The organism is Ruegeria sp. AM5 (assembly GCF_056540645.1).
This window is the reverse complement of record NZ_JBQFXC010000009.1, coordinates 1-55,617: the sequence shown is the minus strand read 5'-3', so window position 1 is coordinate 55,617 and position 55,617 is coordinate 1. Positions and strand designations below refer to the sequence as shown.

The 55,617-nt window shown below is 57.8% G+C and carries 58 protein-coding genes, 1 tRNA gene, 1 pseudogene and 1 riboswitch (1 of these 61 only partly in view); of the genes and pseudogenes, 24 read left to right on the top strand and 36 right to left on the bottom strand.

Going from position 1 to position 55,617, the window contains the following annotated elements; genetic code table 11:
• The 5 genes in view from ACR0AH_RS17305 to ACR0AH_RS17285 are tightly spaced (at most 9 nt apart) and all read left to right on the top strand, a layout consistent with a single transcriptional unit that may run on beyond the window.
• Positions 1-1,159, top strand: partial view of a cbb3-type cytochrome c oxidase subunit I gene (locus ACR0AH_RS17305; RefSeq protein WP_170398155.1) — the 3' portion only. 209 nt of this gene lie to the left of the window's left edge; 1,159 of the gene's 1,368 nt are visible here — the last part of the coding sequence; the start codon falls outside the window, past its left edge; its stop codon occupies positions 1,157-1,159.
• A 5-nt stretch (positions 1,160-1,164) separates the two neighbouring features.
• Complete coding sequence (locus ACR0AH_RS17300) at positions 1,165-1,974, top strand: CbbQ/NirQ/NorQ/GpvN family protein (protein WP_170398158.1); 810 nt, start codon at positions 1,165-1,167, stop codon at positions 1,972-1,974.
• Between the two features lie 9 nt (positions 1,975-1,983).
• Positions 1,984-3,906, top strand: coding sequence for a nitric oxide reductase activation protein NorD (locus ACR0AH_RS17295; protein ID WP_480592954.1), 1,923 nt, complete (start codon positions 1,984-1,986; stop codon positions 3,904-3,906).
• Entirely contained in the window at positions 3,903-4,451 is a 549-nt protein-coding gene (locus tag ACR0AH_RS17290) for a cytochrome c oxidase subunit 3 (RefSeq protein WP_480592952.1), read from the top strand. Before ACR0AH_RS17295 ends, ACR0AH_RS17290 begins: the two co-directional genes overlap by 4 nt.
• A 5-nt stretch (positions 4,452-4,456) precedes the next feature.
• The gene (locus ACR0AH_RS17285) at positions 4,457-4,744 is read left to right on the top strand and encodes a cytochrome C oxidase subunit IV family protein (protein ID WP_170408110.1); all 288 of its coding nucleotides are present in this window, start codon (positions 4,457-4,459) and stop codon (positions 4,742-4,744) included.
• Positions 4,745-4,803: 59 nt separating this feature from the next.
• On the opposite strand, the gene hemA is transcribed toward ACR0AH_RS17285, so the two are convergent.
• Positions 4,804-6,027, bottom strand: coding sequence for a 5-aminolevulinate synthase (gene hemA, locus ACR0AH_RS17280; protein WP_480592950.1), 1,224 nt, complete (start codon positions 6,025-6,027; stop codon positions 4,804-4,806).
• A 185-nt stretch (positions 6,028-6,212) separates the two neighbouring features.
• Here hemA and ACR0AH_RS17275 point away from each other — a divergent pair, with 185 nt between their 5' ends.
• Complete coding sequence (locus ACR0AH_RS17275; protein WP_170566658.1) at positions 6,213-6,914, top strand: Crp/Fnr family transcriptional regulator; 702 nt, start codon at positions 6,213-6,215, stop codon at positions 6,912-6,914.
• Between the two features lie 27 nt (positions 6,915-6,941).
• Here the strand turns inward: ACR0AH_RS17275 and ACR0AH_RS17270 are convergent, their stop codons facing one another.
• From ACR0AH_RS17270 to ACR0AH_RS17205, 14 genes are all read right to left on the bottom strand, one after another.
• Positions 6,942-7,199 carry a hypothetical protein gene (locus tag ACR0AH_RS17270; RefSeq protein ID WP_170566660.1) on the bottom strand — a complete coding sequence of 86 codons (258 nt, stop codon included), beginning with the start codon at positions 7,197-7,199 and terminating at the stop codon, positions 6,942-6,944.
• A gap of 13 nt (positions 7,200-7,212) precedes the next feature.
• A complete protein-coding gene (locus ACR0AH_RS17265; protein ID WP_170471354.1) occupies positions 7,213-7,905 on the bottom strand; it encodes a NapC/NirT family cytochrome c in 693 nt (230 codons plus the stop codon).
• 26 nt (positions 7,906-7,931) lie between these two features.
• Positions 7,932-8,366, bottom strand: coding sequence for a nitrate reductase cytochrome c-type subunit (locus ACR0AH_RS17260; RefSeq protein WP_170398181.1), 435 nt, complete (start codon positions 8,364-8,366; stop codon positions 7,932-7,934).
• Between the two features lie 12 nt (positions 8,367-8,378).
• Entirely contained in the window at positions 8,379-9,290 is a 912-nt protein-coding gene (gene napH / locus ACR0AH_RS17255) for a quinol dehydrogenase ferredoxin subunit NapH (RefSeq protein ID WP_480592948.1), read from the bottom strand.
• Positions 9,287-10,105, bottom strand: a complete 819-nt coding sequence (gene napG, locus ACR0AH_RS17250) for a ferredoxin-type protein NapG (RefSeq protein WP_480592946.1) — start codon at positions 10,103-10,105, stop codon at positions 9,287-9,289. The genes napH and napG overlap by 4 nt, the downstream gene beginning before the upstream one ends.
• 27 nt (positions 10,106-10,132) lie before the next feature.
• Positions 10,133-12,625: a nitrate reductase catalytic subunit NapA gene (napA, locus tag ACR0AH_RS17245; protein WP_170625402.1), complete on the bottom strand. Its 2,493-nt coding sequence runs from the start codon at positions 12,623-12,625 to the stop codon at positions 10,133-10,135.
• 17 nt (positions 12,626-12,642) lie between these two features.
• Positions 12,643-12,915, bottom strand: coding sequence for a chaperone NapD (locus ACR0AH_RS17240; RefSeq protein ID WP_170425561.1), 273 nt, complete (start codon positions 12,913-12,915; stop codon positions 12,643-12,645).
• The gene (gene napF, locus ACR0AH_RS17235) at positions 12,912-13,421 is read right to left on the bottom strand and encodes a ferredoxin-type protein NapF (protein ID WP_170566668.1); all 510 of its coding nucleotides are present in this window, start codon (positions 13,419-13,421) and stop codon (positions 12,912-12,914) included. Before napF ends, ACR0AH_RS17240 begins: the two co-directional genes overlap by 4 nt.
• 140 nt (positions 13,422-13,561) lie before the next feature.
• On the bottom strand, positions 13,562-15,490 hold the full coding sequence (dxs, locus tag ACR0AH_RS17230; protein WP_480592944.1) for a 1-deoxy-D-xylulose-5-phosphate synthase: 1,929 nt from the start codon (positions 15,488-15,490) through the stop codon (positions 13,562-13,564).
• A gap of 14 nt (positions 15,491-15,504) precedes the next feature.
• A complete protein-coding gene (locus ACR0AH_RS17225; protein ID WP_480592942.1) occupies positions 15,505-16,371 on the bottom strand; it encodes a polyprenyl synthetase family protein in 867 nt (288 codons plus the stop codon).
• Positions 16,372-16,614, bottom strand: a complete 243-nt coding sequence (locus tag ACR0AH_RS17220) for an exodeoxyribonuclease VII small subunit (RefSeq protein WP_010443127.1) — start codon at positions 16,612-16,614, stop codon at positions 16,372-16,374. It lies immediately after the preceding gene.
• Complete coding sequence (locus tag ACR0AH_RS17215) at positions 16,611-17,537, bottom strand: histone deacetylase family protein (protein WP_170595083.1); 927 nt, start codon at positions 17,535-17,537, stop codon at positions 16,611-16,613. The genes ACR0AH_RS17220 and ACR0AH_RS17215 overlap by 4 nt, the downstream gene beginning before the upstream one ends.
• Before the next feature lie 69 nt (positions 17,538-17,606).
• Entirely contained in the window at positions 17,607-18,308 is a 702-nt protein-coding gene (locus tag ACR0AH_RS17210; RefSeq protein WP_170398206.1) for a response regulator, read from the bottom strand.
• A complete protein-coding gene (locus ACR0AH_RS17205) occupies positions 18,305-18,817 on the bottom strand; it encodes a MarR family winged helix-turn-helix transcriptional regulator (RefSeq protein WP_170398209.1) in 513 nt (170 codons plus the stop codon). The genes ACR0AH_RS17210 and ACR0AH_RS17205 overlap by 4 nt, the downstream gene beginning before the upstream one ends.
• Before the next feature lie 158 nt (positions 18,818-18,975).
• Between ACR0AH_RS17205 and ACR0AH_RS17200 the strand changes: the two genes are divergently transcribed.
• The 4 genes from ACR0AH_RS17200 (at position 18,976) to ACR0AH_RS17185 (ending at position 21,864) form a co-directional block, all read left to right on the top strand.
• Positions 18,976-19,842, top strand: a complete 867-nt coding sequence (locus ACR0AH_RS17200) for a branched-chain amino acid aminotransferase (RefSeq protein WP_170398212.1) — start codon at positions 18,976-18,978, stop codon at positions 19,840-19,842.
• 116 nt (positions 19,843-19,958) lie between these two features.
• A complete protein-coding gene (locus tag ACR0AH_RS17195) occupies positions 19,959-20,909 on the top strand; it encodes an AraC family transcriptional regulator (RefSeq protein WP_170613144.1) in 951 nt (316 codons plus the stop codon).
• A 111-nt stretch (positions 20,910-21,020) separates the two neighbouring features.
• Positions 21,021-21,386, top strand: a complete 366-nt coding sequence (locus ACR0AH_RS17190) for an SPW repeat domain-containing protein (protein WP_480592940.1) — start codon at positions 21,021-21,023, stop codon at positions 21,384-21,386.
• A gap of 268 nt (positions 21,387-21,654) precedes the next feature.
• On the top strand, positions 21,655-21,864 hold the full coding sequence (locus tag ACR0AH_RS17185; protein WP_170398221.1) for a hypothetical protein: 210 nt from the start codon (positions 21,655-21,657) through the stop codon (positions 21,862-21,864).
• Here ACR0AH_RS17185 and cobO read toward each other — a convergent pair.
• The 5 genes from cobO to ACR0AH_RS17160 all read right to left on the bottom strand — a co-directional run bounded on the left by cobO (position 21,861) and on the right by ACR0AH_RS17160 (position 25,807).
• Entirely contained in the window at positions 21,861-22,460 is a 600-nt protein-coding gene (gene cobO, locus ACR0AH_RS17180; RefSeq protein ID WP_480592939.1) for a cob(I)yrinic acid a,c-diamide adenosyltransferase, read from the bottom strand. The genes ACR0AH_RS17185 and cobO overlap by 4 nt on opposite strands.
• Before the next feature lie 58 nt (positions 22,461-22,518).
• Complete coding sequence (locus tag ACR0AH_RS17175) at positions 22,519-23,454, bottom strand: DMT family transporter (protein ID WP_480592937.1); 936 nt, start codon at positions 23,452-23,454, stop codon at positions 22,519-22,521.
• A gap of 54 nt (positions 23,455-23,508) precedes the next feature.
• Positions 23,509-24,171 carry an HD domain-containing protein gene (locus ACR0AH_RS17170; protein ID WP_170648326.1) on the bottom strand — a complete coding sequence of 221 codons (663 nt, stop codon included), beginning with the start codon at positions 24,169-24,171 and terminating at the stop codon, positions 23,509-23,511.
• The gene (gene aroC / locus ACR0AH_RS17165) at positions 24,155-25,255 is read right to left on the bottom strand and encodes a chorismate synthase (protein WP_170648328.1); all 1,101 of its coding nucleotides are present in this window, start codon (positions 25,253-25,255) and stop codon (positions 24,155-24,157) included. Before aroC ends, ACR0AH_RS17170 begins: the two co-directional genes overlap by 17 nt.
• Before the next feature lie 111 nt (positions 25,256-25,366).
• Entirely contained in the window at positions 25,367-25,807 is a 441-nt protein-coding gene (locus ACR0AH_RS17160; protein ID WP_170398283.1) for a 6,7-dimethyl-8-ribityllumazine synthase, read from the bottom strand.
• Positions 25,808-25,879: 72 nt separating this feature from the next.
• Positions 25,880-26,026: riboswitch (FMN riboswitch) on the bottom strand.
• A 55-nt stretch (positions 26,027-26,081) separates the two neighbouring features.
• On the opposite strand from ACR0AH_RS17160, the gene ACR0AH_RS17155 reads away from it, so the two are divergent.
• On the top strand, positions 26,082-26,696 hold the full coding sequence (locus ACR0AH_RS17155; protein WP_170398286.1) for an FMN-binding negative transcriptional regulator: 615 nt from the start codon (positions 26,082-26,084) through the stop codon (positions 26,694-26,696).
• A 22-nt stretch (positions 26,697-26,718) separates the two neighbouring features.
• Here ACR0AH_RS17155 and ACR0AH_RS17150 read toward each other — a convergent pair whose 3' ends face one another.
• Positions 26,719-27,165 (bottom strand): c-type cytochrome, encoded by a 447-nt coding sequence (locus ACR0AH_RS17150; protein WP_170425585.1) that lies wholly within the window; start codon positions 27,163-27,165, stop codon positions 26,719-26,721.
• Positions 27,166-27,650: 485 nt separating this feature from the next.
• On the opposite strand from ACR0AH_RS17150, the gene petA reads away from it, so the two are divergent.
• The 3 genes from petA to ACR0AH_RS17135 are packed head-to-tail and all read left to right on the top strand — an operon-like array spanning position 27,651 to position 30,384.
• On the top strand, positions 27,651-28,235 hold the full coding sequence (petA, locus tag ACR0AH_RS17145; protein WP_170398293.1) for a ubiquinol-cytochrome c reductase iron-sulfur subunit: 585 nt from the start codon (positions 27,651-27,653) through the stop codon (positions 28,233-28,235).
• Between the two features lie 14 nt (positions 28,236-28,249).
• Positions 28,250-29,581 (top strand): cytochrome b, encoded by a 1,332-nt coding sequence (petB, locus tag ACR0AH_RS17140; protein ID WP_480592935.1) that lies wholly within the window; start codon positions 28,250-28,252, stop codon positions 29,579-29,581.
• A gap of 17 nt (positions 29,582-29,598) precedes the next feature.
• Positions 29,599-30,384 carry a cytochrome c1 gene (locus ACR0AH_RS17135; protein WP_170398299.1) on the top strand — a complete coding sequence of 262 codons (786 nt, stop codon included), beginning with the start codon at positions 29,599-29,601 and terminating at the stop codon, positions 30,382-30,384.
• Between the two features lie 144 nt (positions 30,385-30,528).
• On the opposite strand, the gene mtaB is transcribed toward ACR0AH_RS17135, so the two are convergent.
• Both mtaB and dapF read right to left on the bottom strand, forming a co-directional pair.
• Positions 30,529-31,785, bottom strand: a complete 1,257-nt coding sequence (gene mtaB, locus ACR0AH_RS17130; protein ID WP_170425588.1) for a tRNA (N(6)-L-threonylcarbamoyladenosine(37)-C(2))-methylthiotransferase MtaB — start codon at positions 31,783-31,785, stop codon at positions 30,529-30,531.
• A complete protein-coding gene (gene dapF / locus ACR0AH_RS17125) occupies positions 31,782-32,615 on the bottom strand; it encodes a diaminopimelate epimerase (protein WP_223117377.1) in 834 nt (277 codons plus the stop codon). Before dapF ends, mtaB begins: the two co-directional genes overlap by 4 nt.
• A gap of 218 nt (positions 32,616-32,833) precedes the next feature.
• Between dapF and ACR0AH_RS17120 the strand changes: the two genes are divergently transcribed.
• Together ACR0AH_RS17120 and ACR0AH_RS17115 are read left to right on the top strand one after the other, a co-directional pair.
• Positions 32,834-32,909 (top strand) — tRNA-Lys (locus ACR0AH_RS17120).
• Positions 32,861-33,193 (top strand): transposase, encoded by a 333-nt coding sequence (locus tag ACR0AH_RS17115; RefSeq protein WP_480592992.1) that lies wholly within the window; start codon positions 32,861-32,863, stop codon positions 33,191-33,193. The genes ACR0AH_RS17120 and ACR0AH_RS17115 overlap by 49 nt, the downstream gene beginning before the upstream one ends.
• A 9-nt stretch (positions 33,194-33,202) precedes the next feature.
• Here the strand turns inward: ACR0AH_RS17115 and ACR0AH_RS17110 are convergent, their stop codons facing one another.
• Complete coding sequence (locus tag ACR0AH_RS17110) at positions 33,203-34,471, bottom strand: cytochrome-c peroxidase (RefSeq protein WP_480592932.1); 1,269 nt, start codon at positions 34,469-34,471, stop codon at positions 33,203-33,205.
• Positions 34,472-34,486: 15 nt separating this feature from the next.
• Here ACR0AH_RS17110 and ACR0AH_RS17105 point away from each other — a divergent pair, with 15 nt between their 5' ends.
• Positions 34,487-34,957, top strand: a complete 471-nt coding sequence (locus ACR0AH_RS17105; RefSeq protein ID WP_170595133.1) for a tetratricopeptide repeat protein — start codon at positions 34,487-34,489, stop codon at positions 34,955-34,957.
• 30 nt (positions 34,958-34,987) lie between these two features.
• Here the strand turns inward: ACR0AH_RS17105 and ACR0AH_RS17100 are convergent, their stop codons facing one another.
• The 6 genes from ACR0AH_RS17100 to ACR0AH_RS17075 are packed head-to-tail and all read right to left on the bottom strand — an operon-like array spanning position 34,988 to position 40,565.
• Positions 34,988-36,049: a TRAP transporter substrate-binding protein gene (locus ACR0AH_RS17100; protein ID WP_170408182.1), complete on the bottom strand. Its 1,062-nt coding sequence runs from the start codon at positions 36,047-36,049 to the stop codon at positions 34,988-34,990.
• Positions 36,050-36,074: 25 nt separating this feature from the next.
• Complete coding sequence (locus tag ACR0AH_RS17095) at positions 36,075-37,364, bottom strand: TRAP transporter large permease (RefSeq protein WP_480592931.1); 1,290 nt, start codon at positions 37,362-37,364, stop codon at positions 36,075-36,077.
• Complete coding sequence (locus ACR0AH_RS17090; RefSeq protein ID WP_480592929.1) at positions 37,365-37,952, bottom strand: TRAP transporter small permease; 588 nt, start codon at positions 37,950-37,952, stop codon at positions 37,365-37,367.
• Positions 37,953-38,005: 53 nt separating this feature from the next.
• Positions 38,006-38,521 (bottom strand): flavin reductase family protein, encoded by a 516-nt coding sequence (locus ACR0AH_RS17085; protein WP_170408253.1) that lies wholly within the window; start codon positions 38,519-38,521, stop codon positions 38,006-38,008.
• Positions 38,521-39,411, bottom strand: a complete 891-nt coding sequence (locus ACR0AH_RS17080) for an aldo/keto reductase (protein WP_480592927.1) — start codon at positions 39,409-39,411, stop codon at positions 38,521-38,523. Before ACR0AH_RS17080 ends, ACR0AH_RS17085 begins: the two co-directional genes overlap by 1 nt.
• Complete coding sequence (locus tag ACR0AH_RS17075; protein WP_480592926.1) at positions 39,411-40,565, bottom strand: LLM class flavin-dependent oxidoreductase; 1,155 nt, start codon at positions 40,563-40,565, stop codon at positions 39,411-39,413. The genes ACR0AH_RS17080 and ACR0AH_RS17075 overlap by 1 nt, the downstream gene beginning before the upstream one ends.
• 105 nt (positions 40,566-40,670) lie before the next feature.
• Between ACR0AH_RS17075 and ACR0AH_RS17070 the strand changes: the two genes are divergently transcribed.
• Both ACR0AH_RS17070 and ACR0AH_RS17065 read left to right on the top strand, forming a co-directional pair.
• Positions 40,671-41,381 (top strand): GntR family transcriptional regulator, encoded by a 711-nt coding sequence (locus ACR0AH_RS17070; RefSeq protein ID WP_480592925.1) that lies wholly within the window; start codon positions 40,671-40,673, stop codon positions 41,379-41,381.
• A 12-nt stretch (positions 41,382-41,393) separates the two neighbouring features.
• Entirely contained in the window at positions 41,394-42,494 is a 1,101-nt protein-coding gene (locus tag ACR0AH_RS17065; RefSeq protein ID WP_480592923.1) for a Gfo/Idh/MocA family protein, read from the top strand.
• 9 nt (positions 42,495-42,503) lie between these two features.
• On the opposite strand, the gene ACR0AH_RS17060 is transcribed toward ACR0AH_RS17065, so the two are convergent.
• Together ACR0AH_RS17060 and ACR0AH_RS17055 are read right to left on the bottom strand one after the other, a co-directional pair.
• On the bottom strand, positions 42,504-44,360 hold the full coding sequence (locus ACR0AH_RS17060) for an SLC13 family permease (protein ID WP_480592990.1): 1,857 nt from the start codon (positions 44,358-44,360) through the stop codon (positions 42,504-42,506).
• 249 nt (positions 44,361-44,609) lie between these two features.
• Positions 44,610-44,774, bottom strand: a pseudogene (locus ACR0AH_RS17055) (IS5/IS1182 family transposase); the annotation flags it as partial.
• Positions 44,775-44,942: 168 nt separating this feature from the next.
• Between ACR0AH_RS17055 and ACR0AH_RS17050 the strand changes: the two are divergent.
• A complete protein-coding gene (locus tag ACR0AH_RS17050) occupies positions 44,943-46,328 on the top strand; it encodes a bifunctional enoyl-CoA hydratase/phosphate acetyltransferase (RefSeq protein ID WP_170398333.1) in 1,386 nt (461 codons plus the stop codon).
• Entirely contained in the window at positions 46,328-47,500 is a 1,173-nt protein-coding gene (locus tag ACR0AH_RS17045; protein ID WP_480592921.1) for an acetate/propionate family kinase, read from the top strand. Before ACR0AH_RS17050 ends, ACR0AH_RS17045 begins: the two co-directional genes overlap by 1 nt.
• A gap of 213 nt (positions 47,501-47,713) precedes the next feature.
• Here the strand turns inward: ACR0AH_RS17045 and gph are convergent, their stop codons facing one another.
• Positions 47,714-48,376 carry a phosphoglycolate phosphatase gene (gene gph / locus ACR0AH_RS17040; RefSeq protein ID WP_170733837.1) on the bottom strand — a complete coding sequence of 221 codons (663 nt, stop codon included), beginning with the start codon at positions 48,374-48,376 and terminating at the stop codon, positions 47,714-47,716.
• Positions 48,377-48,601: 225 nt separating this feature from the next.
• Between gph and hemP the strand changes: the two genes are divergently transcribed.
• Both hemP and ACR0AH_RS17030 read left to right on the top strand, forming a co-directional pair.
• Positions 48,602-48,769 (top strand): hemin uptake protein HemP, encoded by a 168-nt coding sequence (hemP, locus tag ACR0AH_RS17035; RefSeq protein WP_170398358.1) that lies wholly within the window; start codon positions 48,602-48,604, stop codon positions 48,767-48,769.
• Positions 48,766-49,242 carry a hypothetical protein gene (locus tag ACR0AH_RS17030; protein WP_170408198.1) on the top strand — a complete coding sequence of 159 codons (477 nt, stop codon included), beginning with the start codon at positions 48,766-48,768 and terminating at the stop codon, positions 49,240-49,242. Before hemP ends, ACR0AH_RS17030 begins: the two co-directional genes overlap by 4 nt.
• A gap of 46 nt (positions 49,243-49,288) precedes the next feature.
• On the opposite strand, the gene ACR0AH_RS17025 is transcribed toward ACR0AH_RS17030, so the two are convergent.
• The 3 genes from ACR0AH_RS17025 to ACR0AH_RS17015 all read right to left on the bottom strand — a co-directional run bounded on the left by ACR0AH_RS17025 (position 49,289) and on the right by ACR0AH_RS17015 (position 54,140).
• Positions 49,289-52,354: an aminotransferase class III-fold pyridoxal phosphate-dependent enzyme gene (locus ACR0AH_RS17025; RefSeq protein ID WP_480592918.1), complete on the bottom strand. Its 3,066-nt coding sequence runs from the start codon at positions 52,352-52,354 to the stop codon at positions 49,289-49,291.
• Between the two features lie 103 nt (positions 52,355-52,457).
• Positions 52,458-53,384, bottom strand: coding sequence for an NAD(P)-dependent oxidoreductase (locus ACR0AH_RS17020; protein WP_480439555.1), 927 nt, complete (start codon positions 53,382-53,384; stop codon positions 52,458-52,460).
• Between the two features lie 114 nt (positions 53,385-53,498).
• Positions 53,499-54,140, bottom strand: a complete 642-nt coding sequence (locus tag ACR0AH_RS17015; protein ID WP_480592916.1) for a pyridoxamine 5'-phosphate oxidase family protein — start codon at positions 54,138-54,140, stop codon at positions 53,499-53,501.
• A 219-nt stretch (positions 54,141-54,359) separates the two neighbouring features.
• Here ACR0AH_RS17015 and ACR0AH_RS17010 point away from each other — a divergent pair, with 219 nt between their 5' ends.
• Positions 54,360-55,517 (top strand): acyl-CoA dehydrogenase family protein, encoded by a 1,158-nt coding sequence (locus ACR0AH_RS17010; RefSeq protein WP_170398374.1) that lies wholly within the window; start codon positions 54,360-54,362, stop codon positions 55,515-55,517.
• The last annotated feature ends 100 nt before the right edge of the window (positions 55,518-55,617 follow it).

Here is a 55,617-nt window from a genome sequence, read left to right as displayed (position 1 = left end):
CTTCCTGATCCCCGAAGAGACCGAGCGCGAGATCCATTCGACCAAGCTGGCCTATCTGCAGTTGATTATTCTTGTGGTTGGCACGCTGGGCGTGGTCGTGACCTATGTCTTCAACCTGTTCGAAGGCAACTGGCTGCTGGGCAAAGAGGGGCGCGAGTTCCTTGAACAACCCAAATGGGTCAAGGCGGGCATCGTCGTGGCCGCGCTGATGTTCCTTTACAACGTGTCACTGACCGTTCTGAAGGGCAAGAAGACGGCGATTTCGAGCATCCTTGTTCTGGGCCTCTGGGGTCTGGCGCTTCTGTTCCTGTTTGCTTTCTACAACCCGGGCAACCTGTCGCTCGACAAGCAATACTGGTGGTATGTCGTCCACCTATGGGTCGAAGGCGTATGGGAGCTGATCATGGCCTCGATCCTGGCCTACCTGATGCTGAAGCTTACGGGCGTTGACCGTGAGGTGGTCGAGAAATGGCTCTATGTCATCGTCGCCGCCGCGCTGTTCTCGGGCATCCTTGGGACAGGTCACCACTACTATTGGATCGGTACACCCGGCTATTGGCAGTGGATCGGTTCGATCTTCTCAAGCCTCGAGGTGATCCCGTTCTTCGCGATGATGGCCTTTGCCTTCGTCATGGTCTGGAAGGGCCGTCGTGACCACCCTAACAAGGCTGCTCTGCTGTGGTCACTGGGCTGTGCAACGCTTGCCTTCTTCGGTGCCGGTGTCTGGGGCTTCCTGCACACGCTGCACGGGGTGAACTACTATACCCATGGCACGCAGATCACCGCAGCCCACGGTCACCTGGCCTTCTACGGTGCTTATGTCTGCCTCAACCTGGCGATCTTCAGCTATGCGATGCCGATCCTGAAGAACCGTGATCCCTACAATCAGGTTCTGAACATGGGCTCGTTCTGGCTTATGACCAGCGGCATGGTCTTCATGACCTTCGTCCTGACCTTCGGTGGTACCGTGCAGACTCACATGCAACGTGTGGTCGGTGACTACTTCATGGACGTGCAGGACCAGATCGCGATCTTCTACTGGATGCGTCTTGGCTCTGGTGTGGTCGTGGTCCTTGGTGCGCTGCTGTTCATCTACTCGATCTGGGTGCCCCGGAAAGAGGTGATTGAACCCGGTGCCTCTGAAACCCCTGCGGAGTAATGGATATGGATGGCTCCATGAAACTGAATGAGGGGGCGGCGAACGCCCCCTTCTACCTCGCCCAAAGCGATGAATGCGATGTGTTCACCGCCGCCTACAACAACGACCTGCCGGTTTTGCTGAAAGGTCCAACAGGTTGCGGTAAGACCCGCTTTGTGGCCCATATGGCCGCCAAGCTTGGCCGCCCGCTTTACACCGTGGCCTGCCACGATGACCTCGCCGCCGCCGACCTGATCGGTCGCTACCTGTTGAAGGGCGGCGAAACCGTCTGGGTTGATGGCCCTCTGACTCGTGCGGTGCGCGAAGGCGCGATCTGCTACCTTGATGAGGTGGTCGAAGCCCGCAAGGACGTCACCGTTGTGCTGCACCCGCTGACCGATGACCGGCGCATCCTGCCGATCGACCGCACCGGTGAAGAGCTTGAGGCCGCGCCCGGCTTCATGCTGGTGGCCTCGTACAACCCCGGATACCAGAATATCCTGAAAACCCTGAAACCCTCGACCAGGCAGCGGTTCATCTCGCTGGAATTCGACTTTCCTTCGCCCGAGATGGAGGCCGAAGTCGTCGCGCAAGAAAGCGGTCTGCCGCTTGAACGCTGTAAACCGCTGGTACGCCTTGCAGGTAAGTTGCGCGGGCTTAAGGGTCAGGACCTTGAGGAAGGCGTGTCCACCCGTCTGGTCGTTTATGCCGCGACGCTGATCGCACAGGGCATGTCCACCGACCGCGCCATCCTCGCCGCAATGATCGAACCTCTGACTGATGATGAGGATATCAAACGCGGGCTCCTCGATCTTGTCACGGCTGTCTTTGGGTGAGGCCGGCCGATGGTCAGGATCGATTTTGAGCCATGGGAACCCGAAGAAACGATCGGGAAACTGTGGCACACCCTTGCCAGTCGCCTTGATGCACCTGAAGTGCATGATGGAGCCGCGGTCGACCTCTCAGAGGTCGCAGGGCGGCTGGCAGTCCTCTTTCGAGGACTTGGGGGTAGTCCGGGCGTAGAATTGCGCCCGGTCTCTCCCGAGATTTCGCGCCACCGTCTGGGGTGGCGTCGTCGTCTGGCAACCGAGGCCGAGCTAATGCCGCGTGCGTCGTTCGATGGCGAAGTTCTGCGTTTGCCGGATCGGCTGGCGGTGTTTCCCGCGCGTGAAGCCAACGGTGCGCTTTATGTCTGGCTGGCCGCCGCCGCTGCACATGCCGGAACTCGTATCGACGAAGACGACCCGTTGCGCGCCGACCTGCATGCGCTTGTCGCCGCCCGACAGATGGTCGAGGCGGCGTTGCACAACGCCCCCGGCCTGCGACCGCTATATGCGGAACTGTGTAAGGGCGTGCTGTATCAACGCGACATTTCCGGGCTGCCACCCGTCGAGGCAGCGGTTGAAGAACTGGTCCGCCACATGCAGGGCGACCCCGCGCCTTTGTCGCCAAAGGCTGAACATCTTCTAGCGTTGGATGACGACCTCACCGCCCCGCGCGGCTATCAGCATTTCCGGCCTGTCCCGCTGTGGCCCGAGTTGCGCCCGGTCGGGTTCTCCGAACATAACGAAGTGGAGAACCCCGAAACCGAAGGACCACCTGAGGAATCCGGCGAAAAAACTCACCGTGCCCGCCGCCGCAAATCGGATCAGGCCAACCGCAGCGACAGTTTCATCCTGCACAAGTTCGAAGCGATCCTCAGTTGGGCCGAGTTCCTGAACATCAACCGGCGCATCGACGATGACGATCCTGATAACGCCAAGAAAGCCGCCGATGATCAGGAAGAGATTGGCTTGGGTCAGATCTCGAAGGCGCCGCCGACCAAACTGAAACTTCATCTGGACCTCGCTCCGGAGGACGTGAACCGCGAACGCCTGTCGGGACGGGTTTTGTATCCCGAATGGGACGTGCGCATCGGCCAATACTTGCCCGATCATGTCAACGTTCTGACCTCGGATGCCGAGATTCGCGAAGATGCCGCCGAGTTCGGCAAAGACCCCGCCACTGCCCGCCGCATCCGCGCCGTGAAACGCCAGTTCGAGGCGCTGCGCCCGGGCCGCGTGATGACGCGCGGTCATCTGGATGGTGATCAATTGGATATCGAGGCAGCCGTTCGGGCGCAGGTAGACCGTTGTGCCAATGGCGAAGGCACCGAACGTATTTGGATGCAATCGCGCCCCGAGGCGCGCGATTTGGCGGTGTCTATCCTGCTGGATGTCAGCCGCTCGACCGAAAGCGCTGTCACAGGCCGCGCCGTAATCGACATTGAACGCGAGGCTCTTGCGGCACTCGCCTGGGGTCTGAACGCCTGCGGCGACGATTTCGCCATCCACGCCTTCAGCTCGCTGAAACGCCAGCGGGTTTATGTGCAGCGCTGTAAACGCTTCGATGAGCCGATGGGTGGTTTGGTGGAACAGCGCATCGCCTCGCTGCGCCCCGGCCACTATACCCGCCTCGGCGCCGCAATCCGCCATTGTTCCGCCGATCTGGCCAGCCAATCGCGCAAACGCCGGTTGCTATTGATCATCACTGACGGCAAACCCAACGACCTGGACCATTACGAGGGTCGCCACGGTATCGAAGACACCTGCATGGCCGTGCGCGAGGCGCGTAGGGCAGGGCAATCGGTCTTTGGCGTTACCATCGACAAAACCGGCAAAAGCTGGTTCCCGCGCATGTTCGGTCAAGGCGGCTTCGCCGTCATCCCCGACCCGCACCGGCTGATCATGGCTCTGCCTCAGATCTACCGCCAACTGGTTGGAGCATGAGCGACGCCTCTTTGATCGATGAGCTTCCGGGCGAGCTGCTGATGTGGGTTCTGATCATCTCGGAATTGCTGGTTTTCGGTGCGGGCCTGATTGCCTTTATGGGCGTGCGCCTGACCGACCCGACAGGATTTGCCGAGGCTCAATCGCACCTTTACCGGACAGGGGCGGCGCTCAACACGGTGGTGCTGGTCACCTCGGGCTTTCTGGCGGCGCAGGCGCTGCAGTGGCGAAAAATCGCGCGCCGGGGCATGGCTCGAATGGCCTTGATCACTGCCGCCGTGCTGGGTGTCGTGTTCCTGATCATCAAAGGTGCGGAATACGCGGGCAAAGCCGCACAGGGGATCACCTATGAGACCCACCCATTTTTCCTGTTCTATTATCTGCTGACCGGGTTTCACGCCGCACATGTGTTGGCAGGGGTCGGTATCCTGCTGCTGGTCGCCTGGCGTGACGATCCACGCAACATTGAGGCAGGTGCGCAGTTCTGGCACATGGTCGATCTGGTCTGGATCATGCTTTTCCCCGTGATCTACCTGCTGGGATAATTCCGATGCCTGCAGCACCATCTTTTCCCAAATACTGGCGAAGAGCGCTCCATAATTCGCTCACACGTGCATGGCTGACCCTTTTGGTGCTCAGCGTCGCATCAGCACTGCTGACTGTGCTGCCCATCCCGCCATCCGTTCTGGCGGGGTGTATTCTGGTCCTCGCACTGGCGAAATGTCGCGTTATCCTGGCTTGTTATCTTGATCTCGTAAACAGCCCGGCCTGGCTGCGAGGTTTCACCATGGTGCTGACGGGCTTTGCCATCATTGTCTTCGCCCTCTACCTGATCTGACTCAAAAAACGCCGCCTCCGGGGAGACGGCGAAGTATTACGCTAGGGGGCGCTTCTTGGTTATTGGGCTGCCATCGGCATGCGCGCAATCTGACAGCGTTGCCAGAGGGTGGACAGCGCGCCAACCAGATGCTCGATATCCTCATCCGTATGTACCGGAGACGGCGTGATCCGCAGACGCTCGGTCCCTTTTGGTACGGTGGGATAATTGATCGGCTGAATGTAGATGCCGAACTCTTCCAGCAGCGTGTCCGAGATAAACTTGCACTTCACCGGATCGCCAACCATCACCGGGATGATGTGGCTGGGGTTAGGAATATGAGGAATACCTTCCGCATCCAAACGGGCCCGAACCTGCACTACACGGGCTTTCTGCAGGTCGCGTTCAGCATTCGACTGTTTCAAATGCCGGATCGAGGCCGCGGCCCCGGCCGCGATCGATGGTGGCAGGGCGGTGGTAAAAATAAACCCGCTGGCGAAGCTGCGCACGAAATCGCACAGCGCAGCCGAGGCAGCAATATACCCGCCCACCACACCGAACGCTTTACCAAGCGTGCCTTCGATCACCGTCAGGCGATCCATAAGGCCTTCTCGTTCAGCGATACCACCGCCGCGTGGCCCATAGAGGCCAACGGCATGAACCTCATCCAGATAGGTCATCGCGCCGTATTTGTCGGCGAGATCGCAAATCTCTTTGATGGGGGCGATGTCACCATCCATCGAATAGACCGACTCGAACGCGATCATCTTCGGCGCATCGGGATCAGCTACGGCCAGTTTGGCTTCAAGGTCATCCAAATCGTTGTGTTTCCAGATCACCTTCTGCGCCCGCGAGTGGCGGATGCCTTCGATCATCGAGGCATGGTTCAGTGCATCAGAGAATACGATCAGGCCGGGGATTTTCGCGGCGAGAGTGCCAAGGGCTGCCCAATTCGAAACATACCCGGAAGTAAACAGAAGCGCGGCTTCCTTTCCATGCAGATCGGCCAGTTCGGCCTCAAGCAGCACGTGGTCGTGAGTGGTGCCTGATATGTTTCGCGTGCCCCCGGCCCCCGCGCCACAGCGATCCAATGCGTCATGCATTGCATCGATAACTGATGGGTGCTGACCCATGCCAAGATAGTCATTCGAACACCAGATCCGCACATTTCGCTGGACAGATCCATCCGTCTGACGTGCGTTCGGGAAAGAACCACAGCGACGTTGCAAGTCTATGAAAACACGATAGTTCCCTTCATCCCGAAGGTCACTGAGGCTTTGACTGAAATAACGCTCGTAGTCCATGTTACGTGCTCCCCGGAATACTGGCTTTGAGCCGAGAATAGGGCAGCGAACCAAGCCGCAACATGACAATAGTCAAGTTTAGACAACATAAAACTATGGTGCACAACTGCCGGCTCTGGCATAGCGTGGAACAGGGATGGACCGACCGCGCCCATGCGCCGGCAGGAAATAACAGGGGTATTCTCTTGTCTCACGAAGCACAAAAAGCGATCGCACGTCAGTCGCTGCTGCTGCGCAGTTTACCGGAACAGCATGTGGAAACACTGCTGAGCCACGCGATCTGGCGTCAGTATGACCGTGGTGAGACAATATTCCTGCAGGAGGAAAAAGCGCAGGCCATCCACGTCGTGCTTGAGGGTTGGGTCAAGCTGTTCCGCATGACCCCCACCGGGGCCGAAGCCGTCGTGAGCGTCTTCAAACGTGGTGACAGTTTTGGCGAGGCCGTGGCGCTGCGTAACGTGCCTTACCCCGTTTCAGCTGAGGCCGTATCGGCCTGCGAAGTGATGCACATCCCCAGCCCGATCCTTATCTCGTTGATGAAGGAAAATCCGGAGATCGGGATTTCAATTCTGGCCGCGACCTTTACGCATCTGCACTCGCTGGTGGCGCAGCTGGAACAGCTCAAGGCGCAGACCGGTGCGCAGCGGGTCGCCGAGTTTTTGCTGAACCTCTGTGACACTGATGCGGGTGAGTGCGAAGTATCGCTGCCTTATGACAAGATGCTGATCGCGGGTCGTCTAGGGATGAAGCCCGAAAGCCTGAGCCGGGCGTTTTCGCGGCTCAAGGCGGTCGGGGTAAAGATAAACCGCAACCACGCCGAGATTTCGGATATCGGCAAATTGCGGGATTATGCCGAAAGCGATCCGGCGGAAAACTGGGGGCGGTAACCCGGCACTGCCGCCGGGTTGACCTGTTCAGACCGTCGCGCCCTTGCGGCGAATGGCGGTGCCAAGGCTACCGGCACAGACACCGACGATGATGGCGATGACCAGCGCCATGGTCCCGACATGGGAAAACTGCCACCCTGCAAAAAGCAGCGGTGCGATCAGACCAACCAGACCGCCCAAAAGGGCTCCCAGCCATAATTGGCGTGTCATCATGCCCAGTGCCAGACCAAGAATGCCGGGCAGGCCCAATACGTTACCGCCGATGGTTCCAAGTAACTCTAACATCTCTGTCCCCACCTTAATCCGAGCTTTTGTTCAGGAACGCGCGGATGTCGTCCCCTGAAGCGGCTGCGTGTTCCTGCAGAACCTCGCCGTCTATCTCTTTCGCAATCTTTTCATACGTTTCCAGATAGTTGGGTGGGAGGCTGTGCGCGATACCCTGATGGCAGTCGATACAGGTCATGCCGTTATCGATCGCGCGCTGGTGTTCATTGGCGGCCCGGGTTTCCTGAATCGTGAAGTCCATATAGTCGAAGTTGTGACAGTTACGGCATTCCCGGCTGTCGGATGCTTTCATCTTCTTCCAAACGGCCGTCGCCATAGCGAGACGATGATCCTCATACTTCTCGGGCGTGCTGATCGTGCCTGCCAGTTCGTGGTAGACATCCTTCACGGCCATGATCTTGGCTTTGATCTTATGGTTCCACTCGTCCGGGACGTGGCAATCCGAACAGATCGCCCGCACGCCCGAATGGTTGTTGTAGTGGATCGTCTCACGGTATTCGCCGAGATTGACCTCCATCGTGTGACACGAGGTGCAGAACTCTTCTGTATTCGTCAGTTCCAGCGTCCAGTGGAACCCACCCCAGAACAGGATGCCTGCCAGAAATCCGGCAAGCAGGGTGAAGCCAACGCTGAGGACGGCGATCGGGCTCCAGAACCAGGTCCAGAGGCGCCGGATGAGCCCTTGTTTTTCTTGGGAGTCGGACATGTCACGCTCTCCTTTTCGACCTGAGTTTAGTTTCCGGAGGAAGGTTCAAAAGTGTTGTCGACCAGCGGCAGCGCATCGGCCTGCGGCACGTGGCACTGATTGCAGAAATACCGTGTGCCGGCGATCTGATCCAACTCTCGCCCTTCGCGGTCCAGATAGTGAGTCATCGACAACGTCGGAGCGTTGCGCTCACCAGCCTTGGTCCAGTCATGGCAGGAGAGGCACTGATTGGTGCGCAGGTCGATCTGGTACTGTTCGATCGAATGTGGGATCAGCGGCGGCTGCTGGCGATAATTACGCTGCATTCGGCCTTCGACTGTCCGATGCACCTGATCCAGAACGGCGGGCTCATCGACTTCGGCACCGCGTAGGCTGTTAACTCCGGCAGACTGCGCGAGGGCCAGGCCACCGAGGAGCAGCGGCGGGATCAGGGCAAGGCCCACTAGGATCGGCTTTTTCATCTTCTCACTCCTTCAAAAAGGTCTTGAGGCGCGCGGCTGGGGCGCGGCGGTTGATTCCGGTGGCGCGGCGGTCAGGGCGTCGAACCGATGGGTGAAATTGAAAACGTCTTCAGCGCAGACATCGATGCAGCGACCGCAATTGGTGCAGTCGGGCGACAGGATCAGCGGGTTGTCTTTGCCTTTCAGCGCCGGAGAGATCACATGGTTTTCCGGGCAAACCGCGTAGCAGTCCATGCAATCGTCACAGGCGTTGCGATTGGCGGCGCTGACCCGCAGCATCGCCTTGCTGCCCACCAGTCCGTAGAATGCGCCTACGGGGCAGACATGGCCGCACCATCCATGGCGCGAGACAAGCAAGTCAAACAGGAAGATCGCGGCGACCATCGCCCAGACGAAGCCCATGCCAAAGATCAGTCCGCGATGCAGCATGGTGATCGGGTTGACCAGTTCCCATGCAATTGCGCCGGTCAGGCCGGACACGACCAGCACGGTGGCCATGATCCACAGCCGCGTTCCGCGTTTGGGCTGCCAGCCTTTTTGCAGGCCCAGCTTGCGGTGCAGCCAGTGCGCGCCTTCGGTTACAGGGTTGATCGGGCAGACCCACGAGCAATAGACGCGGCCTCCGACCAGCGCGTAGGTAACCAGAACGATGACGGCACCAATGGCGGCGGTCAGTTCGGGCCAGTGCCCTGCGATCAGACTTTGCAGAAAGACAAACGGATCGGTCAGGGGCAGTACGCCTAGGGTCAGCGACCCGGCCAGAGTGCCCTGCACGATCCAGAGGCCGAACCACGGGCCCAACAGGAACAGTACCAGGAAGAACACCTGGCTGGCGCGGCGCAGCAGCAGGTATTTATGGGCACTCAGCCAACCTTTGGCGGCGATAGCTTCATGCCCCAGCGGCATGTTTGTGCGGACGGTCATTGAGTGACCTCCGGCAATTTGAAGCTGGGCTCAAACCCGCCCGGTGCGACAAGGTTATCGGTGCCCGGCCCCGGCAGGCGATCAGGCAAATCGATGATACCTTCGACGACGGGCGCGCCTTTGGCTTCTTTCTCTTCCCAGCCCTTGCGGTAGTGATCGGCGCTGCTGCCCCGAGCCAATCGGGCGGGAAGAACTTTGATCGCCGCTTCGGGCAGAACGCAGCTTTTCTCGCAAACGCCGCAGCCGGTGCAATGATCGGCGTGAACGGTTGGAATGAAGATTGCATGACTGCCCGAGCGGGCGTTGTGTTCGGTCTCCAGCGTAATGGCCTCGTCGATGACGGGGCAGACGCGGTAACAGACATCGCAGCGCAGGCCGAAGAAGTTCAGGCAGTTTTCCTGATCGACCAGAACGGCGACACCCATCTTGGCGTCGTCGATATTGTCCAGTCCGGGGTCCAGCGCCCCGGTCGGACAGGCAGCGACGCAGGGGATGTCGTCACACATTTCGCAAGGGATATCACGCGCGGTGAAATACGGCGTGCCGGTGGCCATCGCATCGACACCCAGCTCGGCCAGTTTCAGCGTGTCATAGGGACACTCTCGCGCGCACAGACCACAGCGGATGCAGGCTGACAGAAAGTCTTTTTCGGGCAAGGCACCGGGGGGGCGCAATGCCTCGGCCGGCAACGCCCGCGCGTCCCGCGCCAGCCAGGCCAGCAAGGACCCGGCTGCTACGCAGCCGCCCGCTGCGCGCGCCGAGTCCTGCAGGAACCGGCGCCGCTGCGGCGAAAGGGGTGTGCCAATACGAGACATGGGGACGACCTTTGCCTTGCCAGCCTTTTACGCGCGCTCGACCTTACAGGCGCATTTCTTGAAGTCGGTCTCTTTCGAGAGCGGGCAGGTCGCGTCCAACGTCAGCTTGTTTGTCAACTGGCCTTCGTCAAACCATGGCATGAACACCAGGCCACGCGGCACTTTGTTCCGGCCTCGGGTTTCGACCCGGCTGTTAACTTCGCCGCGGCGGGTGGAAAGAACGATCTCCTGCCCGCGGCGCAGACCGCGGTCGCGCGCATCATCCGGGTGCATGTAGACAACGGCGGCGGGATAGGAGCGGTGCAGTTCGGGCACGCGGCGGGTCATCGAACCTGAATGCCAATGTTCCAGCACACGCCCGGTGCAGAGCCACAGGTTGAATTCCTCATCCGGCACCTCGGGGGCGGGTTCGTATGGCGCGAAGATGATCTTGGCCTTGCCGTCCTTATGGCCATAGAATTTCACGTCTTCGCCTTCAGGCACATACGGATCATAGCCTTCTCGGAAGCGGTACAGTGTTTCCTTGCCATCCACGACTGGCCAGCGCAGGCCACGCGCCTGGTGGTAGGTTTCGAATGGAGCCAGATCGTGCGCGTGGCCGCGCCCAAACTCGGCATATTCCTCGAACAGGCCCTTTTGCACGTAGTAGCCAAAGTGCTCGGACTCGTCGTTGTCGAAACCCTCTGCGGTCTCTGACAGCGGGAACTTGTCGATCGTGCCATTGGCGAACAGCACGTCATACATGGTCTTACCACGATGTTCTGGCATGGTGGCCAGCAGTTCCTCACCCCAAACCTCTTCAACGGTGAAGCGTTTGGAGAACTCCATCAACTGCCACAGATCGGATTTCGCTTCGCCCGGAGCTTTGACCTGTTGCCGCCAGAATTGGGTGCGACGCTCGGCGTTGCCATAGGCGCCTTCCTTCTCGACCCACATGGCGGTAGGCAGGATCAGGTCAGCCGACAGGGCTGTTACAGTAGGATAGGGATCGGAGACGGCAATGAAGTTCTCCGGGTTGCGATAGCCGGGATAGCCTTCTTCGTTGATATTGGGCGCGGCCTGCATGTTGTTGGTGCACTGCACCCAATAGGCATTCAGATCGCCGTCCTTCAGCTTGCGGTGCTGCAAAACGGCGTGGAATCCGGGTTTGGGTGGGATGGTGCCCGCAGGAATTTTCCACGCGGTCTCGCAAATCTCGCGGTGTTTGTCGTTTGCCACAACCATATCAGCCGGCAGACGGTGAGCGAAGGTTCCGACCTCACGTGCCGTACCACAGGCCGAAGGTTGACCGGTGAGCGAGAAGGGCGAGTTTCCGGGTTCGGAAATCTTACCCACCAGCAGGTGCACATTGTACATCAGCGAGTTCACCCACGATCCGCGAGTGTGCTGGTTGAAACCCATGGTCCACAGGCTCATCACTTTGCGGTTGGGGTCGGCATATTGCTGGGCCAGACGCTCAAGCTGAGCGGCAGGAACACCTGAGAGTTCCGATGTGTATTCCAGCGTGTATTCCGATACCGCTTCGGCATATTCTTCGAAGCTGATCGGCTCCATCTTGCCAGAGTTTGGATTCTCTGCCTCTTCCTGCAGCGGGTTGTTATCGCGCAGTCCATAGCCAATATCGGTGGCGGTCTTGGTGATGTTGACGTGTTTGTTGACGAACTCTTCGTTCACCGCGCCGTTCTGGATAATGTAGTTGGCGATATAGTTCAGGATCGCCAGATCGGTCTGCGGCGCAAAGACCATTCCATTGTCGGCCAACTCGAACGAGCGGTGTTCATAGGTCGACAGTACATGCACTTCGGATCCTGGTTTGGTCAGACGTGTGTCGGTCAGGCGTGACCACAGAATCGGGTGCATCTCGGCCATGTTCGAGCCCCAGAGCACGAATGTGTCTGCGTGCTCGAAATCGTCATAGCAGCCCATTGGTTCATCAATGCCGAAGGTGCGCATGAAGCCGACAACCGCCGAGGCCATACAGTGGCGCGCGTTCGGGTCGATGTTGTTGGACCGGAAACCAGCCTTCATCAGTTTGGCAGCGGCGTAGCCTTCCCAAACGGTCCACTGGCCCGAACCGAACATGCCGACACTGGTCGGGCCTTTCTTGGCAAGGGCCTCTTTCCACTTGGCAGCCATGACGTCGAAGGCTTCGTCCCAGCTGACTGGTTCGAACTCACCATTCTTGTCATATTCGCCGTTGGTTTTGCGCAGCATCGGCGTGGTCAGGCGGTCTTTGCCGTACATGATCTTGGACAGGAAATAGCCCTTGATACAGTTCAGACCGCGGTTCACCGGCGCATCCGGGTCGCCTTGCGTGGCGACCACGCGCCCGTCTTTGGTGCCAACCAGAACCGAGCATCCGGTGCCGCAGAACCGGCAGGCGGCTTTGTCCCAACGGATATCAGGGTTGCCGACCTGAGCGCTGGCTTGTCCGGTCGCAAGGGGAAGTCCTGCGGCTGATGCTGTCGCAGCGGCGGCGGTTGATTTCAAAAAGGTCCGGCGGGATTCAGAGATGGTCATGACATGGGTCTCCGGCTTTAGATCTGGCGAGAAGCGTTAAGGTGCGGACGGGTCTCCGCGAGGTCTTCGAAATGGTGGTAGGTCAGGGTCAGAGAGATCACACCCGGGATCTGGTGCAGATCCATGATCGTCTCGGACGCCATTTTTTCCGGCGTATCCTCGACCACAACAACAATGCGGCCATCCTCGGATGCCGCGTGAACTTCTGCCCCGTTTGTACCTGCAATCGCGGCCTGTGCACTCTGCGTGGTTTCGGGGGTTACATGGACGAGGCATCCACAGATATTCATAAGGCTACCTCCTGAGCGGGCGGGGTGTGGCGTTCGAAGCTGACAGAACCGGCAGGACAGGCGCTGGCACAAGCGCCACAGCCGGTACAAATATCGGTGTCGAGTTGGGGTTCAGCACGACCACCGGTTTGCAGCCGAAAGCGGATCGCGTTTTGGTCGCACACATCCTGACAAACCCGACAGCTGACACCATTCATCGACAGGCAAGAGGCCGACACCGCAGCGCGCCAAGGCCAATCAGCCACGTGTTCAGGATTCAGCGCCCCGGTCGGGCAAGCGTTGGCGCAATCGCCGCAAAAAGTGCAGGGGCCTGCATCCAATTGCACAACAGGCCAGCCTTGCGCGTCGAAACGGATGATATCTTCAGGGCAGGCCTCGCGGCATTCGTCGCATTGAGTGCAAAGCTCAAGAAACTCGGTCACCGCACCCGGTGGGTGGATGGCTGATGTATCCTCGCGCAGCACTTTCCCTTTCAGGAATGCGCGTCGGCTGGCTAGCTTGTTCATTCGCTCGCGACCTTTGAGTGATCGACAGGGGTTGGCCTGCCTGACTCGGGTGTTAGCGTAGCACAGCGTGTAAGGAATTGACCTAGATCATTTTTGAACTGCTTATTTTTTCAGCATCCAGGGGCGGCAACACCCGAATATCAGGCGCGTTTCTCACCGATTGTAGCAACGCCAAGAACCGAAAGCACCATTGCCTCGATCTGTTCTGCGTTCATTCCTGCGACGGCGTACATATCCGCGGGGCTCGCCTGATCGATGAAGATATCCGGCAGCACCATCGAGCGATACTTCAACCCTTCGTCAAACACGCCCTCATCCGCAAGCAATTGCGCAACATGGCTGCCAAAGCCGCCGATGGCCCCTTCCTCGATGGTGATCAGTGCCTCGTGATTGGCAGCCAGATCAAGGATCAGGTCCCGATCCAGCGGTTTGGCAAAGCGTGCATCGGCGATGGTGGGCTTGATCCCGCGCGCCGATAGCGCCTCTGCTGCTTTCTGCACCTCGACCAGCCGCGTACCGAAAGACAGCAGCGCCACCCGGGCGCCTTTCTGGATCAACCGGCCCTTGCCGATCTCCAATACTTCTCCGCGCTCGGGCAGATCAACGCCCGCTCCTTCGCCGCGAGGATACCGGAAAGCGATCGGGCCATCGTTATGTGCCACCGCAGTGGCGACCATGTGCATCAATTCGGCCTCATCTGCAGCCGCCATGACAACCATACCCGGAAGGTTGGCCATGTAAGCAATATCAAACGACCCCGCATGGGTCGCACCGTCTGCCCCAACCAGACCCGCACGGTCGATGGCAAATCGCACCGGCAGGCGTTGGATCGCCACATCATGTACAACCTGATCATAGCCACGCTGCAGGAAGGTCGAATACATCGCACAGAATGGTTTCATGCCCCCGGCGGCCAGCGCAGCCGAGAAGGTCACGCCATGCTGTTCGGCAATCGCAACGTCGAAACAGCGCGACGGATAGCGCTCCGCAAACAGGTTCAGCCCGGTACCGTCCGGCATCGCGGCTGTAACCGCGACGATCTTGTCATCCCGCGCTGCTTCATCGACCAGTGTCTTGCCAAAGACCGAGGTATAGGAAGGCGCGTTCGAAGGCGCCTTTTTCTGCTCGCCCGTCACCACATCGAACTTGGCGGTCGCGTGACCCTTGTCGCGGGCCTGTTCGGCGGGGGCATACCCCTTGCCTTTCTTGGTCAACACATGGATCAGGATCGGTCCGCTTGCCTTCGCCTTGACCGCACGCAGAACCGGCAGCAACTGGTCCAGATCATGCCCGTCGATCGGGCCAAGATAGGAAAAGCCGAGCTCTTCAAATAGCGTCCCGCCCATGGCCATGCCCTTCAGCATATCCTTGGCGCGCTTTGCCCCTTCGCGGAAGGGTTCCGGCAGCAACGACACCGCACCTTTGGCAGCAGCTTTCAGATCGTGAAACGGTTCTTCGGCATAGATGCGCGATAGATAGTTCGATAGGGCACCCACCGGCGGTGCAATGCTCATCTCATTGTCATTGAGAATTACGATCAAGCGTTTCTTCAGGTGGCCTGCGTTGTTCATCGCCTCAAAGGCCATGCCGGCGGACATAGAGCCATCGCCGATCACAGCGATCGCATCGCCCAGCCCTTCAGGCGTAACGCCGCCCAGATCACGCGCGACAGCAAAGCCTAGCGCGGCACTGATCGAAGTACTGGAATGTGCAGCGCCGAATGGATCATAGGCGCTTTCACTGCGCTTGGTGAATCCGCTTAGGCCGTCTTTTGTGCGCAGGGTGCGAATTCGGTCCCGGCGTTCTGTCAGAATCTTGTGCGGATAACACTGGTGACCTACGTCCCAGATGATCTTGTCTCGTGGCGTGTCGAATACCGCGTGCAGCGCCGTGGTCAGCTCGACGACACCCAGACCAGCGCCCAGATGCCCTCCGGTCACCGAAACTGCTGAAATCGTCTCGGCCCGCAACTCATGTGCGACCTGATGCAACTGCGCATCTGAAAACTGCTTCAGATCCGCTGGGCGGCTCACAAGGTCCAACAAGGGCGTATTCGGGCGGTCAGACATTTGGCGTTCCTGGCTTAGCTGTCCCGGGCAATAACGAAGCGGGCAGCCTGCTTCAAGGTTTCTGCAGCGGGGCCATGTTCGTCCAGCGCAGCACAAGCCTGATCCACAAGCTCAATTGCACGGGATCTGGCGGCGTCCAGACCCAGTAGCGAGACAAAGGTCGCTTTGCCCGCCTCGGCGTCTTTCTGCAGCCGCTTTCCGGCCTTTTCGGCATCTCCTTCGACATCCAAAATGTCATCCGCGATCTGAAAGGCAAGCCCAAGCGCCTGGGCATATTGGCGCAAGGGGGTGGGATCGGCCTGCGCCAATCGCGCACCCGCGCAGGCGGACCATTCGATCAACGCACCAGTCTTGCCCGCTTGCAGATGTGTAATCTCATCCAGTGTCAGCGGCTCCGCCGCCGTCTCAGCGGCGATATCCAGCGCCTGACCCAGAACCATACCCTGTGCGCCGCTCGCTTTTGCTAGCGTTAGAGCCAGTTCAGCGCGTATTTCAGCGTTTCCAACCTCTGGTCGAGCGCAAAGCTCAAACGCAAGTGTCTGCAGCGCATCCCCGGCCAGAACGGCGGTGCCCTCATCCCATTTCACGTGCACCGTCGGGCGTCCACGCCTCAGGTCGTCATCATCCATGCAAGGCAGGTCGTCATGGACCAGAGAGTATGCATGCAGCGCTTCGATACCTGTCGCTGGCCAGATTGCCCGAGCTGTATCGACGCCAAGCAACCGCGCGCTTTCCACTACCAGAAACCCTCGCAGACGCTTGCCGCCCTCGGTGGCATAGGCCATGGCCCGTGTCACATCCAGATCATCCAGCGCGCTCAGAACCAGATCGAAATGGCCCTGAATCAGCGTGGCATCCTGTGCCAGCTTTTCACGAAACATTTACTGACCTTCGACAGGCGTCGTCCCGGTTGGCTGGCCATCTGCGTCCAGAGTGATCGCGGCCACTTTTTCCTCAGCACGCTTCAGCTCATCCTCGCAGCGCTTCTTCAATGCGGCGCCACGTTCGTACAGCGCAATCGATTGATCCAGCGCCACATCACCACGTTCCAACTGGCCAACCACGGCCTCAAGCTCTTTCATCGCTTGTTCGAACGTCATTTGTTCAACTGGGGTATCGGTCATCGTGCTGCCTTTATCAGTTCTTCCACATGGGCGCGTGTCGCCTCGGCCAATGCGTTCAGATCATAACCGCCTTCCAGAGTCGAGACGATACGGCCATCACACACGTCATCGGCAATCTTGCACAGCTCCGCCGTGATCCAGGCGAAATCGCCAGTGGACCAATTGAGATTGGCCAACGGATCATCCTGATGCGCATCAAACCCAGCGGAAATAATGATCAGTTCCGGCCTAAACGCCCGCAGACGCGGAAAGGCTTGCGCTTCATAGGCTGCCCGCATCTCGGCCCCACCCGTGCCCGGAGCCAATGGTATGTTCAAAACGGTTTCATAAGCACCGGTCTCATCCGGGCGGCCCGAGCCGGGCCATAAGGGCATCTGCTGGCTGGTAATCACCAAAGCGCGTTTCTCATCCCACAGCAGGTCTTGCGTGCCATTGCCATGATGCACGTCGAAATCCACCACTGCCACGCGGTTCAACCCGTGATGATCCAACGCGTGCTTTGCAGCCAGCGCGGCATTCCCAAACAGGCAGAACCCCATGGCCGTCTCGGTCTCGGCATGATGCCCCGGAGGCCGAATAGCGCAAAACGCGTTCGGCGCTTCGCCGGCCAGAACTATATCAACGGCCCGCACGGCGGCACCCGCCGCACGATAGGCTGCATCAACAGATCCCGGAGACATGAACGTATCCCCATCAATCTGTTTGAACCCATCCGGGGGCCTGTGGTCGAGAATATCGCTGATATGGTTCTGCGGATGCACCCTTAGCAGATCATCATCCGCCGCCAACGGCGCCGTCACACGCTGAAGATCCAGCCCCTCAAGCGCATGTAGGATATGCTCTAACCGCGCCACCCGTTCCGGATGTCCCTCAGGTGTCACATGGTGCAAACAATCTGCATGGGTCAAAAGGGCGGTTTTCATCAGGATCCCATCTTCATCTGGCTAAAAATACCTTCGCCGAAGGCCTAAGATCGCCGCGCAGCGGCAAAATCAATCCGGTGCCAACATATACCCTGCACCCCGTACGGTCTGCAGATACCGGGGTTGCTTCGGATCTTGCTCAAGCTTCCGACGCAAGCGGGTGATCTGTACGTCCACAGCGCGCTCCTGTGCCTGACCTTTGTCACGCCCCAGATCTTCGACCAGCTTGGCTCGGCTGATCGGTTCGCCGGGTTGAGCCGAGAATATTTTCATCAACTGGCTTTCGGTCGCGGTTAGGCGCACCGGGTCTTCGCCCTGCCACATCTCACCGCGTTCGATATCATAGCGAATGGGCCCAAGATGTAGAATCTTCGCCGCCGTGTCCTGTGCAGGTGTCTCTGGCATCCGACGCAGAATGGCGTTGATCCTCAGCAGCAACTCTTTCGGCTCGAATGGCTTGGCCAGATAGTCATCCGCGCCCGCCTCAAGCCCGGCAATCCGATGCTCGGTCTCGCCCTTGGCCGTCAAAAGCAGGATCGGGGTGGAATGGGTGTCGCGCAGGGATCGGGTCAGGCTCACACCGTCCTCACCGGGCATCATCACATCCAGCACGATCAGATCGAAATCCAGTCCCGACAAAACCCGCCGCGCATGGGCTGCATCCCGCGCTGAGGTCACCAGAAAACCGCTGCGCATCAGGAATTTCTTGAGCAAATCACGAATACGCTCGTCATCGTCGACGATCAGAAGATGGGCGTCCATTTCGCTCATGAAGTCGTATCCCGCAGTTTCGTATATGCACGACGCATATCAGCATCCATCATCGCTTCAAGCACTTTGCGAAACCCGGCCACCGCTTCGGGGCCCGCATCTTTGTAGGCCGCACGCATCCGGGCGCGCTGGGCGTCAGATAGTTTGGCCTCGAGTGCCTTTCCTTTATCCGTCAGAAATAGGTGGCGTTCGCGTTTGTCCACTGTTCCGACCCGGCTTTCGACCAACCCATCTTCAATCAGGCTGCGCAAGACGCGATTCAGCGATTGCTTCGTGACACCCAATATGGCCAGCAGATTGTTCACCGTCGTTCCCGGCGCTCGGTTGATAAAGTGGATGGCCCGGTGATGCGCCCGACCATAGGCCAATTCAGTCAGGATGCGATCAGGATCAGCGGTAAAACCTCGATAGGCAAAAAACATGGCCTCGATGCCCTGCCTCAGTTGTTCATCTGTCAGAAACAACAGGCTTTCTCCGCCAAAGACCGGGGCGGGACGGATGTCGGTCATGTTGGGCCTCATTCGCAATATAACCTGACTTTATGTCAGCCTTATTGACATTCCAAGAGCGCGCAGGTATCGAATCGCAGTTTTTGCGCAACATTGTGTCCGATACGGACCTAAGCGGCGCAACATTCGGAAATATCGACCGGTTCAGGAGGTTTCGCATGGCTGGATATGACGATCGCGACGGTGTCATCTGGATGGATGGCGAATTGGTGCCCTGGCGTGAGGCCAATGTGCACATCCTGTCCCACGCGATGCATTATGCGTCTTCGGTGTTCGAGGGTGAGCGCGCTTACAACGGCAAGATCTTCAAAAGCCGCGAGCATTCCGAACGCCTGATCGCGTCGGCAGAGGCGCTGGATATGCCGATGCCATACTCGGTCGATGAGATCGAGGCCGCCAAGGAAGAAGCGCTCAAAGCCAGTGGTCTTCAAGATGCGTATGTACGTGCGCTGGTCTGGCGTGGCTCGGGCGAGGATATGGGTGTGGCGTCCGCCAAGAATCCGGTTCGGATGGCCATCGCTGTTTGGCCTTGGGGTGCCTATTACGGTGACGCTAAGATGCAAGGCGCCAAGTTGGACATCGCCGAGTGGAAACGACCAAGCCCGGAAACCATTCCAGTCCATGCCAAGGCAGCAGGTCTTTACATGATCTGCACCATTTCCAAACACAAAGCTGAGGCCAAAGGCTGCTCGGACGCTTTGTTCATGGATTATAATGGCAACGTCGCCGAGGCGACGGGGGCAAATGTCTTCTTCGTTAAGGATGGCGAAGTGCACACCCCGCTGGCCGATTGCTTCCTCAACGGCATCACTCGTCAGACGGTGATCCAGATGCTGAAAGACAAGGGCATCACTGTTCATGAACGTCGGATCCGTCCCGAGGAGATGGCCGATTTCGAGCAATGCTGGCTGACTGGCACTGCAGCCGAGGTTACACCTGTCGGGCAGATCGGCGATTATACCTTCGAGGTTGGCGATCTGACCCGCGAAATCGCCGAAGATTATGAGAAATTGGTCCGCGCGTAAGTTAACACCGTATTGAACCCCCGCTCAGGCGGGGGTTTTGATTGCAGATCATGCAAATATGCATGCAGATTGTTCGAAGGTATGGACGCTGCCGGGCCAAGCCGTATCGTTGGCTCATGTTAGATCTTCTCAGCGATATCCTTACACGCCTTTCTCTGCGTGGCACATTTTATTTCCGCACATCCTTTACTCCGCCGTTTGGGATACAGGTGCCGGGCTTCGAGAACGTGGCCCGGTTTCACTTTGTGCAACGCGGTGAATTGAAGGTGCACCTGCCAACAACCGGCGAGACCTTGCGGTTGCGGCAGGGTGATCTGATTCTTATTCCTCACGGTGCGCCGCATGCGCTGCTGTGTAATGAAGTCAAACCCTATGATGCCTTGCCCCTTGAGCAGGTGTTAGAGCTGTCAGGCTACAAAGGCGATGGTGTCCTAGTTTATGGCGGTGAGGAAGATGAGCGCGATACGCAACTGATTTGCGGACATTTCTCATTCACCGGGCCAGCCGGGCGAAACGGAACCGGTCATATGCTGATCGACCGGTTGCCACCTTTTATACTGATCGAGAATTACGGTGAAGAAGCGGGTGCCTGGATCGAGGCGACATTGCGCATGATCGGATCTGAAGTGTCCGGTGCTCGTATCGGCGGTGATCTGATCGCGCTGAAACTGTCCGAAGTGCTGTTTGCGCAAGCGATCCGGGCATACCTTGAACACCAAAGTCCTCATGATGCCGCGCTTGCCGGATTTGCCGATCCGCGCATCTCGCGGGCGCTGACAGCATTTCACCAGTCTCCGGCGCAGGAGTGGAGCGTTGCGATGCTCGCGCGAGAAGCAGCAATGTCACGCACCGCATTTGCGCAGCTTTTCTCACAAAAGATGGGGACTACCCCGATGCAGTACCTGACGGACTGGCGGATGCAGATCGCGTGCCATGGGTTGACCGAAAATCGCTGGAACGTTGCGGATGCTGCAGCAGAAGTGGGATACGCGTCCGAGGCTGCGTTTTCACGCGTGTTCAAGAAGCAGGTCGGACTGTCGCCCGCCGCGTATCGTGCGATGCACTAATCGCACGGACTAATTGAACGATCTGCAGTAAATGCAAAACGAACTGAGATGTTGCGTTCAATCGCGCGCCCCTAATCTTTGATCATCACTGATTGAAGAAAGGAAGTTCACATGTCCCTGCGTTTTGTCACCCGCTCTGTCCATGCCTATCTTGACTACCCGGTTGCGATTGCGCTGATGGTTTTGCCTTTTGTTCTGGGGCTGGGCCAGTCCAGCCCGCTGGCACTTTGGCTGTCCGTTGTGACCGGCATTGCAGCATTCGTGCTGACCGTTCTGACAGACCATCACCTTGGGATTTGGCGGGTTCTGCCATACAAGTTCCACTTGGCTGTTGATCTGCTTGTCGGCGTCACGTTCCTGTTTGCGCCCAGCCTGTTTGGATTTTCTGGGCTTGATGCGTTGTTCTACTGGGTGAACGGGGCCGCAGTCGTTGTGGTGATCTCGCTCAGCGCGCCCGAACAGAGCGCTATTGCTTGAAGTGAGTCAGAACCGTAGCGATCAGCTGGGCCATGCGGGCATCCGGATGGCCTTTTTTTGTTTTAGACACTAATAAGGCCAAATTTGCCCAATGGGTCGCCCCTGTTGCATCAGATTTTCAGGCTTGAATTTTCCGACAAAAACCATCAGATATAGCGCAGCGCCAGATGACACCATCAAGCAACTGGTTCCGGGGCGATCTGTGGGCTCAGCAAAAGCAGATGTGAAAGCCAGCCATCGCCCCGGGAACGACCAAAGGAGCCCGCGATTGCGTGATCGATTTGAAGAACTGATGGCCGATCCCTGCTGTGCATCGTGTGATTGCGACGCGCTAACCTCAGAAGTCGCGGCCTATCTCGATCACAAGACCTGCAACGCCGAGCGCTGCCGGGCGCTCGAAGAACGCTCAGCCGCAACGATGTACGCAGTCAGGCGCGATTCGATGCGCGCGCTGAATGAGGGTGGCGCGCGGGCCTAGAAATCCACACCACGTTGGGCTTTGATGCCGGCTTGGAACGGGTGTTTTTCTTCGGTCATCACGGTTACCAGATCCGCATAGTCCCTGAGGGCTTGCGGGGCATCCCGGCCAGTCAGGAATACACTGGTTTTGTCTGATCGGGTCTGAAGCCCTTCAATAACAGTGTCTACTGAAAGGTATTCGTAGCGCAGGGCGATATTGATCTCGTCGAGGACAACCAGATCGTAGTCGCCGCTTTTCATCAGATCACAGGCCTTGTTGAAGGCCGAAGTCGCAGCCGCGATGTCGCGCTCGCGGTCCTGCGTATCCCAGGTAAACCCTTCGCCCATTGTGTGCCAGGTGACCAGGTCGCGTTCCTCAAAGAACCTGCGCTCACCGGTTTTCCACTTGCCCTTGATGAACTGAACCACAGCCACTTTCTGGCCCCAGCCCAATGCCCGGATCACCACGCCAAATGCAGCCGAGGATTTTCCCTTGCCCTTACCTGTATTGATCAGCACCAGTCCCCGGCCGGGATCGACCGCTTCCGAGACTTTCTTGCGGTGCTTGGCTTGCACCTCTTGCATCTTTTCTTTGTGGTTCTGTGCGTCGCTCATCGGGAAACCTCATAGGTATATCGCGACCCAACCTAGGGAAAGATTGCGAAAGGTAAAGTCAGGCTTTGGGATCCGTTGCTGATCGCGCTTTGGTCCGATCAAGGCCAAGTTGTCGTTCACGCAGGATCACCACGACGTTGCCTGCAATCACCAACGCCGCGCCGCCCAGCATCACCAGGGTTGGCAACTCATCGAACCAGAAATAACCAATGACAATGGCGAACAGCATTGTGGTGTAGTCATAAGGTGCCAGCATTGACGCTTGTCCAAACTTGTAGGACGAGGTCACTAGAATCTGCGCCACTCCGCCGATCAGGCCGATTGTCACCAGCAATGCGGCTTGCTCCCATGTCGGGATAACCCAGCCCCAAAACACTGTGAGACCCGAAAGCAAGGTCGCTGTGAGAGAGAAATAGAACACGATTGCGGCGGGATGATCCACCTGTACCAGTTGGCGAATATGTATCTGCACAAAGGCACGGGCAACGGTTGCAGCCAGCACGCAAAGCGCACCTATTGTTGCGGCGGTTTCGGCAGTGCCTGAACCCAGCCGGGGCCAGATCATGATCAGAACGCCGACAAGGCCAAGCGCGACGGCCCCGATACGAATCACTCGTATCCGCTCGCCCAACATGATTGCTGCCAGAATCAGCGTGAAGATCGGGGTTGCATATCCGATGGCGGTTACTTCGGGCAGCGGCAACAGGCTAAGACCAGTAAAGGTCAGCCCCATCGCCGAGGTTCCCAGAACCCCGCGCCAGAAATGGCCCATCGGCTTCTTGACAACAAAGCCATGCACCAGCTCTCCTCGCCAGACCAGCCAGGCGATGATAACCGGAATCGCGAAAAGCGAGCGGAAAAACACCATCTCTCCCGGCGGGAAATCATCTGACAAAGCCTTGACCAATGCAGACATCGTCGTGAACAGCACGAGCGCACTGAGCTTGAGCGCCACGGCCAATGCCGGACGATGCGATGTTAAGGATTTCGCCATGGTCGCGAACCTGCGCCTTTGAGGCGGAAAGATCAACTGGCCAAAGTTGCCGTATCAGAGATTGGACCAGTCTAGTGGAAGCTGAGCTCCAATTTCCTCTGACAGGTCCTTTAGAAACCTCATCATCCGCGCGGCTCTGTCCTGCGCGATGGCCCTGCCTTTTTCGGTCAGCATATCATTGGGTAAGCGCAGCAGTTTTATTTGCCAGTGATCGATTGAAAAAATCAGGTCATTCGGCAAACGGTTTTCGGCAAACGGATCTGACGGGTCATAAAGGGTGCGTCCCAGGGCGCCCGATACTGAAAAGTTGCGGGCGATACCGATAGCACCCAACGCATCCAGACGATCGGCATCCCGTAGTATTCTCGCCTCGGGTGTTTCGGGCGGGATGTTGGCCGAAAAGCTATGGGCGGCAATGGCGTGCTGAACAGCTTCCGTTTCGATGGCTGTATAGCCAAGGTCTGCGAGAATAGGCTCTGATTCAGCGGCGGATCGCATCGAGGCCAGATGCCGATCCGGATCATCTTTTGACAGGTTGATCAGATCATGCAGATAACACGCCGCCAGCAAGACACGCGGGTTGGTTTCATCATCCGCAATCGCCTGCGCATTAACCCAAACCCGATCCAAGTGCGCCAGATCATGCGCCGGATCCGTCTGCATCCGTTGCCTGACGACAGCGCGCAGCGAAGCGCGCAGATCAGCCAATCCGTCCACGGTTCTCGCCGATTTGACCACGGTGCAGGAGCAGGTGATCGAGGATCACGCAAGCCATCATTGCCTCACCTACCGGAACGGCGCGGATGCCGACGCAGGGGTCGTGGCGGCCTTTGGTAATGATCTCGGTCTCTTCGCCGGATTTGGTGATGGTCTTGCGGGTGGTCAGAATGGACGAGGTCGGCTTGACCGCAAAGCGCACCACAAGATCCTGGCCGGTCGAAATGCCGCCCAGAATACCGCCAGCGTGGTTCGAGCTGTATTGAGGGCCGTCCTGTCCCATGAATATCTCGTCGGCGTTGGCCTCGCCAGTCAGTTCGGCGGCGCTCATGCCTTCACCGATTTCAACCCCTTTAACGGCGTTTATCGACATCATGGCTGCAGCCAGATCAGTATCTAACTTGGCATAAACCGGCGCGCCGAGCCCCGCCGGAACGCCGCGCGCGACCACTTCGACCACTGCGCCGACCGAGTTGCCGGATTTGCGCAGGTCGTCCAGATAAGCGGCCCAATCTTCGGCTGCTTTGGCGTCGGGCGTCCAGAATGGATTCTGTTCGATCTGCGACCAGTCGAAATTGGCACGGTCGATCTTGTGCGGACCGATCTGGGTCATATAACCGGTGATTTGAACATTCGGAGCGATCTGTTTGATAGCCTCACGCGCGAGTCCTCCGGCCGCCACACGTGATGCCGTTTCCCTCGCCGAACTGCGCCCGCCGCCGCGATAGTCACGGATCCCGTACTTCTGCCAATATGTGATGTCGGCGTGTCCCGGACGAAACTTGTCCATGATGTCGCCGTAGTCTTTCGAGCGCTGATCGGTGTTCGCGATCATCAACTGCACCGGTGTGCCCGTGGTCTGGCCTTCGAACACACCGGACAGGATTTTAACCTGATCGGGTTCGCGCCGCTGTGTGGTGAATTTGTTCTGACCTGGTTTGCGCTTGTCCAGCCAATGCTGAATCATGCCCTCATCGATTGTGACACCCGGAGGGCAGCCATCGATGGTCGCACCCAAAGCGGGCCCGTGGCTTTCACCCCAGGTGGTAACGCGGAAGAGGTGGCCAAAACTGTTCATCGACATGGGGCATGCTCCTTTGAGCGACGTGATTAGCGGGGAGTGCCTTGGTCCTCAAGTGGATTTGCATTTGCAGAGAAGCAAGCGCCGCCCTGTGGGCGGCGCGATTGGAATAAATCAGGCGGCTTGAGCCACCGTGGCGCGGGTTGCGGCGATCTTGAGCGCTGCATGAGCTGCCTCGCGCCCTTTCTCGATGAAATGCGCGCGATAGATGGCGTTGTGGTGATCCGTTTCCTGATACTGATGCGGTGTCAGCGAAACCGACAGGACCGGAACACCTGAATCGAGCCCGGCCCGCATCAAGCCATCGACAACCGCTTGTGCGACGAAGTCATGCCGGTAGATGCCGCCATCCACTACAAAGGCAGCGCAGGCTACGGCGGCGTAGCGCCCCGTTTGCGCCAGGTCACGGGCCAGCAGGGGCATCTCGAAAGCGCCCGGAACGTCGAATACATCAACCTGATCGGCCGGAATTAGTTCGAGAAACCCATCCAGCGCGCGATCCACGATATCTGAATGCCAGTTGGCTTTGACAAAAGCATAGCGGGTGTGTGTCATCATGATCTCCTTTCGTAACAGACACGTCACCCAAGGCGATCACGAGCAGGCACACCGCATTACCGGCGTGCTGCACGTTCTCTTTCATCCGGACTGTAACCGTCGGCTCTGGCTTCTCACCAGATCTGCTGACACCCCGGAGACCGGGGCCGCTCGCGGGCTTACGGGTCATGCCCGCATACCGCCGGTGGGGAATTTCGCCCCGCCCTGAGAACGAGTGGGACCTTGCCAAGGAGATATCGCTTCTGCAAGAGAAATTGGCAGGAGGACGAATATGCATCCCAATCCCACCTTTCGCGCCGAGACGCGCGAGCGTCACATCGAGTTTGCACGTGACCGCGCCTTTGGTGTTCTGGCGGTGTCGACATCGGATGTACCGTTGTTAAGCCACGTTCCCTTTCTTCTGAACGAGGATGCTTCATCGGCTGACCTGCATCTGGTCCGGTCAAATCCGATTGTTAGGGCGCTGAAACAGCCGCAACCTGCGAAGATCGCTGTGTTGGGGCCGGATGGGTATATCTCGCCTGACTGGTACGAAGTCGATGATCAGGTGCCGACCTGGAACTATGTAGCGGTGCATCTAACTGGTGTGCTTGAGATGCGGCCAACGGACGACCTGCGAAATCTGCTCGACCGGCAGGCGGCAGACTTTGAAAATCGCCTGCTGCCAAAGCCGCCATGGTTGGCGTCCAAGATGACACCAGACGCGCTGGATAGAATGATGCGCATGATCGTTCCCTGCCGACTCATGATCTCGGATATCGACGGCACTTGGAAGCTGAATCAGAACAAACCCGATGAGGCGCGACATCGCGCGGCTGATCACGTGCACTCAGCAGGACTTGGCAGCGAGGTGGCGCGCTTGGCCTCGTTGATGCGCAAGGCCTGAGGCACGCGTTCTCGCCTTCCATTCATTGAGCGCTGAATGTGGCGAGATAAGCAGCGATGTCATCTGCGCCTTTTTTCAGCTTGACGCTCATGTTCGGGCGGGCGGTGTCATCATCCAGATATTCCTTGATGAACCCGATCGGATCCCGAGAATAGGCGGCGATGTTTTCTTCAGTCCACACAAGCCCTTCTTGCCCGGCGCGGATCATGTCGTCGGTGAACATCCCGATGGGCAAACGTTCACTTCCATAAAGATAATCGTTCTCAGTTCCGGCGGTGCGGCCAACTACGCCAAAGAGATTCGGCCCGGTGATGCCGCCTTTGACCAGAACCTCGCCATTTTTGATGATCGCATGGCACGAAGAGCATCTGTTATAGAGCTGTTCGCCTTTCGCCGGATCGCCGGCTGCGATCGCCTGTACTGAAGTCAGAAACGAAACAAAAACTACGGTTGCTGCTATTTTGAGCATTGAACATCTCCGGCTGGGAATATTGCGCCTGTGGCCTTTCACGCATTCCCGTTTAGAGTGCAATCGAATTCTGGTAGATAATCACGTGTTTGAAATATCTATTTTATATTAATAATATAAGAGGAATCGTATCGCGCTAAAATAGAAGGAATACAGTGTTCCTAAGGTAGAGATGCACGTGAAATCGGCGGCGTTCGCATAGGGTGAGGAGATTTCAATTTGGGGATCTACCAGCGCGGGTCGATGCCGAATCACGTCCCGCCTGCCTGGCGCCAATTCGCCGCTCTGAGGGTTGAAATCTGCATTTGAGATTGAAATTTTGCCCTTTCACCGTGACATGAATGCTTAGATGCGGCGTATTGCGCGTTTAAGAGCGCTGGACGAACTCTATTCTCCCCGATAGATACCCCGTTTAAGACGCCGCACTTGTGCGGTGCGCGAGCTTTATGCCCGTTCGCGGGCGCCAGATAATCGGAGATAACCTCGTGTCCCAAGCTGAAGACCACGAAGGCACCCGCAGAGATTTCCTCTACTACGTCGCTGGCGGCGCAGGTGTCGTTGCCACCGGGGCTGCCGTTTGGCCCCTGGTAAATCAAATGAACCCATCGGCAGACGTCCAGGCGCTGTCCTCGATCCGTGTGGATGTAAGCGGGGTAGAGCCGGGCACGCAGCTGACTGCAAAGTGGTTGGGTAAACCTGTTTTCATCCGTCACCGCACAGGTGCCGAGATTCAGGAAGCTCAGGAGCAGGACGCTGAAGGTGTCGACGCGCTGCCTGACCCGCTGGCTCGCAACTTCAATTTGAACGCCGATGCACCAGCGACCGACGCCAATCGCGTCATGCCTTCGCCCGAAGGCGAAGGAGAAGGGGCGTGGATCGTTCAGATGGGTGTTTGTACACACCTGGGTTGTGTGCCGCTTGGCGATGCTGGCGATTTTGGCGGTTGGTTCTGCCCCTGCCACGGCTCGCACTACGATCTTGCCGGTCGTATCCGCAAAGGCCCCGCGCCTGAAAACCTGCCCATTCCGCCCGTTGAATGGGTGGACGCCACCACCATCAAGCTCGGCTAAGGGAGACCTAACTTATGTCCGGAATTCCCCACGATCATTACGAGCCGAAGACAAATGGCGAGAAGTGGCTGAACAGCCGCCTGCCGATTGTCGGCCTGCTGTATGATACCCTGATGATCCCGACCCCAAAGAACCTGAACTGGATGTGGATCTGGGGTATCGTTCTGACGTTCTGTCTGGCGCTGCAAATCGTCACCGGTATCGTTCTGGTGATGCACTATACTCCGCATGTTGATCTGGCCTTTGCCAGCATCGAGCACATCATGCGCAACGTGAATGGCGGCTATATGCTGCGCTATCTGCACATGAACGGCGCGTCGCTGTTCTTTGTTGCGGTCTACATTCACATCTTCCGCGGCCTGTTCTACGGCTCGTACAAAGCCCCGCGTGAGATTACGTGGATCATCGGGATGCTGATCTACCTGATGATGATGGGCACTGCGTTCATGGGCTACGTTCTGCCCTGGGGTCAGATGTCCTTCTGGGGTGCGACCGTGATCACCGGCCTGTTTGGTGCGATCCCGTTTGTTGGTGATGCGATCCAGACCTGGTTGCTGGGCGGACCTGCGGTGGACAACGCCACTCTGAACCGCTTTTTCTCGCTGCACTACCTTCTGCCGTTTGTTATCGCGGCGCTTGTGATCGTGCATATCTGGGCCTTCCACACCACAGGCAACAACAACCCGACAGGTGTTGAGGTTCGCCGTGGCTCGAAAGCCGAGGCAGAGAAAGACACGCTGCCGTTCTGGCCCTATTTCGTGATCAAGGATCTGTTCGCGCTGGCGGTCATTCTGGTCGTGTTCTGGGCCATCGTGGGCTACATGCCGAACTATCTGGGTCACCCGGACAACTATATCGAAGCCAACCCGCTGGTTACTCCTGCGCACATCGTCCCTGAATGGTACTTCCTGCCATTCTACGCGATCCTGCGTGCGTTCACTGGCGAAGTCTGGGTCGTTCAGTTCGCCAGCTTCATCACCGGCGGCATCATCGACGCCAAGTTCTTTGGTGTGATTGCGATGTTTGGTGCGATCTTGGCGATGGCCTTAGCCCCTTGGCTGGACACCTCGACCGTGCGTTCGGGCAAGTATCGTCCGATGTTCAAATGGTGGTTCTACCTTTTGATCATCGACTTCTTTGCTTTGATGTGGCTGGGTGCGATGCCCGCGGAAGAGCCCTATGCGACCTTCTCGCTGATCGCTTCGGCTTACTGGTTCGCCTATTTCTTCGTGATCCTGCCGATCCTGGGTGTCATCGAAAAACCCGAGGCGCAGCCGGAAACCATCGAAGAAGACTTCAACGCGCATTATGGCAAGGCAAACGCCGACGCCACGCCGGCCGAGTAAGAAGAGGGACCGGAAACATGTTCAAGAAACTTGCAATCGGTGCCGCGTTCGCTTTGGCCCTTGCGCCCGCCTCGACTTTTGCGGCAGGTGGCGGTGAGCAGCACATCGAAGATTTCGACTTCTCGTTCGAGGGACCGTTTGGAACCTGGGATCAGAACCAGCTTCAGCGCGGCCTGCAGATCTATACCGAGGTCTGCGCAGCCTGCCATGGTCTGCAATATGTACCTCTTCGGACCCTTGAAGATTTGGGGTATTCGGAAGAGCAAGTCATCACCTACGCGGCCGACAACTTCGAGGTGTTCGATCCCGAGCTGGACGATTTCCGCCCGGCAATCCCGACCGACCACTTCCCGGCCAACAACGGTGTCGGCGCGCCTGACCTGAGCCTGATGGCGAAGGCCCGTGCCGGTTTCCATGGTCCTTACGGTCTGGGCATCAACCAGCTGGTCAAAGGCATGGGGGGCGCGGAATATATTGCCTCGCTTCTGGATGGTTATACCGGTGAAGAAAAGGAAGAAGCCGGTACTGTTCTCTATGAGAACAAAGCCTTCCCCGGTGGTTGGATTTCCATGGCTCCGCCGCTGGCAGAAGATCAGGTTGAATTTGCCGACGGACATCCTGCAACCGTTGAGGCAATGTCCGAAGACATAGCAGCCTTCTTGATGTGGAGCGCCGAGCCGAAAATGATGGAGCGCAAAAATGCCGGTTTCGTCGGTGTTCTGTTCCTGACAGTTCTGTCTGTTCTGCTGTACCTTGTGAACAAGCGCCTGTGGGCACCGATAAAGGGCAAACGTCTGGACTAAGGTCGACGTATAACTAAAAACTAAACCCCCGCGCCATCACGGTGACGGGGTTTTTTTTTGTTGCGATGGTGTGGAAGGGGCCAGCCCCTTCTTGGCCTGCGGCCAATTCATCCCCGAGGTATTTTTGGCCAGATGAAGAACGGATCACACTTGTAATTGAGCTTTGCTGTGCCCCCGTATCGTCGCGATTACGATCTCGCCTTCGGGTTGGGCGTTGCCGAAGGTTACTTCGGTGAATTGTTCGGTGCGGCCCATTGTGGGATTTTCCATCAGGATATTGTGGGTTTTGCCGATCTGTGCCGTCAGATGCTTGATGACTTGTGCATCGCCGGCGGCGCGTAGGCGCGCGGCGCGTTCTTTGATGACATTGCCGTTGATCTGTTGCGGTATGCGGGCTGCCGGAGTGCCTTCGCGTTTGGAATAGGGGAATACATGCAGCCAGGTCAGGTTGCACTCGGTGACGAGCTTGAGGGAATTCTCGAAATGAGCCTCGGACTCGGTCGGGAAGCCAGCGATGATGTCCGCGCCAAAAGTCATGTCGGGTCGTAGTTTGATGGCGTCTTCAGTGAAACGAATCGCATCTTCGCGCAGGTGGCGGCGTTTCATGCGCTTCAGGATCAGATCGTCGCCATGCTGCAAGGACAGATGTAAATGGGGCATCAGGCGCGGCTCGGTCGCGATGGCATGCATCAGGTTCTCGTCGACTTCGATCGAGTCGATTGAGCTGATGCGCAGGCGAGACAGATCGGGCACCAGTTTAAGGATGCGCATCACGAGATCGCCCAGTTTCGGCTGAGCGGGCAGATCCGCGCCCCATGAGGTCAGATCGACCCCGGTCAGAACAACTTCGTTGTAGCCCCTATCGACCAATCGTTTGATCTGATCCACCACAACGCCCGCAGGGACGCTGCGAGAATTGCCCCGGCCGTATGGGATAATACAGAAGGTGCAGCGGTGATCGCAGCCATTCTGAACCTGTACATAGGCGCGTGAGCGGGTTCCGAAGCCATCAATCAGATGCCCGGCGGTTTCCGTGACAGACATGATGTCGTCAACCTGAACCGCCTCGGTCTGACCGATGAAATCGGCGGCCATGCCTTTCCAGGTATCCGGTTGCATCTTTTCGGTGTTGCCGATGACTGCGTCTACTTCGTCCATTTCAGCAAAGGTCTGCGGCTCGGTTTGCGCCGCGCACCCGGTGACGATCAGACGTGCCGAGGGGTTTTCGCGGCGCAGCTTGCGAATCTCCTGCCGCGCCTTGCGGACTGCCTCGGCCGTAACCGCGCAAGTGTTCACGATCACAGCATCCGTTAGCCCCGCCTGCTGCGACAGCTCTTTCATTGCCTCGGTTTCATAGGCGTTCAGGCGGCAGCCCAAAGTGCTGAACTTGGGTGGGTTCATTCCAGTGACCTCAGGTATTCAGGCGTCAGCGTGCCCGAAAACACATGGGCTGTGGGCCCCGTCATCCAGACCCCATCTTCGCGCCAGTCGACCCAGATCGTGCCGCCGTCCAGATCCACTTGCACCTTACGTCCAGTGAGGCCTCGACGTGAGGCAGCAACAGCGGTGGCGCAAGATGATGACCCCGAGGCCAGAGTGATCCCCACTCCTCGCTCCCACACCCGCATGCGGATGTGGTCGGGTGCGACTATCTGTGCGACCTGAACATTGGTGCGTTCGGGATAGAGTGGATGGTATTCGTAACGCGCGCCGAACTCTTCCATCGGAATGGCCTCGGCGTTGTCGACAAAGAAAGTGCAGTGCGGGTTGCCCATGCCGGTCGCTGTTGGACCACCTTCTATCGGCAGTTCCAGCGTGTCCATCTCTTCCGCCAGGGGAATCTCGTTCCAAAGGAGTTGGGGGTGCCCCATATTCACCGACGTCAGTCCATCGCCAGCGTCGCAGGCCTGCAGTGTGCCGCGTTCAGTTGTGAGCGTGAGTTCGGATTTGCCCGTCTCGTCCATCAGAAACCGAGCGATACAGCGCGTGGCGTTGCCACACGCAGCCGAAGTCGACCCGTCGACATTGTAGAACACCAGATGCGCATCCGCTTCGCCGCGTTCGATCACTGCCAACTGATCGAACCCCACGCCGAACTGCCGGTGCCCGATTCCCCTGGCAAGGGCCGGGGTGACCGGCACGGCATGCGCGCGCGCATCGACAACGACAAAGTCGTTGCCCAACCCGTGCATCTTCATAAAGGCCAAACCGGTGTCGAGTATCTGTTGCATGGCGGGCGTATAACGCCGGTCCGGACATGAATCCACCCTGTCGCGTAGATTCCTGAAAAAAGGGGTTGACCCCCCAGTTCCACCTGCCTAATTAGGCCGCCTATCGGGGCGCCGAACTCATACGAATGACGGCGAACTGAAGTACGAAATAAGGTCTTGAACCCGGTCGGGTATTTACCTTACAGAGTGCTGCGGATCGAAGAGATCCTAAAAAGAGTGGGCCGTTAGCTCAGTTGGTAGAGCAACTGACTTTTAATCAGTGGGTCGCAGGTTCGAATCCTGCACGGCTCACCACTTTTTTCAAAGAAAATAGATGCTTACCTCCTTGGTGGCAAACCGTCCGTCCGAATGTCAGAGTCGGACGGCAGTTACCGGGTTTACGCGCGTGCATTCCAGATTGGCAACAGAGAAAGAGACCGGTGAAGTACGATAAGCGTCGCTACAAACGCCGTAATCGGATCGAGTTCATATTCGGCAGCCTGAAGGATTGGCGACGCGTAGAGAACCGATATGACCGAAGCCTGGTGTCCTTTCTCTCAACAATCGCACTTGGCGCATTAGTTGTTTTCACGCTATGAGACTTGGCTCTAGGGCTCAAACCCATCTGGCACACCGAACAGTGGCGCATCCAGTGTGGTCCCGGTCAATGCACCCATGAACGCCACCAGATCTGCGACCTGGGCATCGGTCAGTTCCAGCGGTTCGATGTCAATTTTCTGGCGATGACGCTCCATCTCAAACCGGTCCTGCCAGACGATGAAATCCACATTCTCAAGCCACGGCACGTTGGGCAGCCCGGCCAAATCAGGGGTCCAGGCAGCGAGGCTCTGAGATGGGTTCAAGTGGTGGCGAATAATGCCTTCCAGATCGGGAAAGGCACCGTTGTGACCATAAGGCGCTGTCTCTGTCACATTGCGCAGCATCGGTGTGCGAAAGCGATAGGCGTCCTCAAGACGGTTGCTTTCACCCATATGACCCGCGTCGCGGGCATAGGGGTCCCATTGGCGGGTCTTGCCCGGTCCAAATGGCGGCAAGCTCAGCGCGTGGAATTCTTGATCCGATAGCAACGGGCCCGAGTGGCAGCTTGCGCAACCTGCCTCACCATAAAACAGGGTCATGCCGTCCTTTTGCCGAGGCGTCAGGGCGGTGTTATCTCCGGCCAGATATTGATCGAACGGGCTGTCCATGCTGCGCCATTCCAGCGCCATGAATGCCGCCAGCGCGTTGGCTACTTGGGTGATCGTGATGTCCTCGGTCGTGTCGATGTCATCGAATGCCTTGACCATGGCAGGCCCATAGCGCGGATCAGTGCGCACGCGTTTGGCGAGGATCGGCCAGCCCTTGTCGATGCGGTCATGCACCGCGCCGGTGACTTGATTTTCGGCCACATTTCCGGCCATCTCGAATTGCGAGGTCAGCGGGAAAAGTGCCTGCGCGGCCAGCAGTGAATTCAACCCCTCCGGCAGCCATTCCTGCGCGGGCGAATTGAAGCCGTTACCGTAGACGTCAGAGATACTTAGGCGACCGTCATGGAAGACCGTGTGAAGGTCCTTTGCCCCAAGGTTCCAAAGCCCCGGCGAATTGCGGGGAATACGCTTGCGGATTTTGTCCGCTCCGGTGCCCGGCGTGCGATCTGGGCCAAGCCCCTGCCCGCCCTCGCCAATGCCCAGCGACAACCCGTCCGAGGTGCCGAAATCCGGGTGATGGCAATGGGCGCAGCTTATGTTCCGGTTTCCCGATAATATGGGATCGTAAAACAGTTGATGACCGATAGCGGCCTGTTCCATATCAAAGGGGATGAAATCGTCATCCGTCAGCGGGCGCGGCAGATCCTGAGCTGCCGCAGCCCCTGCCAAAAGGAAAGCAACCCCATGCGCCAGTTTGTATTTGCCCTGTGCCTTCTCGCGACCCCAGCGCTGGCTGAACTGGAAAAAGCACGCGATCTGATGGAGGCCGGAGAGTTTGAAGCCGCGCGTGAGGAATTGCTGCCGGCAGCGCGGTCCGGCAATGCCGAAGCCGAGGAATTGATCGGTGTGATGTACGGGTTGGGACTTGGAGTCGAACAGGACTATGAACGCGCGTTTGAATGGTACTTGCGCGCCTCGATGAAAGGTCATCCCGGGGCGCAATCTGGTATCGGTTGGTACTACGAGTTGGGTCTGGGCATGCCCGCGCCTGATCTGGTTCGAGCGTACATGTGGTACACGCTCAGCGCCATTGGCGGCGACCCCGATGCGGCGATCAGCCTTGAAGAAGTGGTCAAAAAAATGTCGCCGGAGCAGATCGAGAAGGCGCATGTTCTGGTCAACGACTACAAAGGGTGGATGTACCCGTTTCGGTGAGGGCCGGACCCCAGGGCCCGGCCCAGCAATTCAGTTCAGATCCGCATCACGTGAGGCATTAACATCCGCCTCGGCTGCTGCCACAGCGTCAGTCAACGCTACAAAGATCTCATCACCACGTGCCACATTGGACTGGAACCAGTCATAGACCGGGGTTGCGGCTTCTTTGAAAGCAGCTTTCTGGTCGGGTGTCAGGACATAAAGGTCACCACCGCCGGCAACGAAATCCTCATACGCCTGGATCGACTTGCGCTTGGGTGAGGCAAAGGTTGCCTGCTGGAGAGCATAGAAACCGTCAACTACCACGCGGCGCATATCTTCTGGCATCTCCTGGAACTTGGCGTTGTTCATCCACCACAGCGCACCCATGTAGGCATGCCCATCCAGCGTGACATATTGCAGGCCTGCATCAGGGAACTTCATACCCATGATGTCAGTGATGCCGTTTTTCGAGCCCTCAACCACGCCGGTCTGGAAGCTGGTGAACAGTTCTGGCCACGGGATCGGGGTCGGTGATGCACCCAGTGCTTTGACCAGCTCCTGCGGCAGGTCGGCAACCACGGTGCGGATTTTCAGACCTTCCATGTCAGCCGGCTCAGCAACACGGCGTTGTGTATTGGCGAAGTTGCGCCAGCCACCTGTATTGCCGATTGTCATCAGACGGATCGCACCGCCGGAATCCTCCAGCGCCATGTCGCGCATCTGCCGGGTGAAATCACCAGATAGGACATGTTCGGCAATGCGGTCATCGGCCATCAGGTAAGGCAGGTCCAGAACCTGCACGTAAGGGAAGATGCCCGAGGCCCCTCCAGAGGTTGAGATGTAGATGTCGATCGTACCGTCTGCCACACCCTGCAGGCACTCGGCACCGTTCGAGCAGAGCTGCGTACCTATGAACAGCTCAACCTCAATGGCTCCGTTCGAGGCCGCCTCAACGTAGTTCTTGAAAACGACCAGACCGTCATAGTCTTCGTCGTTTTCATTCGAGTTTGCAGTGGCGCGTAGCGTGTAGTCGGCGGCAGCCGCGGCAATCGCAGACGCGGCCACTAGCGACGTGGCCACCGCTGCGGTTTTGATAAATCTTCTGAGCATGCGTTTCCTCCCTGTGATACTCAGTTCAGTTTGCAAATCCCGTTATCCTCGGGATCGTCATGGATAGTGCGGGGATGTATGTGATCAAGAAGATCACGATGATTTCGACCGCCAGAAACGGCAGGATTGCCTTGGCGATGGTTTCAACCCGTTCCCGAGACACGGCGGCGGCTACGAACAGCACCAGCCCCATGGGCGGGGTGGCCAGACCGACGGTCAGGTTGACGCTCATGATAATGGCAAAATGGATCGGGTCTACACCGAGGCTGGTGAAGATCGGACCGAGGATCGGGCCAAGGATGATAATAGCGGGGCCTGCATCCAGGAACATTCCGACGATGAACAGCAGCAGGTTGATCAGGAACAGCAGGATCAGCGGGTTTTCCGACAGGCTGAGGATTAGCGAGGCCAGCTGCTCCGGCGCATGGCTAAGACTAACGACCGTCTTGAACGCCATTGCCGCCCCGACCAACAACAGGACGACAGCTGAGGTCATACCTGCATTGCTGAGCACCTCGGGGACTTCTTTCCACGTCAATGTGCGCAGGACGAAGAAACCGATGATGAAGGCATACCCTACTGCGACTGCGGCGGCCTCGGTTGGGGTAAAGATGCCACCCAGTATTCCGCCCAGGATGATCACAGGGGTCATCAGTGGGAAGAACGCTTTTAGGCTGGCCTGACGGCGTTCGGGCCAAGTGTATTTGCGGCTCGCGACAGGGAAGTCATAACGGTCAGCCATGACCTTGATCATCAGCATCAGGCCAACGCCCACCATCACACCGGGCACGATGCCAGCGAGAAAGAGCGCTGCCACACTTTCACCCATGACATAGGCATAGATGATCATGATGCCCGAGGGCGGGATGATCGGCCCGATCACCGAACTGGCTGCCGTGATCGCGGCGGCAAATTTGCGGGTATAGCCTTGCTTCTCCATCGCCGGGATCAGCATTGACCCAAGCGCCGAAGTATCAGCGACAGCGGACCCTGAAAGGCCCGCGAACAGGATCGAGCTGAGGACGTTCACATGCGCAAGGCCGCCCCGCAGGTGGCCCATCAGGGCCTGGCTGAACTCGACGAGGCGGATGGTGATGCCGCCCCGGTTCATCAGTTCTCCGGCCAGCATGAAGAAAGGGATCGCCATCAGCGGGAAGCTATCCATACCGTTATAGACATTGCGATAGAGCAGCGTAATGTCGTTGGTCTGACCGCTGAGCCATAGCAGAATGCCGGGCGCTGCCAGCAGTGCGAAAAAGACCGGCAGGCCGATCAGCAGGAAAATCAGGAAGGTGGGCAGGAACCAAATCAGCATTTATTCAGCCCCCACCGCAGCTTCGGGAATTTCAGGCAAAAGATGTGCTCCGCCCAGCATGGTTACTATCGACCGCAAGATCAGTTCGATATTGACCGAGATCAGCAAGATGATCCCAACCAGCAGCGAGGCCATCATCCAACTGCGCGGAATACGGTACCATTCATCGAACCCGAAAGAGGTAGGCAGGTACAACGCCGCAGTGGCGAACCGGCCACCAAAGCCCGTAACCTCAGACCAGCCGATATTGACCGCAACAAGCAGCACGGCCAGCGAGATCAGCAGCAGGAACAAATTGAGCGATTGACCAAGCACGCGCGGCAGGAAACGTGCAAGCATATCGATGGCGACGAACCCTCCGCGGCGGAAAGCTGTGGGGGCCATCAGACCCGTCATCCAGAGCATGCAGAACCGGGCAGCCTCATCCGGCCATGGCAGGGCGTTGCCCAAGACATATCGGAAGAACACCTGAATCAGGATCGCGATAACCATAGCTGCAATCGCAACAACACCGACCGCGCGGCCCAGACGCAGCACGGTTTCGTTCACGAATGCAATCGGCGTCAACGCCGATGCCAGTCCGCCCATGCGGATCCTCCCACTGTCAGCTGCGGGTTTGAACCGCAGTCTTCATATCGCGCTTAGCTCTGCGCGAATTGGCCGAGTTTTCCGGCAAAGAACGTCAGCGCGTCTCCATCCGCCATACTGACTTTCAGAACTTTGCCCACCACGATCACATGATCGCCTGCATCGTGATAAGCGTGCTGCTCGCATTCGAACCGGGCAAGACTACCCGGCAACAACGGGGTGCCGTTTTCACAACGGTCATGTTCGATATCACGCAGCGCATGGGCGTCTTTTGAACAGCCAAAGCACAGCTCGGCCTGTTCAGCAGACAGAACATGCACGCTGAAGTGACGCGCCGCGTGAAAATAGCGGAACCGGCGCGAATTGCGGTCGCCCGCCCACATCACCAGCGGTGGATCCAGCGACAGGGACGAAAAGCTGTTGGCGGTAATGCAGATTGGCCCATCCTCACTGTCGCAGGTCACGACAGTAACTCCGGTGGCAAAACGGCCAAAAGCATCGCGCAGGGTTCGCGTGTCGTCCTTATGCGGGACGAATGTATGGTTCATATCGCGCGAGATTGCGTTCATCATGGCACCTCATGTCCCAGCGCCGCCTCATACAGGCGGTACCAGCTTTCACGATCCAGCTTGACCTTCAACGCATCCGAGGCGCGTTTGATACGGCCCAGATTATTTGTGCCCAAAACCGGCAGGATGTTCGCCGGATGCGCGAGCAGGAAGGCAACGGCCACAGCGGCGCGATCCACCCCGAATTCTGCGGCGATCTCATCCGCTACAACGCCGACCGGTGGATTCCCGGCCATCAAAAGGCCTCCACCCAGTGGAGACCACGCCATAAGCGGGTGACCATGCTGTTGATGGAACGCCAGATCACCGTTGGTGAACGGGCTGATCTCGCCCAGAGATATCTCTACCTGATTGGTGACCAATTGGGTTTTCATCGCCGACTGCAGCAAAGACCAGTCCCAAGGGCGGAAGTTGGACACACCAACCGCGCCGACCTTGCCACTGGCAACCACCTCATCCAGCGCTGCACCGGTTTCATGGTGATCCATCATTGGATCCGGGCGGTGGATCAGTAGCAAGTCGATGTGGTCGATCGCCATTTCCGACAGAGATATATCGACCGATTTCAGAATATGCACACGCGACGTGTCGTAATATTTGACCTTGGCCTCGGCATAACGCCCCATCGGCGCGACGATGTCACATTTGGTGACGATCTCCATTTTCTGGCGCAGGCTGGGATTGGTGCGCAAGGCATTGCCCAGAACGGCTTCGGCCGCGTATCCGCCATAAATGTCGGCCTGATCGAAGGTAGTGATGCCCTGATCCAGACAGGCCTGTATCTTGGCCTCGACATGCGCGGTCGAGGTGTCACTGTCATCACCCAAGCGCCACATGCCATAGACAAGGCGGCTCATTTCCAGCGTGTCAGATAGTTTCACACGTTGCATCAGCGACGAACTCCGTTGCCCAGCGGGGTTGCCGGGGTGGTTGCTGGCACGCACCCGTAGGCTTCGGGAAGCGAGCAGGTTTTCAGGTTGGGCATCACACGGGCGCCAAAATGCTTGGCCTCGTCCATGTGCGGGTAGCCCGAGAAGATGAAAGCGCGAATGCCCATCTTCTGATACTCTTCGATCTTAGACATAACTTGATCGGTCGAACCGACCAGCGCAGCGCCACAGCCCGAACGTGCGCGTCCGACGCCAGTCCACAGCCCGGGTTCGACATAGCCATATTCATCCGCCAGATCACGGTTCTTGGATTGATGCGCCACACCCAACGATGTCGCGTCCAACGCCCTCTCGCGGATCGCGCGACCGTATTCGTCATCCAGTTTCGAAACGATGTAGTCGGCGTATTCCTGTGCCTCAGCCTCGGTATCCCGCACGATCATGTGGACGCGCAGGCCGTAGTCCAGAGTACGATTGTAATTCTCGGCAACTGCATGAACGGCTTTCATCCGCTCGGCCAACTGATCCTTTGTTTCCGGCCACATCAAGTAGACATCGCAATGTTCACCGCACAGGTCCAAAGCAGACGGCGAGTAGCCGCCGAAATACAGCAGTGGGCCACCGGTCTGGTAAGGCCGAGCCGGGTCGGTGGTCAGGCCTGAAAAGTTATAGACCTCGCCCGCATGGTTGATTTCGTCCTGCGTCCAGGCCTGTTTCAGGATCTCGACCACTTCGCGCGAACGCTGATAGCGGTACGCACTGTCGGCTTTCTCGCCCGGGAAATCGGACGAGATGATGTTGACTGTCAGCCGCCCCTTTAGCATGTGGTCCAGCGTCGCGATGGTGCGGGCCAGCATGATGGGCTGCATTTCACCACAGCGCACGGCGGCCAGCAGGTTGATCTTTTCAGTGATCGGGGCGCAGCCTGCAACAAAGCTCAACGTATCCTGACCGACCTGATACGATGACGGACACAGGATGTTGCGAAACCCTTGCGCCTCGGCCTCTTTCACGATGCCTGAACAATGCTCCCAGCTGGATCGCAGTTCACCATCGGGCACACCCAGAAACTGGTAGTCATCCGAGCAAAGCGCTGCAAACCACGAAACCTCGGCCGCATCCAGGTCGGGGGATGTGATGGGGACGATGGTCATTTGATTCACGCTCCGTACATCTTTGACTTTCCTCTTGCGTAGCAAGCGCATTGATGTAGATCAATAGTGTATCAATTTTTCCTGCGACCGAGTGAAGTGCCCTCAATGTCCGCCAGCAGCCGCAATCCAAATGCCCTGCCGATCTATGTCCAGATCTCAGAGCTTCTGATCCGCGATATAGCTGCGGGCCGTCTGATTGATGGTGAGCGTCTTCCACCTGAACGGGACATGGCTTCGAACCTAAATGTCTCGGTCGGGACCTTGCGAAAATCGCTCGCCGAGCTTGAGAAAAAAGGCATGTTGGAGCGTATTCAGGGTTCGGGCAACTACATCCGCGAGACCGGAACGCAGAACAGCGTCTATGCTATGTTCCGGCTGGAACTGCCCGAAGGCGGCGGGTTGCCGCGTGCCGACATCCTGTCGGTTGATCATCTCAAGAAGCCTGCGAAACTGCCGAAGTTCGGCCTGTCTGATAGCGGTTCGCGTGTACGCCGGATGCGTTATCTGAATGACACAATCATCGCGGTCGAAGAAATCTGGTTGGACGAATCAGCCGGGACCATCGACCAGAACCTGCTGTCCGACTCGCTTTATCGCTATTACCAGCAACAGCTTGGCTTCTGGATCACACGGGCAGAGGATCGCGTTTCTGTCAGTGCCCTGCCCGACTGGACTCCTGAAGGCTTCACCAAACCTGCGGGCCAAGCCGCAGGGTATATCGAACGGTTCAGTTGGTCTGAGAAAGCTGAACCTATCGAGTTTTCAAAAACATGGTTTGATCCAGATCGAGCCACATACGTTCAACGCCTGAAATAAAAGGAACTGCGCATGACCCGGACCACCAATTACGGGCTGATCGGATGCGGCATGATGGGGCAGGAACACCTGCACAACATTGCTCTGCTTGAGGGCACACGAGTCGCCGCAATCTTCGAACCCGACACGGAGATGGCGTATAAGGCGCAGGCGATTGCACCCGACGCGCAGATGATGTCTTCCCTTCAGGACCTTCTGGCAGTCAATGATCTGGACTGTCTGGTCATCGCCAGCCCCAACCACCTGCATGTTGATCAACTGGCCGAGATTGCGGAAACCCGCCCCCTGCCCCTGTTGATCGAGAAACCATTGTTCACTGATCCTGCCGATCTTGCATGGCTTGAGCAGTTAGAGCGCAGTTATCCGCACCCGATCTGGGTCGCGATGGAATATCGCTATATGCCCCCGATCACGGCGCTGATCGATGAAGCAGCGACCGCCGGTGGTGGGATCAAGATGCTCACGATCCGCGAACACCGTTTTCCGTTCCTCGAAAAGGTCGGCAATTGGAACCGGTTCAACCGTAACACTGGCGGTACATTCGTCGAAAAATGTTGCCACTTCTTCGACCTCATGCGCCTGATCCTGCAATCAGACCCGGTTCGCGTTTCCGCAAGCGGAGGCCAAGCCGTCAATCATTTGGACGAAGTTTATGACGGCGATACTCCAGATATTCTGGACCACGGCTATGTCATTGTCGATTTTGCTTCGGGCGCGCGCGCGATGCTCGAGCTTTGCATGTTTGCTGAAGGTTCGCGGTATCAAGAAGAAATCTCGGCCATTGGGCGCGATGCCAAGATCGAAGCGCTTGTGCCCGGCCCGGGCCGCTTCTGGCCCGAACATCTGGGCGACGCGCCTGTGCCACAGCTGATCATCAGCCCTCGCGCACCGAAAGGCCCAATCCAGCGCGACATCCCCGTTGATCCCGAGTTGCTGGCGGCTGGCGACCACAATGGCTCGACTTATTACCAGCACAAAGGCTTTCTGGAGCTGGTCAGGGGCGAGCGCGCCAAACCCGAGGTCTCACTGCGTGATGGGATCTGGGCTGTGCGTATCGGCCTTGCCGCACAACAGGCGTCAGAGCAGGGCCAAACGATCAGCCTAGCTGGGTAATTAACAGGGTCAGAAAATCACATTCAGCATCAACAGTGAGACGATCAAGAAGATGATCGTCATGATCCCGCCCGAACGGACGAAATCGGTCACTTTGTACCCAGCTGGCCCCATGATCAGCGCATTTACCTGATGGGTCGGGATAATGAAACTGTTCGAGGTCGAAATCGCGACGGTTAATGCAAAGACCGCCGGGTTGGCACCCGCCGCAACCGCAATTGAAACCGCAAGGGGCACCAACAGAACCGTCGCGCCGACGTTTGACATGACCAGAGAAAATGCCGTCGCCAGAATGGCGACGCCCGCCTGTAGCGCCCAATTCGGCCATCCATCCAAGATGATCATGATCTGTTGCGCAATCCATGCCGCAGTCCCGGTATTCTGCACCGCCTGACCCAACGGGATCAGACACGCCAGCAGAAAGACCGTGTTCCATCCAACTGCTCGATACGCCTCGTCAACACTGAGCACCCGGGTCAACATCATTCCTGCGGCTCCGGTCAGCAAACAGAGCGACAACCGCACATCCGTGAACAGGATCAGCGACAATGAGATCAAGAAGAACAAGAGCGCCCAGCCTACCTTTTGCGGGCGCAATTCGTCCTGCGGGAAATCAGACGTGACCACAACAAAATCCGGATCACGCTTTATCCGCATCAGGTTGTCCCAGCGGGTATGAGCAACCAACATGTCGCCAGCCTTGAACTTCTCAAGCCCGATCTGGGTGGATTCATGCGTCTCAGTCTCGACATGACTCAGCGTCTCTTCACCCCTGTGGATGGCGAGCAAAGACATTCCGTAGGTTTTGCGGAATAGCAATTCGCGAGGGCATTTGCCGATCAGTTTGCTCTCAGGCGTCACTACCACCTCTGCGACCCCAGCATTCGTGGGTGCGAACTCTTCGACAAACACATCCAGATCAGGCAGCACCGTCAGCCCGTACTTTTCGGCAAACTCTTCGACAACCCAGCGCCGACCCACAATCGCCAATCGACAAGGCGCAGCAATCTCGGCTGTTAGCACCTGAACCATCGAGGTCTTGCCACGGTAAAAGGTCGAGATGATATAGAGATGATTTTCAAAGTTGATGTCGGCCAGTATCTGCCCGACCAGCGGGCTGTCGGCCGGAACCACAACCTCGAACACATCGGCCTTCAGCCCGTAGACCCGCTGAAGATATTCCTGAGTCCCGCGCCCGGTACCCGTACTCTCCGACCCTGAATCGCCCGGCAGCACCCAACGTCCCAGCAGCAGGAAATATGCGATCCCCGTCAGGATCAGCACCGCACCGATGGGGGTAACGGAAAACAATCCAAAGGGTTCCATCTTCTGGGCTTCGGGCAGCCCTTCGTTTGCAGTTTGGATCAGGTCATTCAACAGAATAAGCGGCGAGGACCCGACCATCGTCATTGTCCCCCCCAGAATGGCACAAAACCCCATGGGCATAAGCAAACGTGACAACGGAATACCCGATCGCGATGAGATACGGCTAACCACCGGTAGGAACAACGCCGCCGCCCCGACATTTTGCATGAATGATGAGATAACACCGACTGTGCCCGAAACGATCGGCAGCACTCGGTTTTCAGACTTACCACCATATTTCAAAATGACGGACGCGACCTTGTTCATCAGCCCCGTTTTATCCAAACCCGCCCCTACGATCATGACCGCAATGATCGAAATCACGGCATTGGACGCAAACCCGTCAAACAGATGAGGAACATTTGCCAGATTTTCGAGACCCGGTGCATAACTCAACAGACCCACAATGACCAACACCAGGATGGCCGAAAGATCGATCCTGACAATCTCGGACACAAACAAGAACACCGTGAAGGCCAAAAGCGCCGAGACCACACCCATTTCGTATGTAAACGCCAATTGCTCCACTGGGATCACCTGGTTCCAAAAGCAAATCTAATAGGCATTTCTAGGCAATCAGCGCGGGCCTGTCATGGACTTTGTCTGTTTGGTCGAAATCCATGATTGCAATAACAACCGGCGACGTAGGGTCAAGCTTCATAACCGTTAGATGACAATAGCCCCGAGAGCGAAGGCTGCGAGACAGGCCCTTGGGCAGCGGTCATTGCCCCTCTCGCTCCAGCGCTTTCATCGACTGCATAGCGTCTTGTGTGGGCTATAGGCCGCAGAAGCGTTACGCCAGCGCAAATCATTGCGGTTGATGAAAATCATTCCGCGCGACATACGCCTTTCGTCGACTTGGGGTTTTCCATGCGGCTTCGGAAAGAGGAGTTTCAGACCCGCAATCTGCGCGATGCTCGGTCAGAAAAGACTAACCAGATCAAAACTCTGTTCTCCATGTCGTGAAGCATGCAATGCGATCAAAAATCGATGCATCATGACACGACAAAACCCACCGAACGTCATTGGAAATTTACCTGAAATCTCATAATGATCGGTGCAAAACAGCCGCCGAGAGTTTCAATGCAGTATCACAACAAGCCCTTTGATCAGCTTCAGATCGGTGACACCGCCGAGTTGACCCGGTTCTGCACAGAGGATGATTTTTATGTTTTCGCATCGAATTCCGGCAACCATAACCCTTTGAACCTGGCCGACGAAGATGGGGACGGTGATAACGTAAACGAGGCGATCGCGCCCGAGATGTTTCTTGGGGCTCTGATCTCGGCCGTTTTGGGGAATATCCTGCCGGGCGCGGGTACGCTGTATAAGTCGCAAAGCTTGGATTTTAGCGCCCGGGCATATGCGGGCGAAGAACTGCTGGCCAGAGTTACGGTGATCGAAAAACGCGATAACCGCGAGGTAGTTCTGGAAACTCAGGTGATGCGCCCTAGTGATGAGGCGCTGATCGTGTCCGGCATCGCGGTCGTGATCGCTCCGGAGAAAGAACTGTCATTCAATGAGATTGAAGTGCCTGGTCTGGTCGTCGAGCGGCACCGGCATTTTGATGCACTGCTCGATCGCTCGCGCCCGCTGCCTCCGATCCCCACGGCAGTTGTCGCCCCAGAAGAGCCCAACTCGCTGGGGGGGGCCTTATTGGCGGCGCGTGAAACCATCATCAAGCCGGTCCTGATAGGTGACCCCGACAAGATTGCTGCAGCAGCGCGTGAGATTGAGTTGCCCTTGGGTGACGTTGAGATCGTTCCTGTTAAGGACCATCTGGACGCCGCCAACAAAGCGGTTGATCTGGTCGTCGAAGGACATGCTGAAGCATTGATGAAGGGGCATCTTCATACGGACGAACTGCTACGGGCGGCGTTGCGGCGGGATCGTGGACTTCGCGCAGGGCGCCGATTTACGCATGTCTTCGTCATGGATATACCCGGCCAGCCGCATCCCTTGCTGGTGACCGATGCGGCCATCAATATCGAGCCGGATCTGGAAACCAAGATCGACATCACGCAGAACGCGATCGATCTGGCAATCTCAATCGGAATTGGCGCTCCGAAAGTGGGTGTTCTGTCGGCGGTCGAGACGGTGAATCCAGCAATCCGGTCGTCGATTGATGCCGCATTGCTGTCGAAGATGGCCGAGCGGGGGCAGATCAGGGGTGGCTTGGTCGATGGGCCGCTTGCCATGGACAACGCGGTCAGCCTGGCCGCGGCGCGCACCAAAGGGATCGTGTCTGAGGTGGCCGGGCGGGCAGACATTCTTGTCGTACCCAATCTGGACGCAGGCAACATGCTAGCCAAGCAACTGACGTATATCGCGCACGCCGAGGCTGCCGGGGTGGTGCTGGGCGCGCGCGTACCGATTATTCTGACCAGTCGCGCAGATGGCGAAAAGGCGCGGCTCGTTTCCTGTGCCGTCGCGGCCCTGCATGCGGCGCGGATGTCGGGTAAGATCTGATGGACCATATCATCACACTGAATTCAGGCTCGTCCTCGCTGAAGTTTGGGTTGTTCTCCGCGGGCGTAGCAGATCCGATCCTGGTCTGTTCGGGAGAGGTGGAACGCATCGGCAGCCGCGCGGCGCGCATCAAAGCAGAGACCACGGATGGCCGCGTGCTTGCCGATACCGCTTCTGAAGCGCTGTGCGATCAGGCCAGCGCCTTGGACCATATTCTGGATTTGCTGGAACGGCAGTTCCCGTCGGCGGGCGTGACCGCGGTTGGACACCGCATCGTGCATGGCGGCCCGGATAATGACAGGCCCATTCTGCTGACCCCCGAAAGCTTGCAGATGCTGGAAAAACTCGAGCCTTTTGCGCCCCTGCACCAACCTTACAATCTGCAGGGCGCACGTACTGCGATGGACAGGTTCCCCAATGCCAAGCAGGTTGCCTGTTTCGATACCGCTTTTCACCGCCACCACCCTTGGGTCAATGACACCTTCGCATTGCCGACCGAGTTTTACGATATGGGCGTTCGCCGCTATGGCTTCCACGGTCTGAGCTATGATTACATCTCGGACCATTTGGCCAAGACTGCGCCGCTAATACATGGCGGACGGGTGGTTGTGGCGCATCTTGGCAACGGTGCCTCGATGTGCGCCATGATCGGAGGTCGCTCGGTCGGTTCAAGCATGGGGTTCTCGGCCATGGATGGTTTGCCGATGGGAACGCGTTGTGGCCAGCTGGATCCGGGCGTTGTGCTGTATCTGATGGATCAGCAAGGCATGAATGCGGATGAGATTTCGGATCTTCTGTATCGTAAATCCGGGTTGCTTGGCCTTTCCGGAATGACCAATGATATGCGTACGCTTGAGGCCTCGAATACGCCGGGTGCACGCAATGCCATCAACTACTACACATTCCGGATACGCCGCGAGCTGGGCGCTTTGGCCGCCGTGTTGGGAGGTCTGGACGCCGTCGTGTTTACCGGCGGGATCGGTGAGAACTCGACCTATATCCGCGACCGTATCTGCACTGACATGGGGTGGTTGGGTCTTGAACTGGACCACGATGCAAACGCGGACAATCTGCGCGTCATCTCGACCGACCTGTCACGTGTGAAACTGATGGTCATTCCGACGAACGAGGAACTGGTGATCGCGCGTGCCGCGGCTGAGAAAGCCGCATAAATCTCAGTTTTTAGGCTTCTGCGCGCAAAATAATTTGGGGGATCGGGAAAAAAATCGCAGCACTACGGGAATCCCCCAATTTCGCGATCCGCGCAGGTGCGTTAACTTTTCATTAACTACCGGGCCAGTGCGCCCAATCCACTTTCACTAATTTCCCCCGATGAGGGGCTGGCTTCTTACCCCCTTGGCCGGCCCCTCGACCTTTTTTGGGGTCTATGCCTGCGTCAGGATTTTCCGAACAAGTGCAGGCAGTGCGGTACTGTTATCATAGCTGAGCGTGTACGGCATGTCCGAAACCGGCGACTTTCGATATCCCTGTTCAAACAGCAAAAACGGAACCTGAGCCCGTTGCGCAGTTTCGGCATCAACCTCACTGTCGCCAACGAAGATCTGTGGGCCTGCGGCTTGAAGGGTCTTGAAACAGGCGTGCAAGTGCTCTGGATCGGGTTTGCGTATATCCAGCGTGTCTCCACCAAAGACCGTGTTGAAATAGGGTAGCAGGCCAAGTTCGCCCAGCACATGCCGGGCAGGGGCTTCGGGTTTGTTGGTGCAGACCCCAAGCGCACAGCCCATATCGCGAAGCTCATCCAGCGCCTGGATCACGCCGGGATAAACTACGGTCTGATCGCAGGCGCCTGCATTGTAGTGCTTCAGAGTAAGCTGTGTCAGGTCCTTGTGAAGCGTTGGCTCCAGCCCGCAATGCGTCATCGCTCGCTCGACCAACTTGGGTAATCCGTTCCCGACGAATCCCCGGATCGTATCCTGAGGCAAGGAGGCCTGCCCCTGATCGTGCAGCATTCGGTTTACCGCAGCTGCAAGGTCGGCAAGGCTGTCTATCAGGGTGCCATCCAAGTCAAATACGACAACTGCTGCCATCTGCGAATCCGCCTTTGTTTGTTGATGTCCAATGCCTAGGTCGTGCTGTGCGACGGCGCAATAGAGACCCGTGGGAGCGATTGAAAAAACAGCAGCTTGACAAACCTTACTATTTTTATCAGATTAATCACACGAACAGATAGCCAGCCCAAAACAGGGTCAGCCAGATCAAGCGAAACGAAGACAGACAAGGCCAAGTGCCACAGATGCTCTGGAGATGCCCCAATGAACGCGCAAACCCCTACCTCGACCCTTAGCTACGCTGTTTCGATGCTTCCGGCCCACAAGGCGGAAGACCTCACCAATGGCGGCAATCTGGCCCATATCGAGCTGGGCGATCAGCTTTATACGCTGCGTATCACCCGCGCAGGCAAACTGATCCTGACAAAATGAGCGCACCTTCTTCGCGTGGCGGGGCGGCTGTTGGCCGTCTGGCTGACCTGAACCCCATTGAGGCCGGAGCCGTCATGTATCTGCGGCTTTGGGGTGATGGGGTCGAAGGCCGGGCAAATGCCGCAAGCGATTTTGACATCGCGCTGGGTGCAGATCAGGGACGCGCCACGATGCTGACGCTGGACCGGCTGTGTTCACTTTGTGCACATCACGGTCGCCGTCCGCTGGTGCGTCATGGGCTGGGATGTGCATGTCTGGGCGCTGATGAGAATTGTTTTGCCCAGATGATCGGTGCCGCCTCTGAAGGGGCGCGTGAAGATGCAATGATGATGGCCTCGCTGATCGTACGGCCCGATTTCGCCCCGGCACTGGCCTCATTGTCCGAGGAACTGGGCTTGGCGTTACGCCGGATGACCGTTTCGATCCCTTTGCCGACGACCGGGCACCACCCCCCACATTCAGTGCTCCACTGATCGACGGCGACAAAACCCCAGCAATTTCGCTGGGGTTTTGTGTTTCTTAGCAGCAGCCGCAGCCCGCATGATGATGATCGTGATCGCACATGGGGGCAGGGCTGTAGTCACCCACTTCGCCAAGAACCTCCCGCAGCGCCCAAAGAATCATGTCGACGTCCTCTGCTTCGATGGTTAGCGGTGGCCGGATTTTCAGGATATTGTCCTTGGGTCCCTCGCTGCCGATCAGAATGCGATGATCGCGCATCCGATTCTTGACGTAGCTGCAAATCTCACCGCTTTCCGAACCGTCAGGATTGACCAGTTCCACCCCTAAAAACAGACCCATGCCGCGTACATCGCCAACGCAGGCAAAGTCCGCTTCGATCTTTCGGAGGCCGTCCATCAGACGAGCCCCCATCACACGGGCGTTCTCTTGAAGGCCTTCATCGTCGACGATGTCCAACACCTCTTTTCCGATCCGGCAAGACAGGGTCGATCCTCCGAAGGTCGAGAAAAACTCGATCCCGTTGTCGAAGCTTTGGGCGATCTCTTTGGTTGTAACCAGCACGCCCAGCGGATGACCGTTACCGATGGGCTTCCCCATTACCACGATGTCAGGCAGCGCGCCCTGATGTTCAAAGCCGAAGTAATAGTCGCCCAGGCGCCCAAGCCCGGTCTGGACTTCATCGGCAATGCAGACCCCTCCGGCGGCACGGATTTTTTCATAGACCGCAGGCAGATAGCCCTTTGGCGGGATAATCTGCCCCCCGACCGAGGGGAAGGTTTCTGCGATAAAGCCCGCAAGCCCATGGCCTTTCTGTTGCAACGCGGCAATCGCGGGATCTACATAATTCGCGAATTTTGTAGCGCGGTCAGGATCGCCGCGCCGGAACGACCCGCGATAGTCATCCGCGACTTCAACCAGTTCCACCCAATCTGCCTGCCCAATCCCGCCAGGTTTGTTGAATTTGTAAGCCGAGATCGCCACAGCAGCGTTTGTGTTGCCGTGATAGCCGTGATCGGGCGTCACGATCCCTTTGGCACCAGTATGGGCACGGGCCAGACGTAGGGCCAATTCGTTGGCCTCGGTCCCTGAGTTGACGAAGAAACAGACCTCTAGGTGATCCGGCAGCTTCGACAATACCTTGTCGGCAAAGGCGGTTTGCGCCGGGTGCAGATAGCGTGTGTTCGAATTCATGCGCTTCAGCTGATCCGCCGCGACCGCTTGAATGCGCGGATGTGCGTGGCCCACATGCGGTACGTTGTTATAGGCATCCAGATAGGGCCTTCCCCATTCATCGAACAGGTGATGTTTCCAGCCGCGCACCAGCATGACCGGGTCATCATAAGTCAGGCTGAGATTGCCGCCGAAGTGATCGCGCCTGTCCTGCAGGATCGCCAGCTTGTCGGTCGGGCGATAGAACACCTTTTCATCCGGCAGGTTCAACAGCGCCGCCGGGTTGGGGCAGACCGCATGCCACAGCTCCAGCTCATCCGGGTCGGCGACTCCGGGCCAGTCGGCCTGCATCCCGTCAGTCGTCAGCGCCAGTTGGAAATGCACATGTGGGGCCCAGCCGCCATTCTGGCTGGCGTCGCCCAGACGGGCAAACGCTGCACCCTGAGCCACCGGGTCACCGGGTTTCAATCGCTCGCTGACCTCGGGGTCCAGATGGCCATAGAGCGTATAAAACGCGTCCCCCTCGGGCGTTTCGTGATGCAGGATCACCACCCCGCCATAGTCTAGATGCGCATCCCTGTTTTCAACCGCTTCAACCCGACCGCTGAGCGGGGCATGCAGCACTGTTCCGGCGGGTGCAAACACATCCACGGCCAGATGCACTGTGCGCCGATCCGACGCTTTCCACGGTCCCTTGCGAAACCCCGGCTCAGCATAGATCAGGCGAGGCTCGCTGTAATACCCAAGCCAGGGACCTTCCCCAAACTCCTCACCAACCCGCGCCGCCTCGTCCAACGGCATGTGGAATGGGTTTTGCGGCCAGGTTGAGTTTACCACCGACAGTGAGCCCATTGGCGTGTCGCTCAGATCCTGCCCGAACATCTGCGCGAATTGTCCACGATGGCTGGACAAGTAGGCGTGGATGCGCTCGGCCCCGTCCACAACGGGCAAGCCACACGCGGCGCGCAATCGGGCGGGCATGAGCGCGCCATTGATTGACTTGTTCTCAATCAATCGCCACGCAGGAGCCTGACTGATCGTCACGTAGGGATCGTCCGGGTTCTCAATCGCCATCAGCGTCGAATTCACCACGGACACCGCCAACCGTGCTTGCAACAAAGGCCAGATCAGGTCGATCTCATCCGGGCGTAACCGATTGGCGGCGTGATACCCGCGTACCAGCGCAGCCAATGCGCGCTCGGGTTTAGGGTGGTCCAGAACGACATAGGCCCCGGCAATAGCCAGATCGCAAACGCGCGGCGCCGCGCACATGTCGCCAAGATCGATCAGACCCGAGATGCTGCGTCGCTCGCCCAGATTGCCTTCAACAAGGATATTGTAATCATTGGCATCATTGTGAATCGCCTGCTTTGGCAATGCACCCAGTTGATCAGAGATCGCCTCAAAATCCGCAGCGATTTGTTGAACGCGCGCGCGTCGTGCCGGATCAGAGATGGCCTCTAGTTGGTCGACGATCCAACTCGCCCGCGTCAAATCCCATTTGAAATCGGCGCGATGCAAGCCCTCGTGGGTGAACCCCTCCAGCGCCCGGTCGGTTGCGCCCAGAACACGGCCCAGTTTTAGTATCAGGTCTTCGGTCTTGGGCGCGCTGCTTGCATAGCATGCCCCCGGCAGTCGTTCCTGCAGCCAGACCAGTCGCGGTTGCCCATGTGCGTCGGCAATCTCGGGCAACATCATCCCGTTCAAATCGGGATAAACAGCAGGAAAGGGCAATCCGGGCGCTGCTGCGCTGAGATGTTCCAGCGCCTTGATCTGCAGATCGACCAATGCTGCATCGCACCCCGCGCGCATCACCTTGAGCACATAATCCTGCCCGTTGGTGGCTTTGACCACAAAGTTGAGGTCGTACTCCCCATCCAGACGCGTCAGACGGGCGTCCAGACCCCAGTGTTCACGCAGGCGACCAGCCCAGAAAGTGTTCAAGTCGCTCATGCGCTATCTCTTGCAACTGCCACGGTGATCCTCTTCATCTGGCCAAAAATGTCTTCGGGCGGAGTCGCGCCCTGGCGCGATGGGGCAGACAGCCCCCCTTTGCTCAGTCCAGTGCTCGCAACCTTTTGAACAACGAGGACGTATCCCACCGGCCCCCGCCAAGTTTCTGCACGTCTTTGTAGAACTGGTCGACGAGCGCCGTCACTGGCAGTGAAGCCCCGGTCTCATTGGCGGTATCCAGACAGATTCCCAGATCCTTGCGCATCCAGTCGACTGCAAAGCCATGCTCAAAATGGTCATCTAGCATGGTTTCATACCGGTTGGCCATCTGCCAGCTGCCAGCCGCGCCCTGACTGATCACTTCGACCACAGCTCGGCCATCCAGCCCGGCCTTCTCGGCAAAATGTAATGCTTCGCTCAGGCCCTGCACCAGCCCGGCAATCGCGATCTGGTTGCACATTTTGGTCATTTGACCCGCGCCGCTGTCTCCAATGCGGCGGCAGATTTTGGAATAGACCTGCATCACCGGCTCAGCAGCACGATAAGCGTCCATGTCACCGCCGCACATGATCGATAGCACACCGTTTTCGGCTCCCGCCTGACCGCCCGAGATCGGGGCGTCCAAAAAAGCAACCCCCTGTGTCTTGCCAGCCTCGTACAACTCGCGCGTGACCTTGGCCGAGACGGTGGTGTGATCAACAAATACCGCACCCTTGGCCATTCCGTGAAAGGCGCCATCTTCACCTGTGCAAACCATACGCAGATCGTCGTCATTGCCAACGCAGGCCATCACGAATTCGGCCCCTTCTGCGGCTTGCCGCGGTGTCAGGGCCATCGCGCCGCCATGCTGGGCGACCCAAGCCTCGGCCTTGGATGCGGTGCGGTTGTAGACGGTGACTTCGTGGCCGGCAGCCTGAAGATGCCCGGCCATCGGGTAGCCCATGACGCCTAGGCCAAGGAACGCAACTTTTGCCATGTGATGATCCTCTCTGTTATCCGCTCCTGCCTCGAGCGGACGGCAGGTCGTGATGTTTAGAAAGGACAAAGCAAAGCTTGGGCCAAAGGGCAACCCTGCGTCACAATTTGCTGCCCAGATCCATAGGGATCGCGCGCCATTCGTTTCACATCTGAACTGGCGCGGATTTCAGCTTCGTATATCGCCAGCAGCTTTGAGCTCAGCCAATTCCCGCAGCAAACGCTGGTTTTCTGCTTGCAGAACAGCCAGTTGCTGACCCAGATCATTCAGATGTGGCCGAAGCTCGGCCTCGGTAAAGCGCGGCGTGATGTGGCGGGGGCAATTCCAGTCAAACGCTTCAACTTTGATGATCGCGGCCCGTTCTGCCTCGGTCTCGGAGCCTTTGATGTAAAGATCAGTTGCTGCCGCGGCACCTTCCTTGAATGTCATCCGCCCAAGAATCTTGAGACGGCGCTGGTTCGCGTAATCCATCAAGATCAACGCCACATGGTCGTTTCCATCCAGGTTGCCGCGCGAGATATATTGTTTGTTACCAGACAGGTCCGCATAGCCGATGGTGTGCGGGTCCAGCACTTTCAGAAACCCTATCGGCCCACCGCGAAACTGCACATAAGGCCAGCCGGTTTCTGAGACGGTGGCCTGATAGAACCCGTCGCGGGCGCGAATGAACGCCTCTTCGGTCGGTCCGATTTGGTGGCCCTGTTTTGGTCCTAGGCTCAGGAATTTCGCGTAGGTCGCTGCGGATCCCATCCGCTCTTGATGGGCGCGAACGGCAGGTGTGAAGGTCAGTTCAGAAAAGGCGCGGGGCATTATGCTGTCTCCTGCGTCGTCCGGGGCGTATGCGCAATATGGTCGATGATGGCCTGCTCTGTCAGGCGTGGGAACACAGATGTGAACGTTTGGCCCCAAATTCGGCAACGGTGCCAAGGACGTTGCGTAGTATCTGTCCTGGACGCCACGTCACATGGATTGGAAGGAATCACACACCCGGCTAGTTTTGGGCAAACACCTGATCTGGAGAGCTATTTGATGTCGCTTTTTACCAGCACCGCCGCCTGGGTTACTGACGAACACCGAATGTTTGCTGAAATGGCGGGCCGGTTCATGGATGATGCCTTGGTACCCAATACCGAGAAATGGGCCGAAAACGGGGCGGTTGATCGTACCTTTTGGTTGCAGGCGGGCGAGACGGGTCTGATGGCCGGTTCGATTGCTGAGGAATATGGTGGCGTCGGCGGCGGGATGGGTTTCGATTCCGTTACTTTGTATGAGCAGACTGCGCGCGGGGACGCAGGATGGGGATATGGCATCCAGTCTATCGTGACCCACTACATCACCGCTTATGGCAGTGAGGATCAGAAACAGAAGTGGCTGCCGAAACTGGCCTCGGGTGAGATGATCGGCGCGCTGGCCATGACCGAGCCGGGCACGGGATCGGATGTGCAAGCGGTGAAGACGACCGCTGAGAAGGATGGCAATTCTTATCGGCTCAACGGGTCCAAGATATTTATCACCAACGGGCAATCGGCTGATCTGGTTATTGTGGCTGCCAAAACTGACAAGTCGTTAGGGGCGAAGGGTGTCTCTCTGATTGTGGTCGAAACCGACGGGGCTGACGGATTCCGGAGGGGGCGGAACCTCAAGAAACTGGGAATGAAGGGCAACGATACGGCTGAGCTGTTCTTTGAAGACGTTAAGGTGCCAATGACCAACCTGCTGGGCCCGGAAGAGGGGCAGGGGTTCTATCAACTGATGAAGCAGTTGCCGTGGGAGCGGCTGACCATCGGGATCATGGCGCTGGGCGCGATCGATTTCGCCATATCGCAGACGGTGGACTACGTGCAGGAGCGCAAGGCGTTCGGACAACGGGTGATGGACTTCCAGAACACACGTTTCAAGTTGGCCGAGTGTAAAACCAAGGCCGAGGTACTGCGCAGTTTCGTCAATGACTGCATTGGAAAACTGGAGGCCGGTGAATTGGATGCTGCGACGGCCTCGATGGTGAAATACTGGGGCTCTGAGGTGCAGAACGAAGTGATGCACGAATGCCTGCAACTGTTCGGCGGTTATGGGTTCATGATGGAGTACCCGATCGCGCGGCTCTATGCGGATGCGCGGGTCCAGATGATCTATGGCGGGACGAATGAAGTCATGAAAGAACTCATCGCCCGTTCGCTGGACGTCTGAACCAAAACACTCCCGCCCGTCTTCGACATTCCTAGCGGAACGTCTCCTCCCGTTGGGCCAGGACGTTCCTGCACTTCGATCAGGTCGGGCTGGTTTGCGG

Bases quoted from the DNA above. Each gene is read 5' to 3' on its own strand.
- ACR0AH_RS17300 (WP_170398158.1), top strand. From the start codon at position 1,165: ATGGATGGCTCCATGAAACTGAATGAGGGGGCGGCGAACGCCCCCTTC.
- ACR0AH_RS17295 (WP_480592954.1), top strand. From the start codon at position 1,984: ATGGTCAGGATCGATTTTGAGCCATGGGAACCCGAAGAAACGATCGGG.
- ACR0AH_RS17290 (WP_480592952.1), top strand. From the start codon at position 3,903: ATGAGCGACGCCTCTTTGATCGATGAGCTTCCGGGCGAGCTGCTGATG.
- ACR0AH_RS17285 (WP_170408110.1), top strand. From the start codon at position 4,457: ATGCCTGCAGCACCATCTTTTCCCAAATACTGGCGAAGAGCGCTCCAT.
- hemA (WP_480592950.1), bottom strand. From the start codon at position 6,027: ATGGACTACGAGCGTTATTTCAGTCAAAGCCTCAGTGACCTTCGGGAT.
- ACR0AH_RS17270 (WP_170566660.1), bottom strand. From the start codon at position 7,199: ATGTTAGAGTTACTTGGAACCATCGGCGGTAACGTATTGGGCCTGCCC.
- ACR0AH_RS17265 (WP_170471354.1), bottom strand. From the start codon at position 7,905: ATGTCCGACTCCCAAGAAAAACAAGGGCTCATCCGGCGCCTCTGGACC.
- ACR0AH_RS17260 (WP_170398181.1), bottom strand. From the start codon at position 8,366: ATGAAAAAGCCGATCCTAGTGGGCCTTGCCCTGATCCCGCCGCTGCTC.
- napH (WP_480592948.1), bottom strand. From the start codon at position 9,290: ATGACCGTCCGCACAAACATGCCGCTGGGGCATGAAGCTATCGCCGCC.
- napG (WP_480592946.1), bottom strand. From the start codon at position 10,105: ATGTCTCGTATTGGCACACCCCTTTCGCCGCAGCGGCGCCGGTTCCTG.
- napA (WP_170625402.1), bottom strand. From the start codon at position 12,625: ATGACCATCTCTGAATCCCGCCGGACCTTTTTGAAATCAACCGCCGCC.
- ACR0AH_RS17240 (WP_170425561.1), bottom strand. From the start codon at position 12,915: ATGAATATCTGTGGATGCCTCGTCCATGTAACCCCCGAAACCACGCAG.
- napF (WP_170566668.1), bottom strand. From the start codon at position 13,421: ATGAACAAGCTAGCCAGCCGACGCGCATTCCTGAAAGGGAAAGTGCTG.
- dxs (WP_480592944.1), bottom strand. From the start codon at position 15,490: ATGTCTGACCGCCCGAATACGCCCTTGTTGGACCTTGTGAGCCGCCCA.
- ACR0AH_RS17225 (WP_480592942.1), bottom strand. From the start codon at position 16,371: ATGTTTCGTGAAAAGCTGGCACAGGATGCCACGCTGATTCAGGGCCAT.
- ACR0AH_RS17220 (WP_010443127.1), bottom strand. From the start codon at position 16,614: ATGACCGATACCCCAGTTGAACAAATGACGTTCGAACAAGCGATGAAA.
- ACR0AH_RS17215 (WP_170595083.1), bottom strand. From the start codon at position 17,537: ATGAAAACCGCCCTTTTGACCCATGCAGATTGTTTGCACCATGTGACA.
- ACR0AH_RS17210 (WP_170398206.1), bottom strand. From the start codon at position 18,308: ATGAGCGAAATGGACGCCCATCTTCTGATCGTCGACGATGACGAGCGT.
- ACR0AH_RS17205 (WP_170398209.1), bottom strand. From the start codon at position 18,817: ATGACCGACATCCGTCCCGCCCCGGTCTTTGGCGGAGAAAGCCTGTTG.
- ACR0AH_RS17200 (WP_170398212.1), top strand. From the start codon at position 18,976: ATGGCTGGATATGACGATCGCGACGGTGTCATCTGGATGGATGGCGAA.
- ACR0AH_RS17195 (WP_170613144.1), top strand. From the start codon at position 19,959: ATGTTAGATCTTCTCAGCGATATCCTTACACGCCTTTCTCTGCGTGGC.
- ACR0AH_RS17190 (WP_480592940.1), top strand. From the start codon at position 21,021: ATGTCCCTGCGTTTTGTCACCCGCTCTGTCCATGCCTATCTTGACTAC.
- cobO (WP_480592939.1), bottom strand. From the start codon at position 22,460: ATGAGCGACGCACAGAACCACAAAGAAAAGATGCAAGAGGTGCAAGCC.
- ACR0AH_RS17175 (WP_480592937.1), bottom strand. From the start codon at position 23,454: ATGGCGAAATCCTTAACATCGCATCGTCCGGCATTGGCCGTGGCGCTC.
- aroC (WP_170648328.1), bottom strand. From the start codon at position 25,255: ATGTCGATGAACAGTTTTGGCCACCTCTTCCGCGTTACCACCTGGGGT.
- ACR0AH_RS17160 (WP_170398283.1), bottom strand. From the start codon at position 25,807: ATGACACACACCCGCTATGCTTTTGTCAAAGCCAACTGGCATTCAGAT.
- ACR0AH_RS17155 (WP_170398286.1), top strand. From the start codon at position 26,082: ATGCATCCCAATCCCACCTTTCGCGCCGAGACGCGCGAGCGTCACATC.
- ACR0AH_RS17150 (WP_170425585.1), bottom strand. From the start codon at position 27,165: ATGCTCAAAATAGCAGCAACCGTAGTTTTTGTTTCGTTTCTGACTTCA.
- petB (WP_480592935.1), top strand. From the start codon at position 28,250: ATGTCCGGAATTCCCCACGATCATTACGAGCCGAAGACAAATGGCGAG.
- ACR0AH_RS17135 (WP_170398299.1), top strand. From the start codon at position 29,599: ATGTTCAAGAAACTTGCAATCGGTGCCGCGTTCGCTTTGGCCCTTGCG.
- mtaB (WP_170425588.1), bottom strand. From the start codon at position 31,785: ATGAACCCACCCAAGTTCAGCACTTTGGGCTGCCGCCTGAACGCCTAT.
- dapF (WP_223117377.1), bottom strand. From the start codon at position 32,615: ATGCAACAGATACTCGACACCGGTTTGGCCTTTATGAAGATGCACGGG.
- ACR0AH_RS17105 (WP_170595133.1), top strand. From the start codon at position 34,487: ATGCGCCAGTTTGTATTTGCCCTGTGCCTTCTCGCGACCCCAGCGCTG.
- ACR0AH_RS17100 (WP_170408182.1), bottom strand. From the start codon at position 36,049: ATGCTCAGAAGATTTATCAAAACCGCAGCGGTGGCCACGTCGCTAGTG.
- ACR0AH_RS17095 (WP_480592931.1), bottom strand. From the start codon at position 37,364: ATGCTGATTTGGTTCCTGCCCACCTTCCTGATTTTCCTGCTGATCGGC.
- ACR0AH_RS17090 (WP_480592929.1), bottom strand. From the start codon at position 37,952: ATGGGCGGACTGGCATCGGCGTTGACGCCGATTGCATTCGTGAACGAA.
- ACR0AH_RS17085 (WP_170408253.1), bottom strand. From the start codon at position 38,521: ATGAACGCAATCTCGCGCGATATGAACCATACATTCGTCCCGCATAAG.
- ACR0AH_RS17080 (WP_480592927.1), bottom strand. From the start codon at position 39,411: ATGCAACGTGTGAAACTATCTGACACGCTGGAAATGAGCCGCCTTGTC.
- ACR0AH_RS17075 (WP_480592926.1), bottom strand. From the start codon at position 40,565: ATGACCATCGTCCCCATCACATCCCCCGACCTGGATGCGGCCGAGGTT.
- ACR0AH_RS17070 (WP_480592925.1), top strand. From the start codon at position 40,671: ATGTCCGCCAGCAGCCGCAATCCAAATGCCCTGCCGATCTATGTCCAG.
- ACR0AH_RS17065 (WP_480592923.1), top strand. From the start codon at position 41,394: ATGACCCGGACCACCAATTACGGGCTGATCGGATGCGGCATGATGGGG.
- ACR0AH_RS17060 (WP_480592990.1), bottom strand. From the start codon at position 44,360: ATGGGTGTGGTCTCGGCGCTTTTGGCCTTCACGGTGTTCTTGTTTGTG.
- ACR0AH_RS17050 (WP_170398333.1), top strand. From the start codon at position 44,943: ATGCAGTATCACAACAAGCCCTTTGATCAGCTTCAGATCGGTGACACC.
- ACR0AH_RS17045 (WP_480592921.1), top strand. From the start codon at position 46,328: ATGGACCATATCATCACACTGAATTCAGGCTCGTCCTCGCTGAAGTTT.
- gph (WP_170733837.1), bottom strand. From the start codon at position 48,376: ATGGCAGCAGTTGTCGTATTTGACTTGGATGGCACCCTGATAGACAGC.
- hemP (WP_170398358.1), top strand. From the start codon at position 48,602: ATGAACGCGCAAACCCCTACCTCGACCCTTAGCTACGCTGTTTCGATG.
- ACR0AH_RS17030 (WP_170408198.1), top strand. From the start codon at position 48,766: ATGAGCGCACCTTCTTCGCGTGGCGGGGCGGCTGTTGGCCGTCTGGCT.
- ACR0AH_RS17025 (WP_480592918.1), bottom strand. From the start codon at position 52,354: ATGAGCGACTTGAACACTTTCTGGGCTGGTCGCCTGCGTGAACACTGG.
- ACR0AH_RS17015 (WP_480592916.1), bottom strand. From the start codon at position 54,140: ATGCCCCGCGCCTTTTCTGAACTGACCTTCACACCTGCCGTTCGCGCC.
- ACR0AH_RS17010 (WP_170398374.1), top strand. From the start codon at position 54,360: ATGTCGCTTTTTACCAGCACCGCCGCCTGGGTTACTGACGAACACCGA.